Here is a 47741-nt window from a genome sequence, read left to right on the forward strand (position 1 = left end):
ACGCTTCGCTTCGCCCTTGCTGCAGTTGACGAACGATGCGCGGATGTCGCGCTCGGTTACTGGTCTCATGTCTCGTACGGTATGTTTCCTAGGGGGATTAGGCAAATTCTTAGGAAGCCTAGGAGATCACATGGCGCGCGCTGGGCTGACCGCAGAACGCCTGACCCGGGCCGCCGCGGAGCTGGCCGACGAGGTCGGCTTTGAGAACGTGACGGTCTCGGCACTGGCGCGCAGGTTCGGGGTCAAGGACGCGAGCCTGTATTCGCACATCAGGAACGTGCAGGACCTGAAGGCCCGCGTGGCCGTGCTCGCCCTCGCCGAGCTCGCCGACAGGGCCGCTGCCGCACTGGCGGGCCGCGCGGGCAGGAATGCGCTGGCGGCCTTCGCGAGCGTTTACAGGGACTTCGCGAAGGAACATCCGGGCATGTACGCGGCTGCGCAGTTCCGGCTGGACCCGGAGACGGCGGCCGCCAGCGCCGCACGACGGCACGCCGAGCTGACCCGGGCGATCCTGCACGACTACGACCTGCAGGAGCCAGACGAGACCGATGCGGTGCGGCTGCTCGGCAGCGTTTTCCATGGCTACGTGAGCCTGGAGGTCGCCGGCGCGTTCAGCAACCACCCCCGCGACATCGACGCCTCATGGTCACGGGCCCTCGACGCCCTCGACAGCGCCCTACGGAACTGGCCGAGCAACCCACCCAACGGGTGAACCAGGCACGAACCTTTGGCACAGGTGCGCCCGGGCGCTCAGTTGGACGAGCACTCGGCGATGTCCAGATGCCAGATGGACGAGCAGGTGCACAAGGCACCGCTGAGCACCGAGGCCGGTTCAGATGCCGGTGTACGGCGGCGGACTCGACCGGAGCCACGTCCGCCCGTTCAAGGCGCGGCTGCACGTTCAACTGCCAGCACACTCAACTGACAGCGGCGCGCTCAACTGCAGCGGCACGCTCAACTGGCGGCGGCGCGCTCAGCCAACGGCTAGGCGCTGGCGGCGGCGCCGAACCACGTGGGCAGGTGGCTGAGCAGATCCTGCTGGTCTTCGCCGACCCATGCCACGTGGCCGTCCGGCCGAAGGAGCGCCGCAGGCACGTCCAGTTCCTCGCTGACGCCGACCACGTGGTCGATCCGCTCCGCCCAGCCCGCCACCGAGAGCTTGCCGGTCTGGTCGAGCAGCAGTCCTCGGCCGCCGCGCGTCAACTCGTAGAGGCGCCCCCGCTTCAGCCGCACATCCCGCATCCGCCGGCCGAGCAGGTCATGCCCCTCACCGAAGTCGTAACGGATCCCGATCGCAGCGATCTTCTCGATCAGGTGCCGGTTCACCTCCTCGAAGTCCATCAGTTCCGACAGCAGCCGGCGCACCGCCTGGGGACCCGGCTCGGTGGACATCAACTCGGCCTGCGCGCGGGTGATGTCCAGCACGGTGGCGGCCACCGGGTGCCGTTCGGTGTGATAGCTGTCCAGCAGCCCCTCCGGTGCCCAGCCGCCGACCTCGGCGGCCAGTTTCCACCCCAGGTTGAACGCGTCCTGGATGCCGAGGTTGAGCCCCTGCCCGCCCAGCGGCGGGTGGATGTGCGCCGCGTCGCCTGCCAGCAGCGCCCGGCCGACCCGGTAGCGTTCGGCCAGCCGGGTGGCGTCACCGAAGCGGGAGAGCCAGCGCGGCGAGTGCACGCCGAAGTCGGTGCCGGCGACCGCCCGCATCCGCTGCTTGAGCTCCTCGACGGTGGGCGGGACCGTGCGATCCTCGGCCACACCATCGGCGGGCGCGACGACCCGGTACACCCCGTCCCCGACGGGCCCGGCGCCGAATCCTCGCTGGGTCTTGCGGACCTCGGCCACCACGGCCGCCAACTCCTCCGGCGGCACGGCCACCTCCACCTCACCCAGCAACCACTCGGTCCTGGCGGGCTCACCGGGGAAACCGACGCCGAGCACCTTGCGCACCGTGCTGCGGCCGCCGTCGCAGCCGACGAGGTAACGCGAGCGCAGCCGCGTACCGTCGGCCAGCTCAGCGGTCACCCCGTGGTCGTCCTGGCTCAGCCCGACCAGTTCGCAGCCGCGCCGGATCTCGGCGCCGACCTCGGCGGCATGCTCGGCCAGCAGGCGATCGGTGGTGGTCTGCGGGATGCCGAGGATGTACGGATGTGCGGTGTCGAGCCGGTCCGGAGGCGGCTTGGTGATGCCGGCGAAGGAACCACCGAGGGGGTACTGCTGGCCGTGCGCGAGGAACCGCTCCAGCAGACCGCGCTGATCCAACACCTCGACACTGCGCGCGTGCAGGCCAAGCCCGCGGACGACCCTGGTCAGCTCCGCGTCCTTCTCCAGCACGAGCGTGTGCACGCCGTGCAGCCGCAGCTCGCCGGCCAGCATCATGCCGGTCGGCCCGCCACCGACAATGATCACATCAATCATCAAAACCCCCATTCACAGGGTTGCATTTCGGCCAGTTGCTCCGCGCATTCCCGCACGTCCGCGCCGAATTCCCGCAACCACACCGCACGCCATATTTCGTGGATCCCTGGTTTCCACGCGTTCTGGGCCTCGGCTGGAGATTCTGCAGGACGACCAGGGGCTTGCCGCAAGGCCCCCGGTCCGCTATATGTTGAAAGTGGCAGGGAGTGGAAAGCTCCTTGCCTTTTGCTTTTGTCGCCCGCTGCGCACGGGCAAGCTCTCCCCGAAGTGCCGAGTCACCGCCGCCGCGGAGGGCGGCGGTGACGTTCAGCGGGCCTACTGGCCGAAGGCGCCGACCAGGGCCTCCGCTCGGTCGCGCTTGGCGTACAGGGCCCAGAAGTTCTCGGCGAACACGTCGGGGTGGATCACCTCCGGCTCGAACCCGAGCGGCTCGGTCGCCGACATGACCGCCTGGTGTGGCACGCTGCCCTCGATCAGCGCGCCCACGTTCACGGCGCCGACGTAGACGCCCTTGTCCGCGAGTACGGCGTTGAGGTTGTGGAAGTAGTTGCGCAGTGCGGCCTGTGCCATGCCGGCGTTGCCGAGGAACGGCGTCGGGTAGATGCCGGACTGCCCCGCAGTGAACAGGATCGCGCCCTCGCCTCGTTCGACCATGTCCGGCAGGACGGCCCGGACCAGCGCGACTCCAGAGAGCAGGAAGCGGTCCAGGATCAGTTGCAGGTTGGCGGGATCGACGTCCAGTACCGACTCGATGCCTTCGCCCATGTTGCCGCCGCCCGGGCTGAACTCGGCGACGTCGATCTGACCGTACTCCTTGGTGATGGCGGCGACAGCGGCCTCGATCTGCTGGTGGTCGTAGACGTCGGCGGTGAAGCCGGCCGCCTCGATGCCGTCTTCGGCGAGCGCCGCGACGAGGCGGTCGAGGTTCTCGGTGGTACGGGCGACGAGCGCGACGCGGAAGCCCTCGCGTCCGAAGCGGCGTGCGAGGGACAGGCCCAGAACGGGGCCGGCACCGAAGATCGCAAGAGTCTTGGGCATGCGAGCAGTGCTCCTTGGTGAGAAGGGAATAAGTTGACTGTGGTCTCAACTTGTTCGGAGCGTATGCAGAACTTGGGAGTGCGGTCAACTTAGGTAGGATCACGCTCATGCCTCGTACGAAGCCGCTGAGGAAGGACGCGCAGCGCAACCGCGACCTGCTGATCAAGGCAGCCCGGGAGCTGTACGCCGCGCGCGGGCTGGACGTCTCACTCGACGAGATCGCCCGTACCGCCGGGGTCAGCAGCGGCACGCTGTACAACCACTTCCCCGACCGCACCGATCTGATCGACGCCGTCTTCGCCGACCGCGCCGCCACCGTGGTGCGGATCGCCGAGAACGCTTTGGCGATGGAGCCGTGGGAAGGCCTGGTGCACTTCCTGGAACGGGTCTGCGAGCAGCAGGCCGCCGACCGCGGCTACAACGACCTGGTCTCCCGCCGCGTACCGCAGGCTCCACCGACCGATGAGCACCTGCGCGGGTACGAGCTGATGCAGCAGATCGTCAAGCGGGCGCGCGAGTCCGGGACCCTGCGCGACGACGTCACCCTCGAAGACCTGGCCTTCGTGACGTGGGGCACCGCCCGGACCGTCGAGGCAACAGCCGGCATCAGACCCCAGGCATGGCGCCGCCACCTCGCCCTCATGCTCGACGGCTTCCGCACCCCCGCCCCACATCCGCTGCCGGAGCCGCCCCTACGCCCGGAGGAGCTGGTGAACGCCATGCGCGAGTGCTCCTGACACCTCTCCTAGGCCAACACGCGATGCCGCCCCGTCCGCTGGGGTGTTTGGTGGACACCCCGCGTAGATCCCCGCCGGGATGAGGAACTGAGCTCGTCCAAGGAACGCGTTGATGGCATCGGCGTCGCTCATGGGTGGTGACCATCGGGCCAACGGCGGCCGTCCCTGGGCAGTGCCTCAGACCGTTTCGGCGTCCAGCTCCTGTTCCGGAACGTGACAGCCCGGCGCCCGGCCGGAAAGGTCGTGATCGAGAGGGGGACGGCCATGGAGAGGGGCCGGTGAGGTGGCGCGGGCGCGCTTCGGGCCGTTACGTGCGGGAACGGCTACCGAGCGTTCGCGTATGAAGGCGCCGATGGTTACTCCGGCGCTTGGGCGCTCCGGCGGCAAGCCAACAAGGCGACCGCAACGCCCGCGCCACCACGCCGCTACGCAACAGCGGCCGCGCCATGATCGACCACAGCTACCTGCACACCGCCATCGACGACCACCCCCGCCCGGCCCACCTCCAAATCCTCGCCGACGAACGAAGAGAAACCGCCGCCGCGTTCTGCAGTCACGCCCACCAGTTCTTCACCGACGCAGGCATCACCGTCGCCGCGTTTTGACCGACAATGGCGCCTGCTACCACTACACACCCTGGCCCGATGCTCTGCGCCCGCGATCACATCACCCACAAACGCCAACAGCAAGGTTGATTGCTACCACCGCACACTGACCAACGACGTGCGCACGCACGCCTCTACACCAGCGAATCGAACGCCGCACCGCAGGCATCATGTCGTGGCCCCTGTGTCACGCCACACGTCGAAACGACGCGGCGAGTAGACGGTGATGTTGAAACAGGCGCGGGCCAGCCGCGTGTGCAGCGGCAGCAGGCCTTCGACGATCACGAAGTCCCGTGGCTCGACCACAGCCACCACCGCGGCCCACACCGCACTACATAGACAACGACCCGCCAGCCGCGTTCCAAACCGCTGGGGTCAGTACACCTAGCTCGCAGCCGTGAGGTGGCGTCGGAACCACTTGGTCAGGCTGGCGTCCACCTTGCGGGCCGGTGGCAGCTGCGGCGCGGGCTCGATGCCGGGCTCGTCGGCGAGCGGATGCGCCAGCCCGGGGATCGACACCAGTTCAGACCGTTCCCCCAATGCGTCGACAAGGTCGACCGCGTCGGTGCGCAGCGCCGGATGATCCACCTCGCCGCTGACGACCAGCAGCGGCGCCCGCGCAGCAAGGGCGTCCGCCTTGGCGACGAAGTCCAGGCTGTCGACGGCCTTCTCAGACTCGGCGTCATACGGGTAGTCGCCTGGGAACAGGTCCACGACGGAACGTAGCCGGATGGCGCCGTTCACGACGGCGCCGGCGAAGACCGGTATCTCGGTGTCCGCGAGAATCCGCAGCGCGACGGCACCGCCCAGGGAACCACCGAGCACTCCGATCGGGCCGTCATCGACCGGCAGTTGGGCGCGGATCGACGCCAGCGCGGCCGGGAATTCCTCGGTCGCCTGCTGGACGAAGGGGTACAGAAACGACATCAACGGGTCCTTGCGTATCAGCTCCCCGATGGCGTCGATGCTGCCGTCGACCATGCGTTCCCCGCACATCGGCATACCGAGATGCACCCGCCACGCGGGCAGGTCGTTCATCGGCAACGCGGCAGCGAACGCAGCGTTCGACCGCGGCGCGTCCAGCATGTGCCAGGTGACGATCAGGGGCGCGGCGGTGTCGCCGGCCGGCGGCAGTGCGGTGAACGGCACGCCGGCGGCCGTTCCCGTGATTGGTGAGTCCATGCGCCCCACGGTAGTTCTGTGGCACCGTGCCTGGAATCAGTTGCGCCACCGGCGGAATCAGCGCGGCAGTCGACCGGATTTTCGCGTGCAGGCCGGACAGTGGATCGCCGTTCAGCCCCAAGGAAGGCCCTCCACTCGGGTCCGTGCGACCAGCCCCAAGTAGCTGTGCGTAGTTTCGGTGACTGATCGTGATGACGTCGAATGGCCCGTGGCGGCCCAGGACTTCTCTGGCTACGGCGAGGGGAAGGTAGGCGTGGGTGCCGTGGTCTACCTGGGCCCTTCTGGGCCGTGGATGGTGGAGCGGCCGACGCTGTATTCGGTGGCCAGGTCCGCCAAGGAGACCTCGCCTTCGGCGTAGCGGCGGCGGATGGAGCGGTGCGCGGGTGCGGGGAGTTTGGGCTGCTTGCCCTTGAGCTTGCGCGCGAAAAGTCTCATTTGGTGTCGCAGAGACCCATCATGCTGAGCGTCAGCCGCCTGGGTCGTCGTCGCCTAGGCCGAATTCGACCCTGCCCCCACTGCCAGCCTCCCGATCCGAAGATCCGAACATCAGCTGGACCAGGCCACCGAGGGCACCGAGGCCAAGGAAGAAATAGATGACTCCGCCCCAGACGCGTTCGACAGTGCCGCCCGCGTTCTCGTGACCAGTAATGATCATCCATTCCGACCGGACGACCAAGCCCAGGAAGGCGACGACGATGATGACGCCGATCAGCTCGCCGACCACGGCCCCATGATTCGGCCGCCCTCCGCGTCTGCCCATTTCGACCGTCCAGATGCGAGCAATGATCGGCCCGGCGAAGCGCCCACCATCCTGATAATCCCCCACCTAACAAGATCATCACAGTCCGGGTTTCGGCATCGAACCACCAGCAACCCGAAGCCACCACTCGCGCCACCTCGCCGCTGGTCGGCGGCTCGACCTTCTCGCTACGGCACCGCTCTCGCAACGCCGCGGCCAACCGCTCCCGGCTGGTCTCGGTCGGGCACATCTCCTCCGCCAGCCACCGCGCACACCGATCCTCATTGGCCTCGGTCGGCGGCCGCGTGCCGTACGCCTTGCGGATCTGCGCCCGGTGATACTTGATCGTCCGACCGCGCCAGGAGTACTTGGCGAACGACGCCGGATCGACCTCCACCAGCGATGCCACGTACTCGACCGCGACCTGCGGAACCTCCTCCGGATACACCGGGAACCGGCCCTCGCTCTCACAGAACTTCAACATCACGCTGAAGCCCAGCTGAGTCGCCCCCGCCTTGTTCGCGATCAGCTCCCAGTCAGCCTTGACCAGCGTCCACACACTGATCAACTCGTCCGGCTCCTACTCGGTCCGCGCCCTCAGCACCCCTCGCGATCAGCGACCACCGATAGATCACCAAGCACCATCAAGCACCGGAAACTTCTACCGACCGATATGCCTACTTGAGATCGCTGCGTAGCGATATCGAAAGGAGACATGGCGCTACCTTGCCCCGCCGTAGCTTCGGGAGATCCGGGCCCCTTGCTGGAGTCCCGCTCAACGGCCAGTAGCTCCGGGGAGATCAGCGCATCATCGACAGCGGGGCGCAGACAGGCTCATCATGGCGAACGTCGTCACTGCCCGCAGGAAGGTCGCCGTAGCGATGCTGCAGGGTGGCTCCCCCTCCCCGACCTCTCCCCGGACGTGACGGCTCCGGGGACCGGCGCGGCGGTGCCAACGTGAACGCGGCGGATCCGGCTACCACGCCGTCCGCCCTCAGCTTCTGCAAACAGACATTGTCGTAAGTTAGCCTGCCGTGTTTTCTGGAACTTCTTATTTTCTGGAAATAGAAATCCAGAAAAGCTAGCGTGTACCGCGTGAACGACGTTGAGACTGAGGAGCGGGTCGACGAGCGGCCTTGCCGGTTCTGTGGCCGTCCGGTGCCGCAGCGCGCGGGGCGCGGACGGCCGCGGGAGTACTGCCTGCACGGCGACTGCCAGGCACGGGCGAAGCGGGAGCGTGAACTGAGACGCTCCACTCCGGGGCTGGAAGGTGCACTGGCGCGGGCGGAGGATCTGTACGAGCGGATGGAACAGGGGCTGACCGCCGCACTCGCTCCCCTGGCCCAGGCGCTGGACGCCGAACTGTCACCGCGTGGTGTCGAGGCCCAGATCACCGCGATGCGAGCCGAGTCGCAGGCGCAGGTCGCGGCGGCCCTGGCGGAACGAGAAGAGGCCACCGAGCGAGCCGTACGAGCCGAGAAGGACCTCGAAAAGGCCAAGGAGCAGGCACGGGCGGCACGGCAGCGTGCTCAGGAAGCCGAACGGCAGCGTGACGACGCGATCGAGGAGTCCGGGCGTGCGCGTGCCGAGGCCGAGGCCGCGGTGGCAAGTGCGAGGGACGAGGCAGAACGCGCGATCGCGGCGGTTCGGGAGGAGGCTGCAGCTCGAATCGAGCAGGCGCGGACCGAAACCGAGAACGCGCGTGCGGACGCCTGGAACGCCCGGCGGGCTGAGGCGGCTGCGGCCGAGGAGGCGGCAAAGGCACGGGGCGAGTTGGAGCGCGCGCGTGCAGACGCTCAGGAAGCGCGGCGAGCCGAGGCAGCGGCCGTCGAAGAGGCGGAGAAGGCGCGCGCTGAGGCGGAGAACGTGCGTGCGGAGGCACGGCGGGCTGAGGCGGCCGCGGCCGAGGAGGCGGCCAAGGCACGCGCCGAAACGGAACGCGCGCTCACAGACGCCCAGGAGGCGCGGCGAGCCGAGGCAGCGGCGGTCGAGGAGGTCGGCAAAGCGCGAGGCGAGTTGAAGAGTGCGCTTGCAGACGCTCAGGAGGCGCGGCGGGCTGAGGCGGCCGCGGTCGAAGAGGCGGACAGGGCACGTGCCGAGATGGAGAAGGTACGAGAGGCGGCTGCTGCCGCTGGACAGGAACGAGCAGCGGCAGACGCTCGCGCGCAGGCGGCCGAGGAGTCACGCGAACGGGCCGAGATGCGCATGCGGGAGGCTGAGGAGAAGGCCGTTGCGCGGGATGCGGCCCGGGCGGAGGCCGAGAAGACGCGGCAGGAGGCCGTCGCGCGGGCGGAGGCGGTGAAGGGAGAGAGCGCTGACTTGCGCGCTCAGGTCGAACGGCTCCGGGGAGAGCTGGCCGAGGTCCGGGTTGAGCTGCGTGCGGAGCAGGCTCGCAACGGGGAACTCGCCCGGGAACGTGACGCGGCCCGGGATGAGGCGTCCGCCCAGCGGGAACGGGCGGTGGCTGCGGAGCTGCGCACGGCTCGCGACGGGGAGCCGGACTGATCCACGTTGTGACAGAGGGCCGTCAAACCGGCGCGGGTCATGGGCTGGCGTCTCTGGGTGCCGTTGACGGACGTGTCACTGGCCGCACACGGGCTCGTGGAAGATCGCCGCGTGCCGGTGCCGGGAATCCTCGGGTATGGACTACGGCGGACGTGGGGCCGCACCGAGGCGCTGTACCACAGAAACATGTGGCCTGTCTGGTCGCCGAAATCGTGCCTCCGCAGGTCAGCATGACCGGGAACCAATCCGGTCTCCGGCCCGGCACGGTCATCCACAGCCGAAACCTCGATCTCAGGTCGCGCTGCCCGTCTGGAGGACGCGGCCCGTTCCTGCTGTATTCGGGCGGCACCGCGGTATCAGCGAGCAGGGACCGATGGGGCGACGGCCCGGACCATTCCGGTGAAGATCTTTTTAGGTGGATGTAGAGAGCGGGGACGTCAGATCCGACCTCTGGCATGAGGCGCCCCCGGCCGGGGGCGCGACGAGGAGGAGTGGAACATGGGCGATCCGGTGGTGCACTTCGAGATCATCGGGAGTGATCCGGCGCGGCTTCGTGAGTACTACGGCGCGCTGTTCGGGTGGCAGTTCCAGGTGGGCGACGCGGTGACAGAGGACGTCATGCTCCTCATCGACGCCCGTCGCCCGGCCCGTACCGGAGCCGACGGCGCCCTCATCCCGCTCGCCGAGCAGGACCGCACCCGGTGGGACCGGGCGTCCATCGAGGAGGGCATCGACCTGATCACCCGCACGCTCCCCCGCGCCCGGCTCGGTCCCTACCAGCTCCAGGCGGCCATCGCCGCCGTGCACGCGGAGGCCGCGCACGCCGGTGACACCGACTGGCCCCAGATCGTCGCGCTCTACCAGCTGCTCGAACGCATGGACACCAACCCGGTCGTCACGCTCAACCACGCCGTCGCGGTCGCGATGGTGAACGGCCCGCACGCCGGTCTCGCCCTCCTCGCACCGCTGGACGCCGATGAACGGATGTCCGGCCATCACCGGCTCCACGCCGTACGGGCGCATCTGCTGGAAATGGCAGGTGACGAGGAGGGCGCCCGATCGAGCTACCGGACAGCCGCGCGCCTGACCACCAGCCTCCCCGAGCAGCGCTACCTGCATGGCCGAGCCGCCCGCCTCGCCCCACCAGGCCCGTAGCCCGGCCTGGACCTCCCCCGAAGCCGCAGAGGCGCGCTCGTTCTGGAGGCTCGGCCGTGCGATGTTCACCGACGAGTCGTCCAGCACCTGCAGTGGCCGGACTCGTCGCGATCACCAGCGGCGCGGACCATCTCCCTGCCGACATGCCAGGGGTCGGGGATTGGGTGTATCGCGGGCGTATCGAAAGCGCATACGCCACTGCAACAATCCTCCGTTTTCAATGGAGGCGCGGACCACAGCGGTCCGTGCCGAGGTCATGGTGCCCCGGTTTCGGAAGGTGAGCACGAGAAGGAGAAAGCCGTGGTTGATGACGGTGAACGGGACCGGCGTTCGCTGTTGCGGGGTGCCGCCGTGGTGGCCGGTGCCGCCGCGACCACACCGCTGCTGGGCAAGGCGGCCACGGCGCGAGCCGACGCCGGTGACGCGGACGCGTTCGCGGACGAGGGCCCGCTCGGCGCGCGCGTTCGTCAAACGACCGCTTGACGAACGCGCGGACGCCTGCGCCGATCCACCTCGCGGTGCTCTTCCGCCGTCTTCCGCTCGGAGGCTAACCCTCCTCGCAGGGCGACCCTGGCGGCAGAGCACCACGGCTGATGCTGCCTCCAGCCTTCCGATGGTCAGTCGCTACTGGCCGTTCTCACGGGCCTTTTCGGTTGCTCAGGCGAAATCAGTTGGCGGGCTTGCCGAACCAGCGGGAGAGGTGGTCGTCCAGGTCCTGCTGATCGTCGCCGATCCAGGCGACGTGGCCGTCGGGGCGTAGAAGGACGCACGGAACATCCAGGTCCGCAGTGGGATCCGCGAGGTAATCGACCCTGTCTGACCAGCCGGCGATGGTCAGGCGTTCGGTGCGGTCCAGCAGCAGGCCGCGGCCGCGGTGGAGCAGACCGTAGAGTTGGCCCTGTTTCACGTCGATGTCGCGCAGGCGGCGGCCGAGCAGGTCGGGGCCTTCGCCGAAGTCGTAGCGGATGCCGATCGCGGTGATCTTCTCGATCAGATGGCGGTTCACCTCGTTGAAGTCCATCAGTTCGGTGAGCAGCCTGCGCACGGCCTGCGGTCCCGGTTCGGTGGACAGCAGTTCCGTCTGGGCGCGGGTGTTGTCCAGCACGTCCTGGGCGACTGGCTGACGTTCGGCCTGGTAGGTGTCCAGCAGTGTTTCCGGCGCCCAGCCGCGGATCTGTGCGGCCAGTTTCCAGCCGAGGTTGAACGCGTCCTGAACGCCCAGGTTGAGGCCCTGACCGCCGATGGGTGGATGGATGTGCGCCGCGTCGCCGGCCAGCAGCACCCGCCCGACCCGATAACGTTCGGCCAGCCGGGTGGCATCCCCGAAGCGGGACAACCAGCGCGGAGAGTGCACGCCGAAATCGGTTCCGGCGATGGTGCGCAACTGTTGTTTGAAATCCTCGAGGGTGGGCGGTTCCGCGCGGTCGCCGACTCCCGCGGCGGGGACTACGACGCTATAAACCGCTTCGCCGAAGGGCCTGAGCCAGAATGGCCTATGGGTCTCGCTGATTTCGGCCACCTTGGCGGCGATCTCCTCCTGCGGCGCGCCCACTTCCATCTCGCCCATCAGCGTCTCGGTCCGCGAGGGCTCGCCGGGGAAGCCGACACCGAGCAGTTTGCGCACCGTACTGCGCCCGCCGTCACAGCCGACGAGGTAGCGCGAACGCAGCTGTTCCCCGTCGGCCAGCTCGACGGTCACACCCTCGTCGTCCTGCTCGAACCCGGCCACCGCACAACCGTGCCGGACCTGCGCACCCAGTTCGACCGCATGTTCTTCGAGCAGGTGAACGATGACCGGTTGCGGAATGCCCAGCAGATAGGCGTACGCGGAATCCAGGCCCTCGGGTGCGGGTTTGGGGATGGCGGCGAAGATACCGCCGACCGGACGCCGTCTTCCGCGTTCGAGAATGCGATCCAGCAGTCCGCGCATCGCCATCAGCTCGAGACTGCGCATGTGCAGACTGACTATGCGAACGAACGACACGGGCTCGGTTTCCTTCTCCAGAACGAGTACCCGCACATCGTGCAGCCGCAATTCGGCGGCCAGCATCGCACCGGTCGGCCCGCACCCGGCAATGATCACGTCGAACATGAGGGGCGCGCGATCGGCGCCGGTGAGCGGCGATGAGAGAACTCCGGGGACGTCTCCCACGGTGAAGTCGCGCTCGGCCATATCGTTCGACGACGGCTCGGCGGAGAACTGCGAAGAGTGCATAGGTGTTGCCTTTCGGGAGTGCCTTGTTGTCGAGGCGCTCCCGGCGACACCTACGTCAATCGCCCGGCCGTGACGGGAAGGAGAGCACCCACATCGATACAGCGTTCATGGGTCTCACCTCCTCGGGCGGTGTCACGGTCAGCTGCAAGCTACAAGCCCGACGATCACCCCGTCCAACGCTTTTCCAGCCACGTGCAAACGGGCTCGAGCAGCCAGAGGACTCTGCCCTCTGCGGCTGTTCAGGCAGCGCGGGATTTGTCCCGGCTCCCTGGCCGCAGAGATGGGCTTCCTCACCCGCACGCTCAGCGCGGCCGGCTACATGTTCACCCGACGAGTTGCGGATGATGGCATGAGGCCCGGCCATTGCCGTCAGATCGCCAGGAGCACCCGGGCGACCGCCTCGGCACGTGCGGCCAGACCGGCGATGCTCGTGGTGATGAACAGGCCGCCCCCTGCGAGGTCGCCCAGGGCGTACAACCGGGGGTCGGCCTTGCCGGACACCGTCAGCCGCCCGGTCGCGGCCTGGACGTTCAGCCCGCCGTCCGGGTGGAGCTCGGCCACCCGGCTGGCGAGCATCGACGAGACCAGTGCGCCGGCGTTCTCGGGGATCGAGTGCGGTGGCGGGTTGACGGCGTTGATGACGACGTCGGCGCTCCGGACGCCGACGTCGGTGAAGATCTGGAAGCCGCCTTCCACGGGCTCGATCTTCCGTACACCGGGGACCACGGCCAGCTGCCCCGCGTCCAGCAACTCCAGCATGGCGGCGGCGTTGCCGGGCACCATCGGCGAGCTGAGGCTGGCGATCGTGCGGAAGTGCTCGTTGCGCAGCATGTCCCGGTCGGTCCGGCGGAGCAGGTGCCAGGCGTACGGCCCGAGCGCGTGCACGGTCTGCTGAACGACGCGGCGGCCCATACCGGGCGAGTCGATCAGCGAGAGCTGCCGCCGCAACCGCTCGACCGGGTCCTCCGAGCGCGTCGCCCGCACTTCCTCGATGAGTTCGCCCAGGTCCTGCCCCAGCTCAGCGTCCAGAAGCGACCGCAGGCGGCCGAGGGTGAGCTCGCCGTGCTCGCGGGCGAGGGCCGTCAGCCGGTCGGCGGTCAGGTAACGCGGCTCGATCTTCAGGGGTCGCTGCCAGACGGCCGGCAGCACCCCGTCGCGCGACAGCAGGCTGATGCGGCCCGCGTGGCCGCGCCTTGCCAGTGAGACGACGATGTCGACCGCCGTGAGGCCGCTGCCGACGATGGCGACGTCCCGTTCGGGCGCGAGGTCGTCAAGGGTGGACGCCAGCGGGTAGGGATCGCGGAGGAACCCCTGGCTGCCGCTGAGGCCGTAGTGGTCCTGTGGGGCGCCGCTTCCCACGGCCAGTACCGCGACGTCGACCGTGTGACGCCGTCCGGCTCCGGTGAGCAGGGTGGGCCGGTCCGACGGGGACATCCCGGTCACGCGCTCGTCCACCACCTCGGTCCGCCATCCCAGCTCGCGCAGGCGGGCCAGGGCCGACTCGGCGGTCTGCTCCAGGTAATCGCCGTACATCCCGCGCGGGACGGTCTGATGCCCGAGCCGCCGGTCAAGGTGTGAGGCTTCGCATTCCTCCAGCCACCGGGCGTAATGCGCGGGATCGCCGTGCCGGGCGGACATGATCATTGGCGGGGTGTTGACCCGCACCGATGCAAGGTCGGGGCCGAAGGCGCGCCCGCGCCACCGGTGCGGCGATGGCTCGAAGACCGTGACCGCGCCGGGCTCCCGCGCGAGCCTGGCCAGCGCGTCGAGCAACCCCACCGTGGACGCTCCCGCGCCGATGATTCCGATCTCCATATGCCGTCCTCCAGCTCGTCCTCGGTCGTCTGATCACGAGCCTGGCCGCCGCCGCCCGCGCCTCCCATCCCGCACGAACGGGGCGCCGCGACGGAACGCACCCCCTCAAACGAGGGGTGGGGGAAGCGCGCCCGCTGAGGCAGGCTGGGATGATCAACAGTTCGGAAGGGAGACCGGATGTCGCGCGACGACCCGATCGCACGGGCAGCCAGCCCCCTCGAACTGTTCGTCCAGGTCTCCGCCCGGCTCCGCGAGCGCGTCGTCTTCGACGCGGCGGCATGGTCGACCACCGACCCGCAGACCGGGCTGGTGACCGCGCCGATGTGGGTGCAGAACCTCGACGGCGGCTCGCAGTGCTACGCGTACTGGGAATGCGAGCTGCTGGAGGAGACCGTCATCCCCTTCCGCGAACTGGCCCGCGCCGCGACTCCCGCCGGCGCGCTGCGGCGCAACACCGGTGACCTGCCCGGGCGCAGCGCACAGTACCGGCGGCTCCGCCGCGACGGCCTGATGGACGAGCTCCGGGCGGTGCTGCGCGCGGGCAACAGGCCGTGGGGCGTGGTCAGCCTGTTCCGCAGTGCCGGACACGAACCCTTCGGCCAGGCCGACATCGATCTGGTCGCGGGCATGTCGGCCTCACTCGGCGCACGGCTGCGCGCCTTCGCCCGCCCGTCCGCCGCCGCCCCGGTGCTCGCCGGGACGTCCGCGCCGGGCATGATCCTTTTCACCCCCGACGGGACGGCCACTTCTATCAACCAGGAGGCCCGGCACTACCTCGCACTGCTGCCGGACGGGCCGTCCGAGCCGTCGGCCCTCGGCGTCCGCCTCCCCATCTGGGTCGTCGGGACAGCCGTCCAGGCGCGGGCGGTCGCCTCCGAACGCGACGGGCGATCGGCGCGGGTGCGCATCCGCACCCGCGACGGCGGCTGGCTGGTCTGCCACGCCTCATGCCTCAGCGGCCCCGACGGACTACCCGGTCCGACGGCGCTCATCATCGAGCCCGCCCCCGCCTCCGACATGGCGCCGATCATCGCCGCCGCCTACGGACTCTCACCCCGCGAACTGGAGATCACCCAGCACGTCGCGCGGGGGCTGGCCACCGCCGAGATCGCCGCTGCCCTGTTCATCTCCGCACACACCGTCCGCGACCACATTAAGGCGATCTTCGACAAGACCCAGGTCTCCAGCCGCGGTGAACTGGTGGCCCGCCTCTTCACCGAGCACTACTGGCCTCTGCGCGACCGCCCGGGCGATCCGCGCCCCGCACAGGGCATCTGACAAGGGCTAACGCGATCGGCCTTGAGCCGATGCTCTTCGCAGGGAGCGAGCACGCAGGATCAGTCGATGACCGGCCGCATCTGGAAGGCAAGCCCGTCCGGGCCGGTCAGTCGCAGCACCGGTCCGCCGGGTTGCCCGGACCCGGCATCGGACCGGACACAGGCTCCCCCGCCGAACGTGCGGGCCCGGGCGGCGACACTGCCGGGGTCGCGGGTCTGCAGGATCGCCTCCCAGCGTGCCCCGGTCTCCGCTACGTCCGGTGTCCGCACGAACTCGGCGGAGCGCGGCTCGGCGCCCAGCACGGTGCGGTAGAACGCCCGCGACCGTTCCGGATCGTTGCAAGCGAGCATCATCCGCGCGGGGGCATGAGCCAGGCCGGGGTGGCGCCAGCCCGCGAACGTGCCTGCCTGCCACGGTGAAAAGGCCGCACCGCCCGGATCGACCAGGGTGGCCATCCGTCCCTGGTCGCCGGCGTCGAAGGGCCTGACCACCAGCTCCGCGCCGTTGGCCACGGCCGCTCCGGTGACGCGGTCGGCGTCGTCGACCGCCAGGTAGTACGCCACGTGTGGGGGCGTGCCCGGCGGATAGATCGGATCGGACAGATCACTGACACCGCCGATCGGGTACCCGTCAAGGTAGATCTTCGTCGCACGGCGGGGGTCGTTCTCGTCGACCGCGAACCGCCACCCCAGCACAGCCCCGAAGAACGCGGCGACTCCCGGCACGTCACGGGTCTTCACATCCATCCAGCAGAACTCGTTCACACGCGCCCCCTTCGACATCGGGTGCAGCCCATCGGAGACGGCCCAGGCCGCGCAAACGAGTTTTCGCCGGGATCAAGTCCTCGAACGCCCCTGCGGCGGCGCGGGCGTGCGTACAGGTGGTCAGGGTCGGCGCGCTGCGATCATGGATCTCCGACGGAAAGGGTGGCATGGTCAGCACGTTGGGTTCGCCGCGCACCGGCGCCGTCGACGCGCGTTCGCGGGCGCCGTTCGGCTGGGTGCCGTTGGTCGTCCTGTTCATCGTCGGTTTGGTGGACAGGATCGAGCACAACCTGCTCATCGGCGTGCTCCCGGCCGTTCAAAGCGAATGGGGCTTCAGCGACACCGCCGCGGGCTCGATCCCGACGGCCGCCGCTCTGGCCGCGGCGGTGGTGTGCCTTCCCGCCGGGTACCTGGCGGACCGGCTCAGCCGCACGCGGATCATCGCGGTGGTCGTCTTCGTCTGGGCGATCGCGACGCTGGGCTCGGGGCTGGCCACCGGCTTCTTGATGTTCTACGTGATGCGCGTGCTGCTGGCTGCGGCTGAGAACATCGACAATCCGGCCTCCGGCAGCCTCCTCGCTGACTACTATCCGCCGGTCAGCCGGGCGAAGGCGTACGGGCTCACGCGCGTCACCATGCACCTTGGGGGTGTGGGGACGCTGCTGGGCGGGGTACTGGCGGAGGTGTTCTCATGGCGTACGGCGTTCCTCGTCATGGTGGTGCCGGGCGCGCTCACGGCCCTGCTCGTCTGGCTGCTGCGTGAGCCACGCCGCGGCGAGCTCGATCGCCTGGTGGCCTCCCCGGCCTCCGCGACGTCCCCGCCGCCCCTGGTCAAGCCGCCGTTCTGGCAACAGTTCAAGCAGGTCCTCGCCATCCCCACGCTGGTCTTGGTCTGCGCTGGGCTGTCCCTGCTCACCCTCGGCATGGCCGGGATCTTCTACTGGCTGCCCACGCTGATGGTGCGCACCTTCGGAGTCGGCACGGGCACGGCAGGCTCGCTGAGCGGCATCATCACGGTCACGGGCGCGCTGACCGGCACCCTGGCCGGTTCGTGGCTGGGCAGGAAGTGGCACGGCACTCGCAAGGGCGGCCGCCTGCTGGCCGGCGGCAGCGGCATCACGGCAGGCTCGCTGGTCTTGGCCGGAGCGCTGTCGATGGAGTCGATCGGCGCACTGACCGCGCTGGTGCTGCTCTCCTGCTCGCTGATCGCCATCGCGACGCCGAATTTGACGGCGTGCCTGGCGGACGTGGTCCCGGCCGCCTCACGCGGGCTCGGCTTCGCCGTCCTGCAACTTCTCATCACAGGCGGCGGCGCCCTCGGCTCCCTGGTCGTCGGCATCGCCTCGGACCGGCTCGGGTCGCTGCTCGCCGGGATGTACATCCTGGTGATCCCGATGGTCGCCGGCGGACTCCTCACGCTCAAGGCCAGGGCGTCGTTCGAACGCGACGCGCACAAGGTCATGGAGCAGGCCGCCCTCGACGGCCGTCAAGCGTGAAACGGTTTTGAGGGGCCCCGGTGCGGTGATGCACCGGGGCTTCCCCGGCGGTGCGCCGCGCGCAATGCCGTTTTGGCGCCCGTGGGCGTCAGGCTGTGCGGAGCGCCTCGGTGGGGGGCATGCGTGCGGCGCGGAGCGCGGGCAGCAGGCCTGCGACGGCGCCGATCGCGATGGCTGCGCCTAGGCCGCCGCCCCAGGCCAGTACCGGGACGACCGTCGCCCAGCCCTTCACGGACGCGTACACGACCGTGGCGGACACGCCGAGCGCGACACCGGCGGCGCCGCCGAGGGCGGCCAGCAGGACCGCTTCGGACAGGAACTGCAGCCGGATGCCGCCCCGGGTGGCGCCGAGGGCGCGCCGGAGCCCGATCTCCGACCGGCGTTCCAGGACGGAGATGACCATGGTGTTGGCCACGCCGATCCCGCCGACGAGCAACGCCACCGCGCCAAGGCCCAGGAACAGCCCGTTCAGCGCGGACTCGGCCGCCGCCCGCGCAACCAGGGCGGCGGAGGGCTGGCTGACGCGCACCTCACCGGTGTTCCTGGGGTTGGCCGTCGCGCCCAGCAGACGGTGAACCTCTTCCACGTGGCCGGTGCGGGCCCGCACATAGATCATCGAAGGGTGCCCGTCGAAGTCCAGGTATCGCCGCGCGGCCGGGTAGCCGACCAGGACTGAGGAGTCGATCTCGGGTGAGAGTGTCGCCGGGTTGAGGATGCCGCTGACATAGAACCACTGTCCGCCCACCCAGATCCGCATTCCCGGGTGGATCCGGGCGATGCCCAGCCGCCGGGCAGCCGCCGAGCCGAGCACGGCCACCGGCTGGTTGGCGGTCGCCGCGTTCAGGTACCGGCCTTCGGCGACGGTGGTGCGCACCGCCGCGGGCAGGTCCAGGCTCGCCGCGTTGACGGTCAGCCCGTTGGTCTGCAGGCCCGGGATGAGCGGGCTGCGGAACGCGTTGGCCTTGGTGTCGCCGGTGCTCTGCACGGCCTCCACTGCGGCGATGCGCCCGATCATTCCGGGTGCCTGGAGTGGCAGCCGGGCGTCTTGGCCGGTCAGGGACTGGCCCGGGGCGACGGTGAGCAGGTTGGTGCCGAGCTTGTCGATCTCGGCCAGGAGCCCTGCCTGGGACGAGGCCGACAGGCCGAGGACCGCCACCATCGCGGCGACGCCGATGGCGATGCCCAGGGCCGACAGGGCGGCCCGCGTCCGGCGGGTGCGCAGGCCGACCGCGGCGACACGGGCGAGGTCGGCCGGATGCAGCCGGCCCGGAGTGGAGGCCGTCATGGCGTGCGCCTTCCTGCGAGCAGCGGCTGTCCGGTCACGTCGGCGACGATGCGGCCGTCGAGGACCTCGATGCGGCGCGGGAGCCGGGCGGCCAGCTCGCGGTCGTGGGTGATCATGATGATGGTGGCGCCGTCGGTGTTGAGCTCGGTCAGCAGTTCGTAGACCGCGGCGCCGGAGACGCTGTCGAGGTTGCCGGTGGGCTCGTCGGCCAGCACGATCGCCGGCTCGCCGACCAGGGCGCGGGCGATCGCGACGCGCTGCCGTTCCCCGCCCGACAGCTGCGACGGGCGGTGGTCGAGCCGGTGGCCGAGCCCGACGCGTTCCAGGGCGGTGGCAGCGGCGCGCATCCGTTGCCGGTGCCGGACGCCCGCGTAGAGGAGCCCGTCCGCGACGTTCTCCACTGCCGTGGCGTGGTCGGCCAGGAAGAACTGCTGGAAGACGAAGCCGATCCGTTCGGCTCGCAGGCCCGCGAGGGCGCGGTCGGACATCGTGGCGGCGTCGTCGCCGAGGATCCGTACCGTGCCTGATGTGGGCCGGTCCAGCGTGCCCATGACCTGAAGCAGGGTCGACTTGCCCGATCCCGACGGCCCGACGATCGCCACCAGGTCGCCTCGGTGAACGGTGAAGCTGGCCTCTTCCAGCGCCACCACTGGCACTGCGCCGGGATAGACCTTGGACACCTTCTCCAGTTGCAACACCGGCGTGTCAGGCGTTCCGGTCATGAGGCCGGCACCACGACGCTCTGCCCGGCCGCCAGGCCGTTGCCGCTGACCTCGACCGTGCCTGCGCTGTCGTCGAACAGCCCGGTCTTCACGGGGATCAGGCGATGCGCGCCGTCGGTCCCGACGACTTCGACGGCGTAGCCGCCGCCCGCCTGCGCTAGCAGCGCGTTCACCGGCACCGACAGCACGTTCACGGCCGTGCCGGTCACGATCGAGACCTGGACCGGCGCCTGGTCGAGCATGCCGGTCTCCCTGGGCTTGAACGGCCTGATCCGCACGTCGACGGTCGTGCTCTTGTCGCCCTTGGTGGCCACCTTGCCCACCGAGGAGACCACCCCGGGGGTGTTCCTGCCGGTCGGGAGGGAGATGGTCACCTTGTCGCCGACCTCCACCTCGTCCTGCCGTCCGGCGTGCATCGAGATGGTGACCTGGCGCCGGGTGGAGGAGGCCCGCAGGACCACGGCGCCGCGTGCCGCCGCGCCGCCGCGCACTGCGGTGATCTTGGTGATCCTGAGCTCGGTCTCCGGCATGAAGACCGCCTGGCCGCGGGCCAGGATCCCGGTCTCCTCCAGGCCCGCCTTGTCCTGCAGTTTCCGCAGGGCGTAGTACGTCCCTGTCCCGAAGTAGTCGGAGTCAGGGTCGACCTCGGCCTTGGTGGCGAGGCCCAGGGCGACGAGCGCCGCGTTCAGCTGCCGGACGTCGGCTCCCTTGCTCCCCTGCGACAGGTCGCGGTAGACGGGGACGGCGCCCCGCAGCAGGATCACCGGGTTGCCGTCGACCCGGTACAGCGCCCTGCCCTGGCGGATCACCTGCCCCACGGCCGGGAGCTTGGTGAGGGTGCCATCGATCTGGTTGACGACCTCGTAGCTGCCGGCGTAGCCAAGCGTCCCGCTTTCCTGGGTCCGGGCCGACAACGTTTCCTTGGCCACCTGGGCCAGCCCGGTCGCGTCGGTGCCCCGCAGTGGCGGGTCTTCGGGCCGCATGCCGAACGGATCGGCGATGACGACCCCGGCGCCCGCCGCGATCAGGACGCCCGCGGAGACCAGGATGACCCGGCCGGTCAGGCGCCGGCCGCCTCGGGACCGCCGCGGCGGCTCAGGCTTCGGCGTCGGGCGGTCAAGCGGCGGGGTGCGGGTTTCGGCGTTCATGGTGTCGTGGTCGGCTCTGGTGGTCATCAGTTCTCGACACGCATCGGGCCCTTGAAGCCGGTCTGCTTCTGGCAGGTCTCCATGGCGGTGCGGTACTGCGGTGCCTCGCGGTCGACGCCCTTGAGGTGGAACGTGCCGTTGCCGTCAGGGTCGGGGAAACTGGAGACGCCGTTGGACCGCATGCATCCGGCCAGCTTGACGGCGTCTTGGCGCGCCTGCGGGTCGTTCGCGGCGGGCTCCGCCGGCAGCAGCGACTTGCACTTGCCGTCGGCGGCCTTGTACTTGGGATCGTCGGTGTCGAGGTTCATCGAAAACCCGACGCCCCCTCCTGGGTCGGTTTGGGGGTCGGGGAACTCCTTGATGCCGTTGGCGCGCATGCATTTCGCGTATTCGACGTGCTTGGCCACGAGCTCCGCCTGGGAACCGTTCGGCCCCGCGCCGCCCGCCGGTCCCCCGCCCTTCTCCTTTTCGCCTCCGGAACAGGCGGTGCCGGTGAGGGCCAGGACTGAGAGCGCCGCCGCCAGCACCGCGATACGCACCGCGCGGCTTCCCGCCCTGAAAGTGGCTGACATGTTGTTTCCTCACTGCTCGGCTGCTGACTGTCAGTGGCCGTTCTACGCAGGAGGCGCTAACACGGGCCCAACATGATCCGTTATTTCGCTGTTAAGCCCGATGAGGCATCCTTGGACCGTGTTCCACCTGCCACGACGCACGATCCGGATGCGTCTCGCGCTGCTCTACTTCGGGGTCTTCCTCGCGTCGGGCGCGATCCTTTTGATCATCATGATCGCCCTGTATCAGGGCTCCTCGGTCTCGGCTCCCGTCGACCCTGGAGGAGTCCCCACGACGCCCGGCGGGCCCGGCACGTTCGAGCACAACCGGGATGACTCCGATCTGAGCCAGCTGCTGGCCGCCGCGGGTTTCGCGCTGGCGTTCATGGCGGTGGTGTCGCTGGTCCTGGGCTGGCTGGTGCCGGGCCGGTTCCTGCGGATCCTGCGCACGATCACCACGAGCGCACGCCAGATCTCGGCCACCAACCTGCACGAGCGCCTCAACCTGCCCGGGCCCGCGGACGAGCTCAAGGAACTGGGCGACACGTTCGACGATCTGCTCGCCCGGCTTGAGCGCTCGTTCGAGTTCGAGCGGCGGTTCGTCGCCAACGCCTCGCACGAGCTGCGCACGCCGCTGGCGACCATGCGGGCGTCGCTGGACGTCGCGATGGCCAAGCCCGGCCCGCTGCACCAGCAGACCGTCACCCTCGCGGACCGGATCAGGCACGAGCTCGATCACGTCGACCGGCTGCTGGAGAGCTTCCTGACCCTGGCCCGTGCCCAGCACGCCCCGGTCGCCGACGAGTCGACGCTGGCGCTCGGTGACGTCGCCGCGGCCGCGCTCGAACTCCGCGGCGACGTCACCGCCGAGCTGGAGCTCCAGGTGGACCGGGAGACGAGCCCGGAGGCGCGGGTCCGGGGCAGCGAGACCCTGCTGTCGCGCCTGGTCGAGAACGTCGTCGACAACGCCGTGACCCACAACGTCCCCGGCGGGTGGGTCCGAGTCCGTACCGCCGCGCGCGGATCCGTCGCCGAGCTCGTCGTGGAGAACGGCGGCCCTGTCTTCGCGCAGGAGGATCTCGCCGGCCTCACCCAGCCGTTCCGGCGCCTGGCAGCGGACCGCACCGGCTCAGACCGGGGCAGCGGGCTCGGATTGTCGATCGTCGACGCCATCGCCGAGGTCCACGGCGGGACGCTCGCCCTTCTCGCGCTGCCCGGCGGGGGCCTGCGCGTGACGGTCACGTTGCCGCTCACACAGACGGCCATCGGCACGGGCACCGTCGCCGGAGCGAACGCATGAGAATGCTGAGCGCATGAGAATGCTTAGGGGATGAGGATGCTGAGCGCATGAGGGTGCTGGTCGTCGAGGACTCACGCGCCCTGGCCGACGTGGTCGCCGAAGGGCTCCGGGACCAGGGCATGGCCGTGGACGTCGCCTACGACGGGCTCGACGCGGCCACCAAGCTCGACGTCTCCTATGACGTGGTCGTGCTCGACCGTGACCTTCCCGGGCTGCACGGCGACACCCTCTGCCGGATGATCACCGAGGCGGAGCGGCCCGTCATGGTGCTCATGCTGACCGCGGCGGACTCCCCCGGCGACCGCGTCAGCGGCCTGAGCCTGGGCGCCGACGACTATCTGGCCAAGCCGTTCCACTTTCCCGAGCTGGTGTTGCGGGTGCGCGCACTCGCCCGCCGCCGCCCGGGCGCCCGTGCGCGGATCTTCCGCGCGGCGGGCATCGAACTCGACCCCATGCGGCGCACGGTGATCCGCGACGGGCGGATGCTCAGCCTTTCGGTCAAGGAGTTCGGCGTGCTGGAGGCGCTGCTGCGTGCCTGGCCCGCGTTTCTCAGCGCCGAAGACCTGCTCGAACAGGTCTGGGACGAGCACGCCGACCCGTTCACCAACACCGTCCCGGTGACCGTCGGCCGGTTGCGGCGCAAGCTCGGCGACCCGCCGGTCATCACCACCACGCCCGGCGTCGGCTACCGCATCGCCGGGTGACGCGGTACGTGCGGTCAGCCGCCGGTGCGGGGCACGACCAGGCCCGACTCGTAGGCGGTCACGACCGCCTGGACGCGGTCGCGCAGGCCCAGCTTGCGCAGCACGCGGCTGACGTGGGTCTTGACGGTCTCCTCGCCGACCGTCAGCCGTGCGGCGATCTCGGCGTTGGACAGGCCCTCGGCGACCAGGCGGAGCACGTCGGTCTCGCGGGGCGTGAGCACGCCGAGCGACGCCGCGACCGGGCGCGGGCGCAGCCGGGCGAACTCGCCGATGAGCCGGCGGGTGACGCTCGGCGCGAGCAGGGCCTCGCCGGCCGCCGCGACCCGGACGGCGTCGAAGAGCCGTTCGGCCGTCACGTCCTTGAGCAGGAACCCGCTCGCGCCCGCGACGAGCGCGTCGTAGACGTGTTCGTCGAGGTCGAAGGTGGTCAGCATGACGATCCGCGGCGAGGGGCCCTCCCCGGACGCGGCGGTGATCCGCCGGGTGGCCTCGATGCCGTCCATGGCCGGCATCCGCACGTCCATCAGCACGACGTCGGGGCACTGCTCGCGGCAGGCCGCGATCGCCGCGGCGCCGTCGGCGGCGGTGCCGACCACGGTCAGGTCGGGCTGCGTTTCGAGGAGGGCGCTGAACCCTGCCCGGACCACTTCTTGGTCGTCGACCACCACGACACGGACAGGCGCGCTCACCGGTCGTCTCCCGCCTTGGCGGGGAGCGTGGCTTCGACGAGGAACCCGTGGCCCGGTGCCGGTCCGGTGCGGAGCTTGCCGCCGACCGTCGCGGCACGTTCACGCATTCCCAGCAGGCCGTGCCCGACCCCAGGCCCGCCCGCGTGCGCTCCCCCGTGCCGCGCGTCGTCGCCTTCACTGCCGTTGGGCGGCGGACCCGGCCCGTTGTCGCGCACGCGCAGGTGCAGTACGTCGTCGTCGTAGTGGAGCTCGACGTCAACGGCGGCGCCGGGGGCGTGCCTGCGGGCGTTGGTGAGTGCCTCCTGCACGATGCGGTACGCGGTCAGCTCGACGCCCGGGTCCAGAGGCGCGGTGCGGCCGCGCAGGATGAGGCGGGCGGTGACCCCACCGGACTCGCGTGTCTCGTCGATGAGTTCCAGCAGTTGCTCCAGGGTGGGCTGCGGCCGCCGGGTGGGCTCGCCGCCGGCGTCCTCACGCAGCACGCCCAGCAGCCGGCGCATCTCGGTGAGCGCCGTGCGGGCGGTGTCGCCGATGGCGAGCAGGTGCTTGGCGCCCTCGGGCGGCATGCCGGGCACCGCGAGCCGGGCGGTCTCGGCCTGCACGGAGATCATCGAGATGTGGTGGGCCACGACGTCGTGGAGCTCGCGGGCGATGCGAGCCCGTTCGCCTCGCGCGGTGTACTCCAGCAGTGTGCTCTCGATGGCGCGCCGCGAGGCGTCCCGTTCGGCGGCCTCGGCGCGCACCCGTGCCAGCCTGCGGCGTACCACCAGGTACCAGGCGGCGGTCAGCGCGACGACCCCGGTGAAAAGCGGCGACCAGTAGAACGGGACGGACAGCAGTGTCGTCCCCGTGACCGTCACGGCCGCCGCGAGCGGGTGCCGGCCGGTGAACGCGAGCGGCACGGTCGCGCACAGGGCGAGCAGGACGCCCACCGGCAGGTTCACGCCCACGCCGGTGCGGGCCACGGTCTCGGCGAGCGCGACCACGCCGAGCGCGGCTCCGGCGATGACGGGGGCGCGGCCGCGCGCGGCCTCGGGCAGGTCCACAGCGTTATTCTCACCGACCGGGCGGGTGTTGGCGTCCCTCTGATCAACAGTTCGCCCGTCCCCCGTGAGAGGGACGCGGCGGCGGCCCGTCCCCCGGTCCGTCCCGGCGAAGATGACTCCGGTGCGGGACGACAGCGAGGGGCCGGATTCCTAGTCTCCTGGTCATGAACGCCACCATCGAAGTTCGCGGGCTGCGCAAGCGCTACGGGTCGACCGTGGCCGTCGACGGCCTGTCGTTCACCGTCGAGCCCGGGCAGGTCACCGGGTTCGTCGGGCCCAACGGCGCGGGCAAGTCGTCCACGATGCGGATGATCATGGGGATGGACCGGCCGGACGAGGGCAGCGCGCTCATCGGCGGCCGTCCCTACCGCACGCTTCGTTCCCCCTTGTGCCAGGTCGGTGCGCTGCTGGACGCGTCGGCGGTGCATCCCGGCCGGCGGGCGCGCGACCACCTGCTGTGGATGGCGCATTCCAACGGGCTGCCCGTGCGGCGGGTGGACGAGGTGATCGACCTGGTCGGGCTGCGGCCGGTGGCCAGGCGGGCGGCGGGCGGGTTCTCGCTCGGCATGCGGCAGCGGCTCGGCATCGCGGCCGCGCTGATCGGCGACCCCGCGGTGCTGATGTTCGACGAGCCCGTGAACGGCCTGGATCCCGAGGGGATCACCTGGATCCGCGGGCTGCTGCGTTCACTGGCGGCGGAGGGGCGGGCGGTGCTGGTCTCCAGCCATCTGATGAGCGAGCTGGAGGGCAGCGCCGACCATCTGGTGGTGATCGGCCGCGGCCGGGTCGTCGCCGACACCAGCGTGCAGGAGCTGCTCACCGCCGCGTCCAGCGGGCGGGTGATGCTCCGCACCGGCCGGCGGCAGGAGGCGATGACGGTGCTCGCCAACGCCGGCGCGTCCGTGGCGGCGAACGGCCCTGACACGCTGACGGTGTCTGGGCTTGCGGCCGAACGCATCGTGGCGCTGCTGAACGAGGGCGGCGTGAGCTTCTCGGGCATCGCAGAGCACCGCGCCTCCCTTGAGGAGGCGTACATGGAACTCACCCGCGACGCGGTCGACTTCCGAGGCGCCACAGGTGCCGCAGGCGGCCCAGGCAGCGCAGACGCCGATGGCACGGCCGCCGGCGGCGCGGGCGGCTCGGCGAGCTCTTCCGCTTCGGCCGGACGGGAGCAGCGATGACGACCACGACGACGCGGTTCCAGAGCTCGGTCTCCGGTGTCCGGGACGACGGCGCGTTCGTGTCGACCGGGCGGCTGGTGCGCGCTGAGTGGACGAAGTTCCGATCGGTGCGCAGATGGATCCTGGGCGTGCTGGCCATGGCCGTGCTCACGGTGGGGATGGGCCTGTTCATCGCGTCGGGCAGTGGCACCGACGCGAACACCCGGCCGGAGGAGGTCACGGTCGGGCCCGGCGGTGCCCGGGTCCATGACGTCTTCCAGTTCACGCACCGGCCGCTGCAGGGTGACGGCGGCATCACCGCGCGGGTGACCTCGCTCAAGAGCGCCGACGGCCGGGAGATGGCGGGATGGGCCAAGGCCGGAGTGATCATCAAGGCGGGCACGAAGCCGGGCTCGACCTACGCGGCGGTGATGGTCACGCCAGGCCATGGTGTCCGGTTGCAGTCCGATTTCACCAATGACGTGGCCGGGAAGTCCCGGGCGATCCCGGGTTGGCTCCGCCTGGTCCGTGCCGGTACGTCCGTCACGGGCTATGAGTCGGCCGACGGTAGGACGTGGCGCAAGGTCGGCACGGTCACGCTCCCTGAGCTGCCACAACGCGCCGAGATCGGGTTGTTCGCGACGTCTCCGGGGGTCTTCAAGGTGCAGCGGGAGTTCGGCAGCACGTCGGTCGGGCAGAGCACCTCCGTCGTCGCCGCGACGTTCGACGGTGTCGACGTGCAATCTCGGCAGCAGGCCGCTTCGTGGAACAACACCGTCGTGAGCCCGTCCCGCGCGGGTGGCGACGAGTTCCAGGGGAACGATTTCCAGGGGACCCAGAGCGCGGGCACGTTCACGTTGCGCGGGCAGGGCGACATCGCTCCCCGGCCCGACGGCGACGACCCGGTCCGCCTGCCCTTCACCGGCGTCATGATCGGCATGATCGCGGCCATCGCGCTGGGCGTGCTGTTCATCACCGCCGAGTACAAGCGCGGCATGATCCGGACCAGCTTCGCCGCCAGCCCGCGGCGCGGCCGGGTCCTGGCCGCGAAGGCCATCGTGATCAGCGCCGTGACGTTCGCGACCGGGCTGGTCGCCACCGTCATCCTGTTCTTCGCCTCGCAGCCGGTGCTGCGGTCGGGCGGGTTCGCGCCGCCCGCCTTTCCCGAGCCGTCGCTGACCGAGCCGCGGATAATGCGGGCGGTGGTGGGCACCGCGCTCTTCCTGGCGCTCGTCGCGGTGTTCAGCCTGGGCGTCGGCACGATCCTGAGGCGCAGCGCGGGGGCGATCGCCGGGATCATCACGCTCCTCGTGCTGCCCACCATCATCGCGTCCGCGCTGCCGATCTCGGCGGCGACGTGGATGATGCGTCTCACCCCGGCGGCGGGCCTGTCGATCCAGCAGACCAGCAGGCACTATCCCCAGGTGGAGAGCGTCTGCGTCCCTGAGGACGGCTGTTACTACTCCGAGCCGTGGGCGGGCATCGGCGTGCTGGTCGCCTACACCGCGGTGGCGCTCGGGCTGGCGTACTGGCTACTGCGCCGGAGGGACGCGTGACCCGCACACTGCCGATCCCCACGCTGCTGACCCGCACGCTGCTGACCCGCACGCTGTACGCCGAGTGGACCAAGCTGCGGACGCTGCCCGGCAGCGGCTGGTCGTTCGCCGGAGTGGTCGCGGTCACCGTGGCGCTGAGCATCGCGTTCACCGCGTCGGTGGACGCCGCGCACTGCCCCGCACCGCAGGGCTGCCACGAGGACACCACCAAGCTCACGCTGTCGGGCACCTGGCTCGGGCAGGCCGCCGTCGTCGTCCTCGCCGCGCTCGTCATCACCAATGAGCACGCCACCAGAATGATCCAGACGACGCTGGCGGCCACCCCGCGCCGGGCCGTGGTCCTGTTCGCCAAGGCCGTCGTCGTGGCGGGTGTCGTAATGGCGGCGGCGGTCCTGGGCGTGGCGGGTTCCCTGCTCACCGGCCGGTTCTTCCTGGAGGGGAACGGGTTCACGGCGGCCAACGGCCATCCGCCATTGTCGCTAGGGTCGGAGCCGACGCTGCGGGCCGCGTTCGGCACGGTCCTGTACCTCGTTCTCGTCGGCCTGCTGAGCCTGGGCGCCGGGGCGCTGCTGCGCGACACCGCCGGGACGATCACCGCGGTGCTGACGCTGTTCTACATCGCGCCCGTGGCCGTCCAGTTCGTGGGCGATCCGCACTGGCGGGAACGGCTGGAGAAGGCGGCGCCGAGCGCGGGCATGGCCGTGCAGGCGACACGGAACCTGGACCGGCTGCCGATCGGGCCATGGGCGGGGCTGGGAGTGCTCGCCGCCTACGCGGCCTGTGCGCTGCTGGCGGGCGGCGCCGCGTTCATCCGTCGTGATCCCTGACCGGGGACGCGGCCTGGTGGCGCGGACGGCGGCGGGGGCGGCGGTTCGGGCGGGAGTCACCCGCGCCGGTGGCGTACGCCGCGAACCGGGTCAGCATCCGGCCGCCGCCCGCCTCGCGCCACAGTTCGGGGCGTGCCGCGGGGAAGGCGTAGCACGGCACCCCGTTGCTGATCATGCCCATGACACGGGGTTCCCCGGACGATTCCGCCGCGAACGAGTACAGCCTGGTGAGCCGCGGGGCGATGATGCCCCAGTCCAGCAGCCGCGGCAGTGGTCCCTCGGTGGCGACCAGGTCCTCGATCGTGAGGCCGGTGAGCGGGTACCGCTCGGGGAAGGCTCGGCGCAGGTCGAGGAACAGCTCGACCGAGCCGCGCCGCGGGTCTCCGGCCAGCCGCCCGACCGTGCCGAACGAGCCCAGCGCCAGCCTCGGCCGGGCCGCCAGCGCGTGGGTGTAGAGAACGCGCAGGAGGGCGACGTTCATCATGAAGCGCTCGGCGGGCAACTCCGCCTCGGCGAGCTCCACGTTCTCCAGGTAACCGGCCACGACGCTGGAGTTGTGCGCGCGATACCAGGAGGAGGGCGACGGGAAGCGCAGGAACTCGCCCCACAGCGCGACGCTCCGGGCCGAGGGCCTGCCGTTCGCCGAGCATCCGCCGCCTGCCGAGGATCTGCCGCCTGCCGAGGATCTGCCGGGTGCCGCCTCGTACAGTAGCGCCGCCTCGGTCTTGTCGCGCAGCAGGCGGTCGTTGACCGCGCGCCACCACGGGCTGCCGGGACGGGCTGCGGTGGACGGGTTCAGGACGCCCCGTGCGATCTCCCAGCGCAGGAACGCGAGCTCGGCCCGTCCGTAGGAGCCGCGTTCCCGGCCCGCAGCGGTGTAGAACTCGGTGGCGAGCCGTATCCGGCTGTCGGTCCCGTCGGCGGCCTCGCGGACCTTCGCCGCGGCCAGGGACGCGGCTTCCGTCTCCCCCACCAGCAACCTCGCTCGACCTCGCCGGAGCACCGGGAAACAGTGTCGCATCCGCGCCTGATCGCTTACGATCGCCGCCATGGCCTATGCCGTCCGTCCCGCCGAAGAGCGTGACCTGCACCTGCTGGCCGACATCGAGCGCAGCGCGGACGAGCTGTTCGGCCCGCTGGGCATCGTGTTCCCTGCCGGGCCCACGGTCATCGAGGAGGTCGGGGCCGGCGCGCTGCAGCTGCTGGTGGTGGGTGATCCCCCGATCGGGTTCGCGGCGATCATCGAGGTCGACGGCCACCGGCATCTGGAGCAGATCGCGCTGCATGCCGACCACACCGGGCGCGGTCTCGGCCGCCCGTTGATGGAGCGGGTCATCGGCGACGCCGACGGCGGCGAGCTGACGCTCATCACCTTCCGTGATGTGCCGTGGAACGGCCCGTGGTACACGCGGTTCGGCTTCGTCGAGATGCCGGAGCCGGAGTGGGGCCCGGAGCTGCGCGCGCATTGGCAGGCGGAGATCGCGGCTGGCCTGCACGAGCTGGGCCCGCGCCTGATCATGCGCCATCGGGGCCGCTGAGCCCGGCCGCTCTCGCAGGCTCGGTCACCCGTCTCGGGTGTAATCCGGTTGGCCGGGGCTGCGGCCGTCCGTTACAACGGATCGCATGCTCCACAAATATCCCCGCACCCGGCATATCGAGGGCTCCAGGTTGCAGCCGGGTGACCACGATCTCGCAGCCGTGCCCTTCCGGGAGATCGTGGGGCGTCATCTGGTGGTGGAGGAGAAGCTGGACGGCGCGAACGCCGGGATCAGCTTCTCGGCGGAGGGCGAGCTGCGGCTCCAGAGCCGTGGCCATTACCTGACAGGTGGGCCGCGCGAGCGCCAGTTCGCCCCGCTGAAGGCGTGGGCGGCGTCGGTGCAGCACCAGCTGTGGCCGCGGCTCGGCGACCGGTACGTGCTGTACGGGGAGTGGCTGTACGCCAAGCACACGATGTTCTACGACGCCCTCCCGCACTACTTTTGCGAGTTCGACGTGTTCGACCGGCGCGACGGGACGTTCCTGTCGACCGGGCGGCGCCGTGAGCTGCTGGCCGGGACGCCGGTGGTGTCGGTGCCGGTGCTGCATGAGGGGCCGCTGCCCGACCTGGCGTCGCTGACGGCCCTCACCGGCCCCTCGACGTGCCGCACCGCAAAGTGGCGGGACGCGCTGCGGGCCGCCGCGGCGGCGGGCGGCGCGGACCCCGTCAGGGTCGCCGAGGAGACCGACCGGTCGGACGACATGGAGGGCCTCTACATCAAGGTGGAGGAGGACGGGCTGACCGTCGACCGTTTCAAGTGGGTACGTCCGAGTTTCCTCACCGCGATCCTGGATTCAGGCACCCATTGGCAGGACCGGCCGATCGTCGCCAACGGGCTGGCCGACCCGGAGGTGCTCTATGCGGGTGTTTGAGGACCTGTGCCCGGCGCCGCCGCACTGGCGGGTGCCCTGGGAGGAGATCAGGGAGACGTTCGCGTGGGTGCGCGATCTGGCGGGTGTGCCGCAGGACGCGGTCCATCACGCCGAGGGCGATGTGGAGATCCACACGCGGATGGCGTGTGAGGCGCTGGCCTCGCTCCCCGGCTGGCGGACGCGGCCGGCCGATGAACGTGTGCGGCTGTTCACCACGGTCCTGATGCACGACATCGCCAAGCCGTACTGCACGCAGACCGACGGCGACGGCCGGATCACCGCGCACGGCCATTCGCGGCGCGGTGATCTGATGGTGCGCCGGATCCTGTGGGAGCTGGGCGCGCCGGTCGCCTGGCGGGAGCACGTGGCGGCGCTGGTGCGGCATCATCAGGTGCCGTTCTGGGCGCTGGAACGCCCGGATCTGCAGCAGATCGTGTTCCGGGTGAGCCTGCTGGCGCGCAACGACGACCTGGTGCTGCTGGCCACCGCCGACATTCTCGGCCGGATGTGCGGCGACACCGCCGAGGTGCTGGACAACATCGCGCTGTACGAGGAGTACTGCGCCGAGCAGGCCTGCCTGGACGCGCCGCGACGGTTCCCCTCCGATCACGCCCGCTTCTGGTATTTCCGCAAGCCCGGCCGCGACCCTGATTACGACGCCTACGACGACACCCGGCTCACGGTGACGGTGCTGTCGGGGCTGCCGGGGGTCGGCAAGGATCACTGGATCGCGGCGAACCGCCCGGACCTGCCGGTGGTGAGCCTGGACCGGCTGCGTGCCGAGATGGGCGTGGCCCCGTCCGCTGATCAGCGGCCGGTGGCGGCCGCCGCCTATGAGCTGGCGCGCGGGCATCTGCGGGCGGGCCGCTCGTTCGTCTGGAACGCCACGAACGTGTCGCGGATGCTGCGCGAGCAGTGCACCGGTCTCGTCGCCGATTACCGGGGCCGCGTCGAGCTGGTCGCGCTGGAGGCACCGCCGGGAGTCCTGCGTGAACGCAACCGTTCCCGTGAGGCGCCCGTCCCGGACGCGGTCATCGACCGGCTGGTCGGGCGCTGGGAGACCCCTGACCCGACTGAGGCGCATCAGGTGCACTGGTTGTCGACGGCCTGACCACCTCCCGGGTGGGCCCGCTCGCGGCTGGCCGCGACCAGGGTGCTGCTGTTGCGCCGCTTCGCACGGAACCTCCCCGTCCACGCCGGCCGGCCCACCGGGTGAGGCGCTGCTGGCACACTCCTGTGAGGCCGAACGCGAAGGAGGAACGCTCGTGGAAGCTCCTGGTCAGGTGGCAGTGGTGACAGGTGGCGGGTCCGGCATCGGCGGCGCGGTCGCCACGGCGCTGCTGGGCGCGGGCTGGCGGGTGGCCGTCGCGGGCCGGCGGGCCGAGCCGTTGCGGGCGACGGCGGACGCGGCGGGCGCGCCGGCGGACCAGGTCCTCACCGTGACAGCCGACGTGACCTCGCCGGAGTCGGTGGAGGCGCTGTTCGCGGCGGTGACCGAACGGTGGGGGCGGCTGGACCTGCTGGTCAACAACGCCGGGACGTTCGGTTCTCCCGCGCCGGTGGAGGAGTTCGAGCTCGCGCAGTGGCGGACGGTCGTCGACACCAACCTCACCGGGTCGTTCCTGTGCGCGCGGCAGGCGTTCCGCATCATGAAGGGCCAGCGGCCGCAGGGCGGCCGGATCATCAACAACGGCTCGCTGTCGGCGGTGACGCCGCGCCCGAACTCGGTCGCCTACACCGCCAGCAAGCACGCGGTGACGGGGCTGACCAAGACGTTGTCGCTGGAGGGCCGCCGCTACAACATCGCCTGCGGCCAGATCGACATCGGCAACGCCGCCACCGACATGACGAGCAGTTTCGGGTCGGGCACCCTGCAGGCCGACGGCTCGACCAGGTCCGAGCCGGTGATGGACGTGCGGCATGTGGTGGACGGCGTGCTCTACATGGCGGGGCTGCCGCTGGACGCCAACGTGCAGAACCTCACGGTGCTGGCGACGGCGATGCCCTCGTTCGTCGGCCGCGGCTGACCACCTGTCGCAGGTCACCTGTCGGCGTAGCCACGCAGGTTCGCGGCGAGGTCGCGGACGGCGGTGCGCAGCTCGCCGGGGCGGCGGATCTGGAACGGCCAGCCGAGCCCGGCGAGCATCATGGCCATGCCGTCGAGGTTTTCGGCGCGGGTGACCATGAGCACTCCCCCGTCGGTCTCGCTGAGCGTGGCGGTGGAGGCGGGCACGCGGCGCCGCGCCTCGTCCAGGGACGTCTCGAGCACGACCTCGACGTCGTGCCGGTAGGGGACCTTGGCCAGGGAACGGGTGACGTGCTGGACGGGGTCGGCGTCCACGGGGATCTCGAAGGTGCCCTCGCCGGGTCGCACCGACACCACGCGGTCGACGCGGAAGGTGCGGACCTCGCCGCTGCGGTGGTCGTGCCCGGTCACGTACCAGCGTCCTGAGTGGAAGACCAGCCCGTAGGGGTCGAGGTCGCGTTCACTCTCGTCGCCCTGCCAGGACCGGTAGCGCAGGCGCACCCTCCGCCGCTCGCGCGCGGCGGCGGCGAGGGTGAGCAGGGCCGCGGTGGCCGGTGAGGTCGCGTCACGGGCGGCGAGTGTGAAGCCGAGGGTCTCCTGCAGTGCCTGGACGCGTTCGCGCAGCGCTGCGGGCAGGATGCGCTGCACTTTGGCCAGCGTGCTCTCGGTGGCCTCGCCGGGCAGGCCCAGGCGGCGCCCGGCCAGCAGGCCGAGCACGACCGCGGTCGCCTCGTCGTCGGTGAGCATCAGCGGCGGCAGTTTGAAACCGGGCATCAACCGGTAGCCGCCGTAGCGCCCGCGCTCGGCGACGACGGGGATGCCGAGCTCCTCCAGCCGCGCCGCGTACCGCCGCACCGTGCGCTCGTCGACGCCCAGGCGCTCGGCCAGCTCGGTGCCGCGCATGCGGTGATGGGCCTGCAGCAGCTCCAGCATGGTCAGCACGCGGGTCGTTGGATGTGACACAGGTCACCCTCTTAATCCGGGCGGGAACTGTCCGGTATTCGCCGTAGGTTAGTGCCAGCGGATCGACAGAGAGAAGGCATCGACATGGCGACGTTCGTACTGGTCCCCGGTTTCTGGCTCGGCGCGTGGGCGTGGGACGAGGTGGCGGCCGGGCTGCGCGCGGCGGGGCACCAGGTGCACGCGGTGACGCTCACCGGCCTGGCCGAGCGGGCGGCGGAGGCGACCCCCGAGGTGAACGTCGACACCCACATCGCCGACATCATCGGCGTCATCGAGGACGACGACCTGCAGGACGTGATCCTCGTGGCGCACAGCGGCGCCAACATGCCCGCCACCGGCGCGGCCGACCGCGTCCCCGAGCGGTTGAAGCGGATCGTCTACGTCGACACCGGGCCGATGCCGTCGGGCATGGCGCAGATCGACTTCACCGACCCCGAGGAGCAGGCGGCCACCCGCAAGCAGGTGGAGTCCGAGGGCGACGGCTGGCGGCTGCCGGTGCCCGACTTCGACCCGGAGGCCGACCCGGTGACGCTGGCCGGGCTGACCGCCGAGCACCTGGCGATGTTCGCCGAGCGCGGCACGCCCGAGCCGTTCGGCGCGGCGGTGCAGCCGCTGATCCGGCCGGAGACGCCGCCGGACACGCCCAAGACGGCGATCTTCAACAGCATCCCGCTGGCGATGGTGGAGCAGCTGGCGGCGAGCGGCAACCCGGTGTTCAGCCTGATGGCCGGGCCGGAGTGGACCTACCACGAGCTGCCGACCGGGCACTGGCCGATGTTCTCCAAGCCCCAGGAGCTGGCCGCGCTCCTGGACGAGATCGCCCGCTGACCGCGTCCCGGCGCCCGTTTCCCGCGGTGGACACCCCCTGGCCCGGCTTGGTCAGGGGGTTCCTGCCTTTGGAAGGGAAAGGTTCGCGATTACCCAGCGCTACGATATGATCACTCTGTACCTTGCAAAGTGTGGGCCAAGCCGTCAAGCGGGGGTTCAAGTACCGCTTCTATCCGACGCCCGAGCAGGCGAAGCTTTTGCACCGCACGTTCGGGTGTGTCCGGCTGGTCTGGAACATGGCACTCGCCGAGCGCATCCGCCGCTACAAGGACGAGGGGTTGAACACCTCGTATGTGGACACGGCGAGGTGGCTGACCGAGTGGAAGCAGGACCCCGAGCTGGGGTTCCTGCGCGAGGTGTCCAACGTGCCGCTTCAGCAGACACTGCGGGCGCAGCAGAACGCCTTCACCGCGTTCTTCGCCGGGCGGGCCCGCTATCCGCGTTTCAAGTCCAAGCGGAAGTCGCGCAAGTCGGCCACGTTCGCCAGCAATGCCTTCACCTTTACCGGCGGGGCGTTGAAGCTGGCGAAGACGACAGAGCCTTTGGCGGTGGTGTGGCATCGCCCTCTTCCCGAGGGTGCGCAGCCGTCCACGGTCACGGTGTCCCAGGACGCGGCGGGACGCTGGTTCGTATCCGTGCTGGTGGAGGACACCATCACGCCGCTTGCGCCGATGGACGCGATGGTGGGTGTCGACGTCGGGCTGGAGAATCTGGTCACGCTGTCCACCGGGGAGAAGGTCACCAACCCCTGGCACGAACGCGCCTGCCGGCGCAAGCTCGCCAGGGCGCAGAAGGCGCTGTCGCGCAAGGCCAAGGGCTCGGCGAACCTGGCCAAGGCCCAGCTCAGGGTCGCCAGGATTCATGCCCGGATCGCCGACCGGCGCCGGGATCACCTGCACAAGGTCACCACGAGGCTGGTACGCGAAAACCAAGCCCTGGCCATCGAGGACCTGACCGTGCGCAACATGCTCAACAACCACTGCCTGGCCCGCGCCATTTCCGACGCTGCCTGGTCCCAGCTACGGTCCATGCTGGAGTACAAGACCGGTTGGTACGGGCGCCAACTCCTGCTGGTGGACCGGTGGTTCCCCTCCTCCAAACTGTGCTCCACACCGGGGTGCAGCCACATCAACAACACCATGCCGCTGAACGTGCGGTCGTGGCGGTGCCCCTTGTGCGGCACCCTCCACGACCGCGATGTCAACGCGGCGACCAACATCCTGGCCGCCGGGCTGGCGGACAGGTAAAACGCCTGCGGAGGACCGATAAGACCGGCCCGGAGTGCTCCGGGGAGGCACGGGCCGATGAACCAGGAACCTCAATCCCGCGAGGGAATGAAGCCCCCTGTTTTACGGAGGGGAGAAGCCACGAAGCTGGACACCAGCCCCCAGCCCAGCCGGTCAATGGGCTGGGACGTCCTGTGATTCAGGCCAATTCGTTACGAGAACGGCGCCGCTCCAGCCGAGGACCACGCCGAGCGCCCAGCCCGCGATGGCGTCGGTGGGCCAGTGGTACCCGAGCGTGACCACCGCGAACGCGACGCCGACGATCAGTACGTGGCCGGCGGTGGTCCAGCGCCGGGGCGCGCGCAGCATGGCGAGGATGAAGATCCAGCAGGCGGCGGCGTTGGCGGCGTGCCCGGACGGATAGGACAGGTAGCCGCCCTCGAACAGCAGGTCGGCGCCGGTGCGCGGCGGTGTGCGGGCGAACCCGATCTGCGCCGCCCGGATCGTCAGCTCCGTGACGACCAGCCAGAGCCCGGCCCTGGCCAGGAAGAAGGCGACGCTGCGCCGGCCCTGGTCGCGGTGCCGCCAGGCGACCCACACGGTCGCCAGCGCCGCGCCGGTGGCCACGATCCAGTACTGGCCGCCGTTGACGACGCCCCGCCAGAAGAAATGCCACGCGCCGGTACGCGGCGGCAGGCCGTCGGCGAACACCCAGTGGTCGAACCGCCGCAGCAGCCCGCCCGCGAGCACGTCGAGAGTGGTCGCGGCCAGCAGGACGGCGGCGGCCAGCGGCAGCGCGTACGGCAGCAGCCGGGCAGGACGCAACCAGATGGGAGGCAGCTGGGCAGCGGGCGGCCTGGCGGGAAGGCGCCCGCCCCCCGATCGAGGCACCCGCATGCCTTCGATCTTGCCTTATCCGGGCCGGTGCTCACTCCCCCGGCGTTCCCCCGGACTCGTCGGCATGCTGCTGGACCTTGGCCATGATGGCCTCGGTGGTGGCGCCGATGAACTGCGGCCGGTTCTCGGCGGCCCAGTCGCGGCTGGCGGTCAGGGACGCGGCCGAACCCTGAAAGCGCGGGGCGACGTAGCGGGCGAACAGCTCGTAGGAACGGCGTGTCTGCGCGGTGTCGGCCCATTCGTGCGCCATCAGCAGGTAGGCGCCGAAGCCGCCCGACTGTGCCGCGAGCCGCTCGATCTGGGCGATGGCGTCGTCGGGGGTGCCGATGACGCCGAACCCGGTGGAGTTGACGGCCTCGACGAGCGCGTCGGGGTCGGCGGCCTCGGGGGCGATCGGCAGCGCGGCGATCTTCTGGAAGTAGGTGACCCAGTCGGGCAGGCCGAACGCGACGTCGCGGGCGGCCTGCTCGCGGGTCTCGGCCAGGTGCATGGGGCCGACGAGGCGCCACCCGGAGCGGTCGGCGGTGGTGCCGAACGCGGCGGCGCGTTCCTCCATGACGCCCCAGTGGTAGCCGAGCGCGTCGAACCCTGCGGCCTGGGTGGCGCCCAGCGACAGCAGGCTGCAGCCGAACCGCCCGGCGGCGCGCGGCCCGGACGGCGACACCATCGCGGCGACCGCCACCTCCAGCTCGCCGCGGTAAGGACGCAGCTGCAGGCGCGCGTCGCGCAGCTCGAACCAGTCGGTCTTGCAGGTGACGGGCTCGTCGCCGCGCAGCAGCAGGAGGATCGCCTCCAGGGCCTCCTCCATCATGTCGCGCTGGCGGGCGACCTCGATGCCCATCATGTGGGCGTCGGACGGCAGCGCGCCGGGGCCGACGCCGAGCATGACGCGGCCGCGGGTGAGGTGCGAGAGCAGCACCATGCGGTCGGCCAGCATCAGCGGGTGATGGTAGGGCAGCGAGGAGACGCCCGTGCCGAGGCGGATGTGCCGGGTGCGTTCGGCCGCGGTCGCGATGAACACCTCCGGCGAGGCGATGATCTCGAACCCGGCCGAGTGGTGCTCGCCGATCCACGCCTCGTCGAACCCGAGGGCGTCCAGGTGGGCGATCAGGTCGAGGTCGCGTTCCAGGGCCAGCGTGGGGTTCTGCCCGGCCGGGTGGAACGGGGCGAGGAAGATGCCGAACCGCAGCGGACCGCCCTGCACTGAACCCGGTGCTGAACCGGGCGCGGGGTCGGGGGTGGGCGAGGGTGTGCTCATCGGGTCCCCAATCCAGATTCGAATCGCGTTCTAGACCTGCCTATCACCGGACGGTGCTCGGCCGCAGCTCAGCGGCGGTAGCTCAGGCCGTGGCCGAACGGGTAGAGCGTCTGGCCCGGCTTGTCGCGGACGGGGATGGTGACGGGCAGCTTCCCGGCCGGGGACAGTTCGCCGAAGAGCACCTTGCCCAGTGACCGCAGCGCCTCGGCGGTGTAGGAGTAGGTGGCCACGTAGGTCTGTGCCTCGGTGAACCAGGCGATGTCGTACGGGTCGCGGGCGGCGACCACGACGACGGGTTTGCCGGTGGCGATGAGGGCCTTCACCAGGTTCATCTGGCCTGGACCGTTGTGGGGGTTGCCGGGTGTGGACGTCTCGATGTCCCAGGCGCGGTTGGTGACGGCGACGATGAGGTCCTGGTCCTGGGCGGCGGCGACGGTCTGCTGGATGCGTTCGGGTGTGGGGCTGACTCCGCTCTCCTGAACGGCCGTGGTGGCGCCGCGTTTGGTGAACTCGTCGGCGATGGCGCGGGTGGTGGTGACGCCCCAGCCTGCGACGAGGACCTTGCGGGCTCCGGGGCGCAGCGGCAGCAGCCGCGCGTCGTTCTTGACCAGGGTGGTGGTGCGGTCGGTGGCGCGCTGGGCGGTGGCGAGGCTGGCGGGCTTGCCGACGACCTGCCCGACCTTGGACTCGTCGACGTAGGGGTCGCGGAACAGCCCGCGCTTCTTCTTCAGCGCCAGGATGCGGTACACCGACTCCTCGATGCGGCGTTCGGTGAGCTCGCCGCCGCGGACGGCGTTGACGACGGCGTTCAGCTGCACCCGGAACAGGCCGTCGCCGTTGGCGTCGAACGAAGGCGGCTTGAGCAGCACGTCCACGCCGGCCTTGAGCGCCAGGACGGGAACGCGGTCGTCGCCGTACTTGTCGCGCACGCCCTTCATGTCAAGGGCGTCGGTGACGATGACGCCCTTGTAGCCGAGCTTTTCGCGCAGGAGCCCGGTGATGATGGGCTTGGACAGCGTGGAGGGGTCCTCGGACGGGTCCAGCGCGGGGAAGATCAGGTGCGCGGTCATGATGGAGTCGGCGCCGCGCGCGATCGCGGCCTTGAACGGCGGCAGGTCGATGCGTTCCCATTCCTCACGGGTGTGCTCGATCCGCGGGACGCTGGTGTGGCTGTCGAGCCTGGTGTCGCCGTGGCCGGGGAAGTGCTTGACGGTGCCGGTGACGCCGCCTTCGCGGTATCCGTCGACCTGGGCGGCGACCATCCTCGACACCAGCGCGGGGTCGGAGCCGAAGGAGCGGACGCCGATGACGGGGTTGGCGGGGTTGACGTTGACGTCGGCGTCGGGGGCGTAGTCCTGGTTGATGCCGATGGCGCGCAGTTCCCGGCCGGTGATGCGGGCCATGGCGCGGGCGTCGCCGGTGCGGCGTCCGGCGGCCAGGGCCATGCTGCCCGGTGACTGGGTGGCGGGCGGCTGCACGCGCGCGACGATGCCGCCCTCCTGGTCGGTGGCGATCGTCGCCGGGATCGGGATCGGCGTCGCCATCGCGGCGCGCTGGATGCCGTTGGAGAACGCGGCGAGCTGCTGCGGGTCGGTGACGTTGGGCGGGTCGGCGGAGTAGTAGATGATGCCGCCGGGCTTGTAGCGCGCGATGAGCTGCGCGGCGTTGTCCAGGCCGTACAGGCGGCGGTTGCGGGCGACGTCGGCGGGGTCGGTGGTGTCGGCGCTCTTGCCGTACACCTGCAGCACGAACAGCTGCGCCGCCTTCTCCTCCAGCGTCATCGACCTGATGAGCCGCAGCAGCCGCCGGTCCTTGCCGCGGTCCCCCGCGCCGGCGTCGGCCTGGACGGGGACGGTGGTCACGCCGGACAGGGTGAGCACCGCCAATGCGGCGATGACGGTCCGGCGGGCCCCGGTGATTCGGGTGGGCATGACGGCTCCCTGCGCTCGCTCCGGCGCCGCCCCCCGTACGGCGAGGGACACGACCACGACCAAGATCGCATTCCTGGTGGAAACGTAAGCATCTGCGCGCCGCGCGTCAACCGCCCTTAACCGCCCTTCTCTCCCTCTCCCTCTCCCTCGCCTTCGTTCTCTTCTTCATCCTCTTCCTCACCGCTGACCGGTGGCGGCCCGACGGTGGTGAGGGGGTGCTCCTCGACGTCGTACCGGCGGATGTAGGCACTGAGGAACGCCTGGAGGCTGGCGCCGAGGGGCAGCGCGAGCAGGGCGCCGACGGGCCCGATGATGGCGGTGCCCGCCAGGACCATGCCGAACGCGACGGCGGGGTGCATGTCGAGGGTGTGGGCGGTGATGCGCGGCTGGAGCAGGTAGTTCTCGAGTTGCTGGTAGGCCAGGATGAACAGCAGCAGCCACAGCGCGGTCGTGGGGTTCTTGCCGAGCGCGACCAGGAGCGGTATGCCGCCAGCGAGGTAGGTGCCGACGGTGGGGATGAACTGCGACACCACGCCGACCCACAGCGCCAGGGTGATGACGTACGGGACGTCGAGGATCGCCAGGGCGAAGTAGTGCGCGATGCCGGAGCACAGTGCGAGCAGGGCCCGGGAGTAGATGTAGCCGCCGGTCTTCTGGATGGCGATCTCCCAGGCCCACAGCACCTGGCGCTGGCGGTGCGGCGGGAGCAGCGAGCACACGGCCCGGCGGAACTGGGGGCCCTGCGCCGACAGGTAGAAGGTGAACAGCAACATCCCGAGGCCCTGGAAGATGACGGCGAGGGCGGTGGCGCCGATCCCCCACACGTTGCCCGCCAGGCCCGACACGTGCTTGGAGAGTTCCTGGGTCAGCGTGGGCAGCTTGGAGAACAGCCTCTCCTGGGACAGCCGCGTGTCGAACGTGTCGTTGATCCAGAAGATGAGCCGGTCGGCGTATTCGGGGAAGCCGTTCACCAGGGTGGTGGCCTGGTCGACGACGAGCGAGCCGAGCACGCCGAAGAAGACCGCGGCCACAACGGTGATGAACAGGAACATCGCGCCGGTGGCCCAGCCGCGCCGCCAGCCGCGGGCGGCGAGCCAGTTGACCGCGGGTTCGATCGCGAACGCCAGGAACAGCGACGTCAGCAGCAGGAGCAGCAGCCCTTGGAGTTTGTCGAGCAGCCACAGCCCACCGGCGAACAGCAGCACGATCGCCGCCGCGAGCATGAACGCCTTGGGCAGCCACGGCGGCATCGTCCGCTCCGGGGCGGGCGCCGGGGGATCCTCTGGCTGCGTCACTCCGGCACGTTAGGCGCGGCCGGCGGCCTGCGGCGGCGTGCGCGCTCCGGGACGGGGATGTTTCTTTGCCGAACCTTCGTCTCGGCCGTACGGGGGGATGCGAGGTGCGGGGGCGGCGGGTGAGAATGCCTGCCATGGGTGAGATCTTCACGCACCGGCTGCGGGTGCGTTACAGCGAATGCGACCAGCAGGGCGTGGTGTTCAACGCCCATTACCTCTCGTTCTATGACGTGGCGCTCACCGAGTTGTGGCGGGCGGCGATCGGCCCCTACACCGACGCGGTGGAGACCGGCTACGACCTGGTGGTGGCGGAGGCGCGGATCCGGTTCCGGGAGGGCGCGCGGTTCGACGAGCTGCTGGATGTGCGGATGCCGGTGGTGAAGCTCGGCGTCACCAGCATGATCGTGCAGCCGGAGTTCCGGGTGGACGACCGGCTGATCGCCGACGGGGAGGTACGGCACGTGTTCATCGACCCGGCGGCCAAGGGCAAGAAGGAGATACCGCCGGACGTGCGGCTGGCGCTGGAGCCGTATCTGGCGGAGCCCGATCTGGGCGGAGCCGGCCCTGCCGGGTGACGGTTCCGGCGGGCGGTCAGATGCGGGACGGGCGGCCGGCGCCTCGTCGGGCGGATGATCGTTTCTAAGACGAATCCCCAATGTGGAATCAGGGTTTCGCCCGACGTGCCCGGCTCAGTTCCCGCATGACGATTCAAGTGGTCCCGGGCCGCCCGGGGCAACCCATTTACGCGATTGCCCGGGCGAACAGGGAGGCGTACACGGGCCGGTCGCCGTCGGTGACGATCTGCCCGGCCAGCTCGGCGCCGGTCACGGTGGACAGCCGCAGCCCGAGGTAACGTTCCTCTTCCCGCAGGCGCGCGTCGCCGGCCGGGACGGCGGCGACCCAGCCGGCGATCTCGGCGGCTCGGGCGGCGCGGTCACGGGCCAGTTCGGCGCGCAGCGAGGCAAGGTCCGCCGCCTCGTACGGGACCGCGCCGGATCCGCCAGGGCCGCCGGCGCCCGCGGGTGGCGGTTCGGCGTGCCAGGCGGCGGCGCCGTAGGCGAAGCACACCAGCGCCATCCACACCTCGGCGAAGTACACCGGGTCGGGTGCCAGTTCCAGGCCGGCGAACCGGCCGCCGATGAAGAACAGCGCGCCGAGCTGGCCGGGCTGCGGCTCCAGCCGGCTCTGGAACTGGGTGAGGACGGCGCGCTTGCGCGACAGCACCTGCTCCAGGTGGCCGCGCCGCGGCAGCCCGTAGCGGGCGTTGAGCTCGCCGATGTCGTTCCAGAGCTTGCTGTAGCCGTGGACGCCGCGCAGTTCCAGCGCGCGGGCGCGCAGTTCGACGGGCAGCACGAAGAACCACTGGTCGCGTCCGGTGAGGTAGCCGCCCTGGCTCTCCTGCACACAGCAGGCGTCCTCGAACATCACGGCGGCGCCGGGGGCCAGGAACGCCGAGCGGCACAGGGCGTGGTTCTGCGCGGCGTCTTGGATGTATCCGATGTGCAGCGGGACGATCGCGACGCCGTCGGGTGAGCCGTTGCGCAGCTCGACCCGCCCGTATCCGGCGACCTGCGTCAGCTTCAGGCCGGAGCGAGGCGGCACGATGCCCGGGTAGGCGGGCCCGGTGATGGGGATCATCGTGAGCGCGCCCGCCTGCTGCGGGACGCCGAGCCGGTATCCGGCCAGGTCGACCGGGCCCGGCACGAGCGGCTCGAGCGATTCGGGTGTTCCGGGCATGTCGGTGGTGGTCATGCGGCGACCCCTCCCATCTGTGCCGCCTGCCGGTCCAGGGTGTCGAGCCGGGTGTGCATCGCGGCGCGCAGCCAGGGTGCGCCCGCCGCGCAGTGGCCGAACATCCAGGGCAGCAGCTCGGTGAAGTCGTCCTGGTGCCAGAAGCCGCGCTGGGGCAGCGCGGGCGCGGGGCGCCGCAACGTGAGGTCGTCGGCGCCGGTGAACTGTGCGTGGCAGAACACCACGGGGGTGGTGACGCCGGCGCGCGGCAGTGTCGCGACGACCCTGGCGAGGTCGCCGGGGAACAGGTTCTCATAGCCGTCGGAGATCACGGCCACCAGGTCGGGGGCGGCGGTGAGGGCGTCCAGCACGCCGGTCGCCAGGTCGGTGGCGCCGGCCGGGGCGCGTTCGCCTCCCCCGACCTCGACGACCTGCAGCCGGGTGCAGATCCGCGACAGCACCATGCGCAGCGCGGCGGCCTGCGACAGCACGGCCCATTCGCGGTCGCCGTAGCCGCGCATGGACGCCGAGGCGTCCAGGACGACAGCGACGGTGCCGTCGAACCGCGGCAGCGCGGCGGTGGCCGCCGCCACGTAGCGGCCGAGCGCGGCGTGCAGGTCGTCGGCGGGGCCGCCGCGGTGCAGGTGCACCAGCGTGGCGGCGATGTCACCGCGGTTGGTGGCGGTGACGACGGGACTGCGCTCGCGGGCGGGGTCGAGCGCGAGCACCGGCTCGTACGGCAGCACGACGGCGGGCGCGCCGCGTTCTGCCTGGTCATCGGTTCCATACAGCGCCCGGACGCGCGGCATCGCCACCTGCGGCGCGGTCAGGAACCGCAGCAGGCGCCGCCGCAGGTAGTCCGAGCCGGTGTCGCCGTCGTCGATGCGGCGGGCGCAGCCGCGCGCGGTGGCCTTGCCGAGGGCGTGCTCGAAGCAGTCGACCAGGGCGGGGCGGCGCGCCGCGATGAGGAGGTCGGCCTCGGGGTGTTCCAGGACGAACCGCAGCGCGGCGCGGGTGGTGTGCTTGTGGTTGGCGCGCAGCCGCCGCAGCCCGAGCATGACGGTGATGACGGCGGCGGGCGGCAGCGCGAGGGTCAGGACGCGGGCGACGCGGGCGAGCGTGCCGCGGGTGGCGTCGTCCAGGCCCGCCTGGGAGGCGGCCAGCAGCTGCAGCAGCACCCGCGCGCGCTGCCAGGGCAGGACGCCGGGCGCGAGCCCGAGCAGCGCGTAGCCCTCGGGGTCGTCGGTGTAGGCGGCGCGGTGGAAGTCCGCGTCGTCCCAGCACAGCGTGCCGCCCCGGGGCAGGGCGAGCGCGCCGGCATGGGTTTCGAGGTGGGCCAGGAGTGTGGGGGTGTCCATGAATGCCTCCGCAATCATGGATTTTAAGAATCACCGGGAGTGCCCCGACACCTATTTTTCGCCGGAGCCCTCACCGTCCTCGTGCGTGGGCGTGCGGTTTCCCGGCGGGCTCATCAGTGGAATCCGCACCCGGGGCAGCGGCGGAGCCGGCGCGCGCACCGGGCGTACTCGGCGTATTCGGCGTACCGGGCGTGCCGGGGGTCGCGGTGAGGTCGCGGGCGCTGACGGCGCGCTGGGCGATGAACGCGCCGGTCAGCACGACCGCGCCGCCGGCCAGCTGCACCGGGGTGAGCCGTTCGCCGAGCGCGGCCCAGGCGATGAGGGTGGCGGCGACGGCCTCGGTGTAGCAGATCGCGCCGGCGACCTCGGCCGACAGCCGCTGCACGGCGGCCGCGCCGGTCAGGTAGGCCAGCACGGTGCTGACCACGATGACCCAGGCGGCCAGCAGCCAGCCGGGCGCGGTGTGGTCTCCGACGGGCACCTGCGCGGGCAGGACGTCCCACGGCAGGGCCCACGGGGCGGCGATCGCGGTGAGCGCCACGGCGGCGACGACGGCGCCGGCTGCGGTGGTGACCAGCGGGTCGACGCCGCCGGTGAGCCGTTCGACCAGCAGGAAGTAGGCGGCCTGGCAGGCGGCCGCGCCCAGTCCGGCCGCCAGCCCGACGGCGTCCAGCCGCAGCCCCGCCCAGACCTGCACGACCATGGCCAGCCCGATCATGGCCACGGTGATCCCGAGGGCGGCGGTGCGGTGCACGGGCGCGCGGCGGACCAGCCGGATCCAGGCCAGCACCAGCAGCGGCCCGGTGAACTCCAGCAGGATCGCGATGCCGACCGGCAGCCGTGAGGCGGCGACGAAGTAGAACGCCTGGCAGCCCGCCACGCCGGTGACGCCGTAGAGGACGACGGGGCGCAGGTGCGGCCGCAGGGTGCGCAGCCCGGCGGTGCCGCGCAGCATCAGCACCAGCGGCACCAGGACGAGCGCCGCCCCGGCGATGCGCAGCCATACCGCCTGCAGCGGGGTCAGCCCGGCGTTGATGAGCGCCTTGCCGAACGGCCCGGAGGCGCCGAAGCACACCGAGGAGAACACCGCGAGGGCGAGCCCCCACGCCTTCGCGCGCGCCGCCCCGCCGCCCTGACCGCCGCCCTGACCGCCGCGCGGCCCGTCCACCGTCATGCCCGCCGCCTCCTCTCACGCCCACGCCGGGAATTTCACGAGCATAGTGCCATAACGCTCATTACACATCGATGGTGTGATCGCCGATCATGACCGCCGATCCGGTGGGGCGGACTAGTATCGCCGCGTGAGCTGGCAGGGGGCCGGGGCGGGACTCGGCGGAACCGGGAGTGGCACGGGGGCAGGGGGCGGCGGCGCGGCCGGCGACCTTTTCACGGCCGTGGAGGCGAACGTCCGGGAGCTGGTGACCTCGGCGTGGTGGCAGACCGCCCCTCCGCAGCAGCGCGCCGAGCAGACCGTCGCGCGCATGTTGTGGGGCGCCGGTGAATGGTGGCTCTACGGCGCGTGGGGCCGCTGGTACCGCTGCGGCCTGGACGGCAGCTGGCATCCGTGCCCGCCGCCGGCCGACCCGGGCGACCGCCGCGTGGCGGTGCCCGCGCCGCGCGGCGCGGCGACCCCGCCGGTGCCGCCGCAGCTGTTCCCGACCGGCCCGGACCTGTCGGCCGGGCGGGTGTCGTCGCTGGGGTTCCTCGGCCCGGCACCCGACACCTCGGTCGTGGCGCCGGTCCAGCAGGCCATCACCACCGCGCTCGCGGTCAACCCCGCGCAGTTCGCCCAGCAGGACCCGACGTTCGCACCCGGCACGCCCAGCACCATCGCCGCCGCCTGGGCCGCGCTGCTGTGGTGCGCCGGCTCCCCCGTGGCGCTCAGCGAGAACCCGCTGATCGAGTCGTTCGTTCCGTTCCTCACCACGCCCGCCGAGCGGCTGCACTGGATGATGCCGCCCGACTTCAGCACGCTGGCCGGCTACTACATCAGCCGGCTCGGCGCGGGCGACGCCGGCGGCGCCGCGCACATCGCCCGGGTGATGTACGAGGTCGCGGCGGGCCTGCAGGGCGACTCGCGGTTCCGGCCGGGCGCCGACGCGCTGGCCGCCGTGACCGCCGCGTCGCTGCGTCTGGTTCCGCAGGACCTGGCCACCGCCCGCTACGGCCCGGCGGCCGTCCTGCAGGAGTGGCGGCGGCGCTGCCCGGCCGAGTACGCCACGCCGATGGTGCGTGACGCCGCGCCGGGTGAATACCTGCGGCTGGCGCTGTACGACCTGCAGCAGATCGTGGCGGGCCTGACCGGGCCGCGGCCGGGTGCCGCCGGGCGAGGCCATGACGAGGTCCGCCGCGCGGGCATCGCGGTGCTCGCCGCCGACCTGCAGGCCGCGCCGCATGTGCTGCCCGCGCTGCAACGCTGGCTGGACCCCGACAGCGCGCGCACGCTGCAGGCGGTGCTGGCCGACCCGGGCAGCCCGCTGCGCGAGCTGTGGCCGCGCGACGGCCGCCTGCCCGAGGCGCTGCGCTCCACCGACACCGACGCGCTCGCGGCGCTGCTGGCCACCACGTACACGCTGGGGCTGACCTGGTGCCGGCTGGCGCAGGTGTCGCCGCCCGCGGTCGGGTTCGCGGTCCCGCAGGCGGCCGCGGCCGAGCTCGCCGGCACCGGCCTGCACTCGCCGCCCTCCACCGACGAGCTGAGCGCCTGGGACATCATCAAGGCCGCCCGCGCCCATCTGGCCTCCGAACGCGAGCAGGCCGCCGACGCGGCCGTGGCGCCCCTGCCGCCGCAACCGGAGGCGCCCGCCCCCGCTCCGCCGCCGCCTCCTCCGCCGCCGCCCGCCGCGCCCGTGCCGCCACCGGAGCCGCCCGCTCCTGCCCCCGGCCC

The 47741-nt window shown here is 71.0% G+C and carries 46 protein-coding genes and 1 pseudogene (1 of these 47 only partly in view); 21 read left to right on the forward strand and 26 right to left on the reverse strand.

Annotation, left to right across the window (positions count from 1 at the left end):
* Nucleotides 1-69: the beginning of an FBP domain-containing protein gene (locus F8566_RS15455; RefSeq protein WP_151560892.1), read on the reverse strand. It extends 426 nt beyond the left edge of the window; only the first 69 of its 495 coding nucleotides appear in the window; the start codon lies at nt 67-69; its stop codon lies beyond the left edge, outside the window.
* A 61-nt stretch (nt 70-130) separates the two neighbouring features.
* On the opposite strand from F8566_RS15455, the gene F8566_RS15460 reads away from it, so the two are divergent.
* Nucleotides 131-712 (forward strand): TetR/AcrR family transcriptional regulator, encoded by a 582-nt coding sequence (locus F8566_RS15460; RefSeq protein ID WP_151560893.1) that lies wholly within the window; start codon nt 131-133, stop codon nt 710-712.
* 272 nt (nt 713-984) lie between these two features.
* Here F8566_RS15460 and rox (F8566_RS15465) read toward each other — a convergent pair whose 3' ends face one another.
* Complete coding sequence (rox, locus tag F8566_RS15465; protein WP_151560894.1) at nt 985-2415, reverse strand: rifampin monooxygenase; 1431 nt, start codon at nt 2413-2415, stop codon at nt 985-987.
* Between the two features lie 315 nt (nt 2416-2730).
* Nucleotides 2731-3453 carry an SDR family NAD(P)-dependent oxidoreductase gene (locus F8566_RS15470; RefSeq protein ID WP_151560895.1) on the reverse strand — a complete coding sequence of 241 codons (723 nt, stop codon included), beginning with the start codon at nt 3451-3453 and terminating at the stop codon, nt 2731-2733.
* Nucleotides 3454-3560: 107 nt separating this feature from the next.
* Here F8566_RS15470 and F8566_RS15475 point away from each other — a divergent pair, with 107 nt between their 5' ends.
* Entirely contained in the window at nt 3561-4190 is a 630-nt protein-coding gene (locus F8566_RS15475) for a TetR/AcrR family transcriptional regulator (protein WP_151560896.1), read from the forward strand.
* A gap of 368 nt (nt 4191-4558) precedes the next feature.
* Complete coding sequence (locus F8566_RS15480; protein ID WP_151560897.1) at nt 4559-4795, forward strand: hypothetical protein; 237 nt, start codon at nt 4559-4561, stop codon at nt 4793-4795.
* Nucleotides 4796-4963: 168 nt separating this feature from the next.
* On the opposite strand, the gene F8566_RS15485 is transcribed toward F8566_RS15480, so the two are convergent.
* The 5 genes and pseudogenes from F8566_RS15485 to F8566_RS52935 form a co-directional block, all read right to left on the reverse strand.
* Nucleotides 4964-5101: a hypothetical protein gene (locus tag F8566_RS15485; RefSeq protein WP_225993198.1), complete on the reverse strand. Its 138-nt coding sequence runs from the start codon at nt 5099-5101 to the stop codon at nt 4964-4966.
* Nucleotides 5102-5179: 78 nt separating this feature from the next.
* The gene (locus F8566_RS15490) at nt 5180-5977 is read right to left on the reverse strand and encodes an alpha/beta hydrolase family protein (RefSeq protein WP_151560898.1); all 798 of its coding nucleotides are present in this window, start codon (nt 5975-5977) and stop codon (nt 5180-5182) included.
* 267 nt (nt 5978-6244) lie between these two features.
* Nucleotides 6245-6412 carry a helix-turn-helix domain-containing protein gene (locus F8566_RS15495; protein ID WP_192809683.1) on the reverse strand — a complete coding sequence of 56 codons (168 nt, stop codon included), beginning with the start codon at nt 6410-6412 and terminating at the stop codon, nt 6245-6247.
* 31 nt (nt 6413-6443) lie between these two features.
* A complete protein-coding gene (locus F8566_RS51170; protein ID WP_225993217.1) occupies nt 6444-6701 on the reverse strand; it encodes a hypothetical protein in 258 nt (85 codons plus the stop codon).
* 163 nt (nt 6702-6864) lie between these two features.
* Nucleotides 6865-7284 (reverse strand): annotated as a pseudogene (locus F8566_RS52935) (DUF4158 domain-containing protein); the annotation flags it as partial.
* Nucleotides 7285-7811: 527 nt separating this feature from the next.
* On the opposite strand from F8566_RS52935, the gene F8566_RS15505 reads away from it, so the two are divergent.
* From F8566_RS15505 to F8566_RS15515, 3 genes are all read left to right on the forward strand, one after another.
* Nucleotides 7812-9221 carry a coiled-coil domain-containing protein gene (locus tag F8566_RS15505; protein WP_151560900.1) on the forward strand — a complete coding sequence of 470 codons (1410 nt, stop codon included), beginning with the start codon at nt 7812-7814 and terminating at the stop codon, nt 9219-9221.
* A 498-nt stretch (nt 9222-9719) separates the two neighbouring features.
* Nucleotides 9720-10376, forward strand: a complete 657-nt coding sequence (locus tag F8566_RS15510; RefSeq protein ID WP_151560901.1) for a DUF6596 domain-containing protein — start codon at nt 9720-9722, stop codon at nt 10374-10376.
* A gap of 300 nt (nt 10377-10676) precedes the next feature.
* Nucleotides 10677-10859 (forward strand): hypothetical protein, encoded by a 183-nt coding sequence (locus F8566_RS15515; RefSeq protein WP_151560902.1) that lies wholly within the window; start codon nt 10677-10679, stop codon nt 10857-10859.
* A 184-nt stretch (nt 10860-11043) separates the two neighbouring features.
* On the opposite strand, the gene rox (F8566_RS15520) is transcribed toward F8566_RS15515, so the two are convergent.
* Nucleotides 11044-12468 carry a rifampin monooxygenase gene (rox, locus tag F8566_RS15520; protein WP_225993215.1) on the reverse strand — a complete coding sequence of 475 codons (1425 nt, stop codon included), beginning with the start codon at nt 12466-12468 and terminating at the stop codon, nt 11044-11046.
* 492 nt (nt 12469-12960) lie between these two features.
* Nucleotides 12961-14406, reverse strand: coding sequence for an FAD/NAD(P)-binding protein (locus tag F8566_RS15525; RefSeq protein WP_151560904.1), 1446 nt, complete (start codon nt 14404-14406; stop codon nt 12961-12963).
* Between the two features lie 177 nt (nt 14407-14583).
* Here F8566_RS15525 and F8566_RS15530 point away from each other — a divergent pair, with 177 nt between their 5' ends.
* A complete protein-coding gene (locus tag F8566_RS15530; protein WP_151560905.1) occupies nt 14584-15684 on the forward strand; it encodes a helix-turn-helix transcriptional regulator in 1101 nt (366 codons plus the stop codon).
* Nucleotides 15685-15743: 59 nt separating this feature from the next.
* Here the strand turns inward: F8566_RS15530 and F8566_RS15535 are convergent, their stop codons facing one another.
* Entirely contained in the window at nt 15744-16448 is a 705-nt protein-coding gene (locus F8566_RS15535) for a VOC family protein (protein WP_225993199.1), read from the reverse strand.
* Between the two features lie 167 nt (nt 16449-16615).
* On the opposite strand from F8566_RS15535, the gene F8566_RS15540 reads away from it, so the two are divergent.
* Complete coding sequence (locus F8566_RS15540) at nt 16616-17944, forward strand: MFS transporter (protein ID WP_151560907.1); 1329 nt, start codon at nt 16616-16618, stop codon at nt 17942-17944.
* A gap of 88 nt (nt 17945-18032) precedes the next feature.
* Here the strand turns inward: F8566_RS15540 and F8566_RS15545 are convergent, their stop codons facing one another.
* From F8566_RS15545 to F8566_RS15560, 4 genes are read right to left on the reverse strand one after another with little or no spacing between them, the layout of a single operon-like run.
* On the reverse strand, nt 18033-19229 hold the full coding sequence (locus F8566_RS15545; RefSeq protein WP_151560908.1) for an ABC transporter permease: 1197 nt from the start codon (nt 19227-19229) through the stop codon (nt 18033-18035).
* Complete coding sequence (locus F8566_RS15550; RefSeq protein WP_151560909.1) at nt 19226-19951, reverse strand: ABC transporter ATP-binding protein; 726 nt, start codon at nt 19949-19951, stop codon at nt 19226-19228. Before F8566_RS15550 ends, F8566_RS15545 begins: the two co-directional genes overlap by 4 nt.
* Entirely contained in the window at nt 19948-21126 is a 1179-nt protein-coding gene (locus F8566_RS15555) for a peptidoglycan-binding protein (RefSeq protein ID WP_151560910.1), read from the reverse strand. The genes F8566_RS15550 and F8566_RS15555 overlap by 4 nt, the downstream gene beginning before the upstream one ends.
* Nucleotides 21126-21671 (reverse strand): hypothetical protein, encoded by a 546-nt coding sequence (locus F8566_RS15560; RefSeq protein ID WP_151560911.1) that lies wholly within the window; start codon nt 21669-21671, stop codon nt 21126-21128. Before F8566_RS15560 ends, F8566_RS15555 begins: the two co-directional genes overlap by 1 nt.
* A gap of 118 nt (nt 21672-21789) precedes the next feature.
* Between F8566_RS15560 and F8566_RS15565 the strand changes: the two genes are divergently transcribed.
* Together F8566_RS15565 and F8566_RS15570 are read left to right on the forward strand one after the other, a co-directional pair.
* The gene (locus F8566_RS15565) at nt 21790-22950 is read left to right on the forward strand and encodes a sensor histidine kinase (protein WP_225993200.1); all 1161 of its coding nucleotides are present in this window, start codon (nt 21790-21792) and stop codon (nt 22948-22950) included.
* 47 nt (nt 22951-22997) lie between these two features.
* The gene (locus F8566_RS15570; RefSeq protein ID WP_151560912.1) at nt 22998-23654 is read left to right on the forward strand and encodes a response regulator transcription factor; all 657 of its coding nucleotides are present in this window, start codon (nt 22998-23000) and stop codon (nt 23652-23654) included.
* 14 nt (nt 23655-23668) lie between these two features.
* Here the strand turns inward: F8566_RS15570 and F8566_RS15575 are convergent, their stop codons facing one another.
* Both F8566_RS15575 and F8566_RS15580 read right to left on the reverse strand, forming a co-directional pair.
* Entirely contained in the window at nt 23669-24343 is a 675-nt protein-coding gene (locus tag F8566_RS15575; protein WP_151560913.1) for a response regulator, read from the reverse strand.
* Entirely contained in the window at nt 24340-25389 is a 1050-nt protein-coding gene (locus F8566_RS15580) for a sensor histidine kinase (protein ID WP_151560914.1), read from the reverse strand. The genes F8566_RS15575 and F8566_RS15580 overlap by 4 nt, the downstream gene beginning before the upstream one ends.
* 164 nt (nt 25390-25553) lie before the next feature.
* Between F8566_RS15580 and F8566_RS15585 the strand changes: the two genes are divergently transcribed.
* The 3 genes from F8566_RS15585 to F8566_RS15595 are packed head-to-tail and all read left to right on the forward strand — an operon-like array spanning nt 25554 to nt 28932.
* The gene (locus F8566_RS15585) at nt 25554-26570 is read left to right on the forward strand and encodes an ABC transporter ATP-binding protein (protein WP_151560915.1); all 1017 of its coding nucleotides are present in this window, start codon (nt 25554-25556) and stop codon (nt 26568-26570) included.
* Complete coding sequence (locus F8566_RS15590) at nt 26567-28105, forward strand: ABC transporter permease subunit (RefSeq protein ID WP_151560916.1); 1539 nt, start codon at nt 26567-26569, stop codon at nt 28103-28105. Before F8566_RS15585 ends, F8566_RS15590 begins: the two co-directional genes overlap by 4 nt.
* Entirely contained in the window at nt 28102-28932 is an 831-nt protein-coding gene (locus F8566_RS15595; protein ID WP_225993201.1) for an ABC transporter permease, read from the forward strand. The genes F8566_RS15590 and F8566_RS15595 overlap by 4 nt, the downstream gene beginning before the upstream one ends.
* On the opposite strand, the gene F8566_RS15600 is transcribed toward F8566_RS15595, so the two are convergent.
* Complete coding sequence (locus F8566_RS15600) at nt 28913-29905, reverse strand: hypothetical protein (protein ID WP_151560917.1); 993 nt, start codon at nt 29903-29905, stop codon at nt 28913-28915. The two genes, F8566_RS15595 and F8566_RS15600, sit on opposite strands and share 20 nt — an antisense overlap.
* A 76-nt stretch (nt 29906-29981) precedes the next feature.
* On the opposite strand from F8566_RS15600, the gene F8566_RS15605 reads away from it, so the two are divergent.
* The 4 genes from F8566_RS15605 to F8566_RS15620 all read left to right on the forward strand — a co-directional run bounded on the left by F8566_RS15605 (nt 29982) and on the right by F8566_RS15620 (nt 33368).
* On the forward strand, nt 29982-30470 hold the full coding sequence (locus F8566_RS15605; protein ID WP_151560918.1) for a GNAT family N-acetyltransferase: 489 nt from the start codon (nt 29982-29984) through the stop codon (nt 30468-30470).
* A gap of 85 nt (nt 30471-30555) precedes the next feature.
* Nucleotides 30556-31341 (forward strand): RNA ligase family protein, encoded by a 786-nt coding sequence (locus F8566_RS15610; RefSeq protein ID WP_151560919.1) that lies wholly within the window; start codon nt 30556-30558, stop codon nt 31339-31341.
* Nucleotides 31328-32452, forward strand: a complete 1125-nt coding sequence (locus F8566_RS15615) for an AAA family ATPase (protein ID WP_151560920.1) — start codon at nt 31328-31330, stop codon at nt 32450-32452. The genes F8566_RS15610 and F8566_RS15615 overlap by 14 nt, the downstream gene beginning before the upstream one ends.
* 154 nt (nt 32453-32606) lie before the next feature.
* On the forward strand, nt 32607-33368 hold the full coding sequence (locus tag F8566_RS15620; RefSeq protein ID WP_225993202.1) for an SDR family oxidoreductase: 762 nt from the start codon (nt 32607-32609) through the stop codon (nt 33366-33368).
* Between the two features lie 14 nt (nt 33369-33382).
* Here the strand turns inward: F8566_RS15620 and F8566_RS15625 are convergent, their stop codons facing one another.
* Complete coding sequence (locus F8566_RS15625; RefSeq protein WP_151560921.1) at nt 33383-34330, reverse strand: helix-turn-helix transcriptional regulator; 948 nt, start codon at nt 34328-34330, stop codon at nt 33383-33385.
* Nucleotides 34331-34414: 84 nt separating this feature from the next.
* Here F8566_RS15625 and F8566_RS15630 point away from each other — a divergent pair, with 84 nt between their 5' ends.
* Nucleotides 34415-35158, forward strand: a complete 744-nt coding sequence (locus F8566_RS15630) for an alpha/beta fold hydrolase (RefSeq protein ID WP_151560922.1) — start codon at nt 34415-34417, stop codon at nt 35156-35158.
* A 131-nt stretch (nt 35159-35289) separates the two neighbouring features.
* The gene (locus tag F8566_RS15635; RefSeq protein WP_151560923.1) at nt 35290-36405 is read left to right on the forward strand and encodes an RNA-guided endonuclease InsQ/TnpB family protein; all 1116 of its coding nucleotides are present in this window, start codon (nt 35290-35292) and stop codon (nt 36403-36405) included.
* Nucleotides 36406-36558: 153 nt separating this feature from the next.
* Here F8566_RS15635 and F8566_RS15640 read toward each other — a convergent pair whose 3' ends face one another.
* The 4 genes from F8566_RS15640 to F8566_RS15655 form a co-directional block, all read right to left on the reverse strand.
* A complete protein-coding gene (locus tag F8566_RS15640; RefSeq protein WP_151560924.1) occupies nt 36559-37281 on the reverse strand; it encodes a phosphatase PAP2 family protein in 723 nt (240 codons plus the stop codon).
* A gap of 31 nt (nt 37282-37312) precedes the next feature.
* The gene (locus tag F8566_RS15645) at nt 37313-38539 is read right to left on the reverse strand and encodes an LLM class flavin-dependent oxidoreductase (RefSeq protein ID WP_151560925.1); all 1227 of its coding nucleotides are present in this window, start codon (nt 38537-38539) and stop codon (nt 37313-37315) included.
* Nucleotides 38540-38607: 68 nt separating this feature from the next.
* Nucleotides 38608-40470 (reverse strand): glycoside hydrolase family 3 protein, encoded by a 1863-nt coding sequence (locus F8566_RS15650; protein ID WP_151560926.1) that lies wholly within the window; start codon nt 40468-40470, stop codon nt 38608-38610.
* Between the two features lie 116 nt (nt 40471-40586).
* The gene (locus tag F8566_RS15655) at nt 40587-41765 is read right to left on the reverse strand and encodes an AI-2E family transporter (RefSeq protein WP_225993203.1); all 1179 of its coding nucleotides are present in this window, start codon (nt 41763-41765) and stop codon (nt 40587-40589) included.
* 134 nt (nt 41766-41899) lie between these two features.
* Between F8566_RS15655 and F8566_RS15660 the strand changes: the two genes are divergently transcribed.
* Nucleotides 41900-42340 (forward strand): acyl-CoA thioesterase, encoded by a 441-nt coding sequence (locus F8566_RS15660; protein WP_192809685.1) that lies wholly within the window; start codon nt 41900-41902, stop codon nt 42338-42340.
* A gap of 166 nt (nt 42341-42506) precedes the next feature.
* Here the strand turns inward: F8566_RS15660 and F8566_RS15665 are convergent, their stop codons facing one another.
* From F8566_RS15665 to F8566_RS15675, 3 genes are all read right to left on the reverse strand, one after another.
* On the reverse strand, nt 42507-43517 hold the full coding sequence (locus F8566_RS15665; RefSeq protein ID WP_225993204.1) for an ARPP-1 family domain-containing protein: 1011 nt from the start codon (nt 43515-43517) through the stop codon (nt 42507-42509).
* The gene (locus F8566_RS15670; protein ID WP_151560928.1) at nt 43514-44854 is read right to left on the reverse strand and encodes a VWA domain-containing protein; all 1341 of its coding nucleotides are present in this window, start codon (nt 44852-44854) and stop codon (nt 43514-43516) included. Before F8566_RS15670 ends, F8566_RS15665 begins: the two co-directional genes overlap by 4 nt.
* Before the next feature lie 70 nt (nt 44855-44924).
* Nucleotides 44925-46028 carry an EamA family transporter gene (locus F8566_RS15675; RefSeq protein WP_151560929.1) on the reverse strand — a complete coding sequence of 368 codons (1104 nt, stop codon included), beginning with the start codon at nt 46026-46028 and terminating at the stop codon, nt 44925-44927.
* Between the two features lie 127 nt (nt 46029-46155).
* Here F8566_RS15675 and F8566_RS15680 point away from each other — a divergent pair.
* The coding region (locus tag F8566_RS15680) for a hypothetical protein (RefSeq protein WP_151560930.1) at nt 46156-47741 on the forward strand (1586 nt) is incomplete at its 3' end.

It is taken from the genome of Actinomadura rudentiformis, from assembly GCF_008923185.1.
Lineage (GTDB): Bacteria > Actinomycetota > Actinomycetes > Streptosporangiales > Streptosporangiaceae > Spirillospora > Spirillospora rudentiformis.

Excerpts from the sequence above, each read along its gene's own strand:
- F8566_RS15460 (WP_151560893.1), top strand. The coding sequence starts at position 131 with ATGGCGCGCGCTGGGCTGACCGCAGAACGCCTGACCCGGGCCGCCGCG.
- F8566_RS15615 (WP_151560920.1), top strand. The coding sequence starts at position 31,328 with ATGCGGGTGTTTGAGGACCTGTGCCCGGCGCCGCCGCACTGGCGGGTG.
- F8566_RS15630 (WP_151560922.1), top strand. The coding sequence starts at position 34,415 with ATGGCGACGTTCGTACTGGTCCCCGGTTTCTGGCTCGGCGCGTGGGCG.
- F8566_RS15530 (WP_151560905.1), top strand. The coding sequence starts at position 14,584 with ATGTCGCGCGACGACCCGATCGCACGGGCAGCCAGCCCCCTCGAACTG.
- F8566_RS15605 (WP_151560918.1), top strand. The coding sequence starts at position 29,982 with ATGGCCTATGCCGTCCGTCCCGCCGAAGAGCGTGACCTGCACCTGCTG.
- F8566_RS15675 (WP_151560929.1), bottom strand. The coding sequence starts at position 46,028 with ATGACGGTGGACGGGCCGCGCGGCGGTCAGGGCGGCGGTCAGGGCGGC.
- F8566_RS15550 (WP_151560909.1), bottom strand. The coding sequence starts at position 19,951 with ATGACCGGAACGCCTGACACGCCGGTGTTGCAACTGGAGAAGGTGTCC.
- F8566_RS15585 (WP_151560915.1), top strand. The coding sequence starts at position 25,554 with ATGAACGCCACCATCGAAGTTCGCGGGCTGCGCAAGCGCTACGGGTCG.
- F8566_RS15545 (WP_151560908.1), bottom strand. The coding sequence starts at position 19,229 with ATGACGGCCTCCACTCCGGGCCGGCTGCATCCGGCCGACCTCGCCCGT.
- F8566_RS15510 (WP_151560901.1), top strand. The coding sequence starts at position 9,720 with ATGGGCGATCCGGTGGTGCACTTCGAGATCATCGGGAGTGATCCGGCG.
- F8566_RS15495 (WP_192809683.1), bottom strand. The coding sequence starts at position 6,412 with ATGAGACTTTTCGCGCGCAAGCTCAAGGGCAAGCAGCCCAAACTCCCC.
- F8566_RS15570 (WP_151560912.1), top strand. The coding sequence starts at position 22,998 with ATGAGGGTGCTGGTCGTCGAGGACTCACGCGCCCTGGCCGACGTGGTC.
- rox (WP_225993215.1), bottom strand. The coding sequence starts at position 12,468 with ATGTTCGACGTGATCATTGCCGGGTGCGGGCCGACCGGTGCGATGCTG.
- F8566_RS15660 (WP_192809685.1), top strand. The coding sequence starts at position 41,900 with ATGGGTGAGATCTTCACGCACCGGCTGCGGGTGCGTTACAGCGAATGC.
- F8566_RS15470 (WP_151560895.1), bottom strand. The coding sequence starts at position 3,453 with ATGCCCAAGACTCTTGCGATCTTCGGTGCCGGCCCCGTTCTGGGCCTG.
- F8566_RS15645 (WP_151560925.1), bottom strand. The coding sequence starts at position 38,539 with ATGAGCACACCCTCGCCCACCCCCGACCCCGCGCCCGGTTCAGCACCG.
- F8566_RS15610 (WP_151560919.1), top strand. The coding sequence starts at position 30,556 with ATGCTCCACAAATATCCCCGCACCCGGCATATCGAGGGCTCCAGGTTG.
- F8566_RS15475 (WP_151560896.1), top strand. The coding sequence starts at position 3,561 with ATGCCTCGTACGAAGCCGCTGAGGAAGGACGCGCAGCGCAACCGCGAC.
- F8566_RS15490 (WP_151560898.1), bottom strand. The coding sequence starts at position 5,977 with ATGGACTCACCAATCACGGGAACGGCCGCCGGCGTGCCGTTCACCGCA.
- F8566_RS15560 (WP_151560911.1), bottom strand. The coding sequence starts at position 21,671 with ATGTCAGCCACTTTCAGGGCGGGAAGCCGCGCGGTGCGTATCGCGGTG.
- F8566_RS15590 (WP_151560916.1), top strand. The coding sequence starts at position 26,567 with ATGACGACCACGACGACGCGGTTCCAGAGCTCGGTCTCCGGTGTCCGG.
- F8566_RS15540 (WP_151560907.1), top strand. The coding sequence starts at position 16,616 with ATGGTCAGCACGTTGGGTTCGCCGCGCACCGGCGCCGTCGACGCGCGT.
- F8566_RS15665 (WP_225993204.1), bottom strand. The coding sequence starts at position 43,517 with ATGACCACCACCGACATGCCCGGAACACCCGAATCGCTCGAGCCGCTC.
- F8566_RS15525 (WP_151560904.1), bottom strand. The coding sequence starts at position 14,406 with ATGGAGATCGGAATCATCGGCGCGGGAGCGTCCACGGTGGGGTTGCTC.
- rox (WP_151560894.1), bottom strand. The coding sequence starts at position 2,415 with ATGATTGATGTGATCATTGTCGGTGGCGGGCCGACCGGCATGATGCTG.
- F8566_RS15650 (WP_151560926.1), bottom strand. The coding sequence starts at position 40,470 with ATGCCCACCCGAATCACCGGGGCCCGCCGGACCGTCATCGCCGCATTG.
- F8566_RS15555 (WP_151560910.1), bottom strand. The coding sequence starts at position 21,126 with ATGACCACCAGAGCCGACCACGACACCATGAACGCCGAAACCCGCACC.
- F8566_RS15640 (WP_151560924.1), bottom strand. The coding sequence starts at position 37,281 with ATGCGGGTGCCTCGATCGGGGGGCGGGCGCCTTCCCGCCAGGCCGCCC.
- F8566_RS15670 (WP_151560928.1), bottom strand. The coding sequence starts at position 44,854 with ATGGACACCCCCACACTCCTGGCCCACCTCGAAACCCATGCCGGCGCG.